Below are 57,051 nucleotides of genomic sequence, written 5' to 3' on the forward strand. Positions count from 1 at the left end.
GTCCCGGGGTCGAGCCGGGACACGGCACGGCGGGCCCGTACGCCTGCCGCCCCCATGGTCCCGCGGGGGCGGGTCGTCAGGTGCGCGCGGCGGATTCGCGAGGGTTCGCGGTCATGGCCCGGTAGTGGTCGGCCAGACGGGACCGGGGCACCTCGGAGTCGTACACCGCCACCTTGCCGATCGCGCCCTTGAAGAACGACTCGGTGTCGGCGGTGCCGATGCGCATCGGGGCGTCGGTGTTGCTCGGGGTGATGTCGTAGTCGTCGAGGGAGTCCTGGTCGCGGAGCACCCCGTCCTTGTAGACCTTCACATAGCCGGTGGGGTAAGCGGCGCTCTTCTCACGGGTGTTGACGACCAGGGCGAAGTGGATCCATTCGCCGGGCCGGACCTTGTCCTCGAAGTAGGACCCCGCTCCGAGTCCGCCGTCGCGGTTGAAGACGTATCCGCTGATGCGGTTGGCGCGGACCTCGGTGTTGTCGCGCGAGTACATGCGGGCCAGCCACTCGCTGCCGCCGCCCTTGTCCGCGACCTTGCCGAGCCAGTTGACGTAGCCGGTGCCGGCGGTCCTGGCGAAGGTCAGCGTATCGGGACGCAGCCACGCCTCCACGGTGAGTTCACCGGTCGCGGTGACGGAGAGCCGGTCGCCGTCCGGGACCTCCACGTACTGGGAGATGCCGTCGAACACGGTGGCGCGGTCACCGTCGGGCAGGGTGGTGACGCCGGGCGCGTGGTGCAGGGTGACCCCGGTGACGCCCACCGATCGCTTCTGCGGGCCCCCCGCGCCGAGCGGCAGATAGAGCGAGGGCGAGTCGGCCCTGACCTCCGCGTCGTACGACCCGGACGCACGGGCGGAGCCGTGCGGGCCGCCGCAGGCCGTCTGGGTGATCGCGCACCCGGCGACGAGCCCGGCCGCGAGGCAGGCCATGCGTCGTCTTCGCGTCATGACCGGAGCGTCCGGTGCTCGACACGGGAATGCCCCAACGATGTTTCCCGCAGGGGGAGTCGGCAGTTCGACACTGCCGGGATGCCACAAGTCATGGATATGTCCCGCTTGTTCGCAGTCACAGCCGGCCCGGGGCGTCGGGCACGGTGGTTCGCGGTGGTGAAGTCCACTCGCCGATCCGGCGCTCCGGTTGCCGTTCGTCCGCACAGCGCCTCGCTCACGGAGCAGCAACCCCGTGGCCTCTTCATTGTTCCACGCGGCGGGCTCGGCACCGAGGGCACAAAGTCCATGGCGCACCCGCCGAGCCACCGGAATTGTTTCCCCTCACCCACGCGTGACGTGCGTCACTTTCCCGCCCACTCCAAACTGACTGCCATGTCACACCGGGCCTCGCGCACGGAGACCCTCCCGGCGGATCGAAGCGAGAAGAAATCCCTGGTCAGAGGGTAGGTAATGGCTTCGTAAAGGCCTGCGTTATCACATATTTTCGCTTTTCCAGCGTTTGACCAAAATGTGGGCAATTGGGACGGTTGTAGTGCCCAAGGAGATGGTGCGAGGCGGGCTCGAAGCCCCTCGCGACGGGCCCTGTGTGCGCGCCGGTAGGTGTGCATCCCCGAGAGCAACCACTGGAGCGACCACCATGCTGACGAACACCCTGCCTGCCCCCCAAGGACTCCACCTCGGCGTCGCTTTCGACGCTCTCAGCGGCCAAGTCGCCCTGGACTCCCGGGACGTGGGCGCCGTGGCGGTCGTAGGTCTCGGTTACGTCGGTCTGCCCACCGCCCTCGGTCTGCTGGCCGCGGGCACCGAGGTGATCGGCCTCGACGCGAGCCCTGAGCGGCTGGAGGCCATCCGCGGCGGTGACGTCGACCTGCTGCCCAGCGACCTGGAGCGGCTGTCTCGGTTCAACGGCGACCCGCTGTTCACCCTCACCGACGACCCCTCGGCCCTCGCCCGCGCCCGCACCGTGCTGGTGTGCGTACCGACACCGGTGGACCGGCATCTCGCCCCCGATCTGCGGGCGCTGACCGCCGCCGCGGCCACCGTCGTCGAGCACGCCGTCCCCGGCCAGTTGCTGATGCTCACCTCCACCACCTATGTCGGCACCACCCGCGACCTGCTGACCGAGCCGCTGACCGAACGCGGCTTCACCGTCGGCGAGGACATCTTCGTGGCCTTCTCCCCGGAGCGCATCGACCCGGGCAACTCCGACCACACCCAGGACACCACCCCCCGTGTGGTCGGCGGCGCCGGCCGGCAGACCATCGACCGGGCCATCTCGGTGCTCACCCGCACCGCCTCCTCGGTGTACGTGCTGCCCTCGCCCGAGGCCGCCGAGATGACCAAGCTGTGGGAGAACACCTTCCGCGCGGTCAACATCGCGCTCGCCAACGAGTTCGCCGACAACTGCCGTGTCCTCGGCCTGGACCCGATCCCCGTGATCGAGGCCGCCTCGACCAAGCCGTTCGGCTTCATGCCCTTCTACCCCGGCCCCGGCGTCGGCGGGCACTGCATCCCCTGCGACCCGCACTACCTGCTGTGGCAGCTGCGCGCCGAACGCAGCACCTCCCCGCTGGTCGAGGCCGCCATGAACGCCATCGCCGGCCGGCCGCGCCAGGTGGTGCGCCGGGTGCGCGAGGCACTGGGTGAGCGCGGCAAGCCGCTCACCGGTGCCCGGATCCTGATCGTCGGCATGGCGTACAAGCCGGGCGTCGAGGACCTGCGGGAATCGCCCGCGCTGGAGATCTTCGACGAACTGGTCCACGAGGGCGCCCAGGTCCGGTTCACCGACTCGATGGTGCGCGCCGCGCGCGTGACCGGTGGCATCCAGGAGAGCGTGATCGCGCCCGAGGACCACGAGTGGGACCTGGTGCTGGTGCACACCGTGCACCCGAACGCCGACCTGAGCTGGCTGAGCGACCGGGACGACGTCCTGGACGCGACCTACCGGCTGGACTCCGTCACCGCCCGGGAGACCCTGTGAGCGACCTCCCTGCGCCGGGCACCGCGGACGCGGCCCGCCCGGCACCCGGGGCGGTACTCCCCCGGGCGCCGGTGGGCGTGCCGGGTCAGGCGGCTCCGGCCGACTCCGACGACAGGACAGCCGGCCACGCGGAGGCGGCCTCCACGGAGGCCATCGCCTCGTGCGGGCTGATCCTCCCCGACCCGCGCCCCAGGGCGACCGTGCCGCTGCCGCGGGTCCGCTCGTCCGCCGTCGTGGGCAGGCCGCCCGGCCGGCTGACCCGCTGGACGAACGGCATGCAGACCGACGTGCGGTTCGCGGTGCGCCGGGTGCTGGCGATGTTCTGCCTGCTGCCGCTGGGCCTGGTCCTGGCCCGCGAGCTTCCCCTCGTACCGGAGAAGCCGCTGGTCATCGGCTACGGCATCACGGTGCTCGTCGGCACCATCGCCATGCTGCAGATCGCGTACAGCCGTTACGACGACCCGTCGGTCCGTACGCTCCGCAGACGCCCCAAGGACCTCGACTCCTTCCCGTCGCTGCCCGCCGTGCCGAAGGTGTCCTTCCTGCTCGCGGTCAAGGACGAGGTGGACTACATCGAGGGCTGCGTCCGCTCCATGGCCGCCAGTGACTACCCGGAACTGGAGATCATCGTGATCGACGATCTCTCCGAGGACGGGACACGCGAGATCCTCGACGGTCTGGCGCAGGAGCTCGGCATCACCCTGCTCAAGCTGGAGAAGAACCTCGGCAAGAAGCACGCCCTGGTCCGGGGGGCGAGCATCGCGACCGGCGATGTGCTGGCGTTCACGGACTCCGACTGCGTCCTGGCACCCGACGCCCTGCGCAAGTGCGTCCAGGCCCTGGTCGACCACCCCGAACTCGGCGCGGTCAGCGGCCACTGCCGGGCGCTGAACGTGGACGAGACGCTCTTCACCCGGGCGCAGGACGTCTGGTACGAGGGACAGTTCCGGGTCGCCAAGGCCGCCGAATCCGTCTTCGGATCGGTCACCTGCGTCTCCGGTCCGCTCGCGGTCTTCCGCCGGGACGCGGTGTACAACTACTTCCCGGCCTGGGCCGGCGACCGCTTCCTCGGCGCCCCGTTCCGGTTCGCCACCGACCGCCAGCTCACCGGGTACGTCCTCGGACAGCTCTGGGTCGGCAAGAAGCTGAAGAAGCAGTACGCCGACTCCCCGTTCGTCACGGCCGAGGACTATCCCGAGCGCAAGTGGCGCATCGGCTATGTCCAGTCGGCCCAGGTGTGGACCAACGTCCCCGAGCACTTCCGGCCGTTCATGAAGCAGCAGATCCGCTGGAAGAAGAGCTTCATCCGCAACACCTGCTTCACCGGCACCTTCATGTGGCGGCGCGGTATCGGCCCGTCCTGTCTGTACTACGGGCACGTGCTGTGGGTGATGGCCGCCCCCCTGATGGCCGTGCGCCACATGATCTGGTCCCCGATCCAGGGCGGGATCTTCGTGAGCGTGCTGTATCTGTGCGGTGTGGTGCTCAAGGGCAGCATCTGGGGCCTGGCATTCAAGATCGACAACCCGGGTGACCCCCACTGGCGCTACCGGCCGCTGATGAGTCTGCTGTCGGCGCTGCTCCTGTCCTGGCTCCTTCCCTACTCCCTCGCGACCATCCGTCGCGGTGTCTGGTCGAGGACTCGATGATGAAGGCATTCCTCCGGCGCAAGGGGGTCCGGGTGATCACCGATGTGGTCGCCGTCGTGGTGATCAGCTGCATCTATCTGATCGTCCTGTCCCGAGGGAACGTGCTCGGATGGCTCTGAAACGCGAACAACGCGAACCTCACGTCGTCGTGCACGACCACGGGCGGGGTCCCGAGCCCTGTTTCCGCAGTGACTACGCCGACAAGTCGGGCCACGACCACAGCCGTGGCCGCGGTCTCGGCTGGGGCCGCGGCTGGACGCAGTGGCCCGTGCGGGTCCTGCTCGGCGCGCTCACGCTCTCCGTGGTGCTGGCGTCGGGCGCGGCGGGCCTGGAGCGCTATCTGAGCCGGAAGTACATGTCTCCGCAGGCGCCGTTGACCCGGGCGTCCATCACCTCCGCGGACAAGGTCGACTGGACGAGGCAGGGTCTCGGCCTGCCGGACCACGCGCCGCCGGTGGTGCTGACCTTCCACGACGTCAACAAGAAGAGCACGAGCCCCTACGCGCTCACCCCGCGGGCGTTCGACGCCCAGCTGACCGCGCTGGAGAAGGCCGGTTACCGCACCCTGAGCGCGCAGCAGTTCACCAACTACATGAACGGCGGCCCGACGCCCAGGCGTTCGGTGCTGCTGACCTTCGACGACGGCACCGACGGTCTGTGGAAGTACGCCGACCGCATCCTCGCCAAGCACCGGATGCGCGGCACGATCTTCCTGATCACCGGGTCGATGGACAAGCACCGCCCCTACTACCTGACCTGGCGCGAGATCGAGCGGATGCACGGGTCGGGCCGCTGGGACTTCCAGAGCCACACCCGTGCCATGCACAGCGTCCGGCAGGTCGACGCCACGGGCAACACCGGCGCGCCGCTGATCAACCGGCTGTGGCTGGCGGACAAGGGGCGGCGCGAGACCCAGGCCGAGTACCGCGCCCGCGTGCTCCACGACCTCGCCGGCTCCGTCGAGGACATCGTCAACCACGGCATGCCGACCCCGACGATGTTCGCCGTCCCCTTCTCCGACGGACCCGGCCAGCAGGACGCCGACTCGACGGACTCCCAGGCCAGGCATCTGCTCAAGGAGCTCTTCCCGCTGGTGATGACGGACCATTCCGGTGTTCCGCTCACCGCCAGCCGGCGGTCCGCGTCGACGGGCCTCGTGCAGCGCGTCGAGGTCTTCGCCAAGACCACTCCGGACGAGATGCTGGCCGCCGTCGGAGAGCGGGTCCAGGTCCCGGCCGACGCGCACACGCCGCTGTCCGAGACGGAGAACTGGGGTGGACGCCAGACCCGTACGAGCTTCGGCGTCTTCCTGGGCAAGGTACCGAAGTCCGCGCAGATCCCCCGCTACGCCAAGGCCGACTACCGGCCGGACAGCAGCGTCGACTGGACGGACTACAGCGTCACCACGACCATCGGCGCGCTCGGCAACGGCACCAACCAGGCCGCGCTGGGTGTCAGGACCAACAGCAAGGAACCGATGACCGTGGTCGTCACCCGCAACCGGGCGATCCTGCTGGCCAACGGCTACAAGGTGGCCTCGCAGCCGCTGGACCCGAAGTCCGACCACACCATCACGGTGAAGGTCGGACAGGACACCACCACGGCCTACGTCGACGGTCACGTGCGGCTGACCCATGTGTCGGACCAGCCCGCCGATCAACTGACGGGCGGCGTCACCATCCGGTCCGGCATCAACAGGACCGGCAACGAGTGGCCCGTCTTCAAGGCGCTCGACATCTCGCCGCTCGACAGGACGCCCGGGCGAGGATGAGGCGACGAGGAGCGGCCGGGTCCGCCACGAGCGACCCGGCCGCGAAGGGTCCGGCGAGGGGCGGCCGGGTCCGTCGTCGCCGGCCGTTCAGGTGCCGGCGTTGATCTGGGCATCGGTCACCGCGCCGTCGCTCACGTTCCACTTGTCCAGGACCTTTCCGTACGAGCCGTCCCGGATGGCGGCGTCCAGCGCCGCCTGGATGGCGTCCCGCAGGGCGGAGTTGGAGCTCAGCACCGCGATCCCGTACGGACCGGGGTCGATCGGGTCGCCGACGACCTCGAAGTCCTTGCCGCCGCCCGAGGTCTTCGCCGCGTACGCGACCGCGGGGTAGTCGGCGACGTCGGCCACCACGGCGCCGCTCTTGAGGCGGGCCTGCGCCTCGTCATGGGTGTCGTAGGCCTCGATGTCGATCGGGTCGTCGCACTTCTGGGACTGGAGCAGGTCGTAGGCGGTGCTGCCGCTCTGCACGGAGACCTTCTTGCCGCAGAGGTCGCCCAGCGACTTGATGCCCTCCGGATTCCCCTTCTTCACCAGGATCGACGCCCCGGAGGTGAAGTAGTCGACGAAGTCGATGTCCTCGCCGATCTTCTCCCCGGTGGAAGGGTCGAGGCCCTCCTGACGCTCCTTCGTGTCGCTCATCGCGGACATCACGACGTCGTAGTGCTTGGCCCGCAGGCCCGTGAGCAGGGTGTCGAGGGCGCCGTTCCCGAACTGGAACCTCACCCCGAGTTCCCGGCCCAGCATCTCGGCGAGGTCCGGGTCGACGCCGACCGGCTTGCCGTTGCGGACGAACTCCATCGGCGGGTAGAGCATGTCCGAGCCGACCTTGATGACGCCGGCCTTCTTCACCGACTCCGGCAGATCGTCGTGCAACGGCGGCTTGTCCGTGCCCGAGGCGGACGGCGAAGGGTCCTTGGACGTCCGGTCGCTGCATCCGGCGAGGGCCAGGAGGGCGGCGCAGGACAAGGCTCCCAGCGCCGCCCGGTGTTTCGCCACGGTGAGGCCGCGGCGGGCGGATGCGGTCACGGGCGTTTCCGCCGGAGGGCGAGCGGAGCGACGGCGCCGTCCCGCGCGCGGGCGTTCGGTGATCGCGATCCCGCGCACGATCGGCGTTCCGCCATCCGGACAGCTCCTCTCAGATGCCCCTAAGGTCACAGGGGCAAGGTACCCCTATATGTGATCTTTGTCCGATATTGAGAGTTGCGTCGACCGAGACGTCAGCGCGCCGGGTGCCTCCGGCGGGTCGGCCTCACCTCGCCCCGGACCGCGGTTCCGGGGTCAGTCTCCGCTTCCGATCATCGACATCAGCAGGCGATGGGTCTCGCCGTCCGCGGCCACCACGAGTCCGCGGCCGGACCGCCCGATCGGGGCGCCGTCGATCCCTGTGACGACGCAGCCGGCGGCCTCGCAGAGCGCGATGCCGGCGGCGAAGTGCACACTCCCGGACAGGTCGCCGCCGTCCGTGACGTACGCGGCCCGTCTGCCCGCGGCGACCCAGGCAAGGGCCAGGGTGGTCGACAGGACCCGGGGGCGGAAGTGTTCCCCGAAGTCGGGCCGGGCGAGCAGGTCAACCGCCCGGAAGCCGGGCGCGCCCGGGAACGGCGGGTCCAGATTGACGTCCACGAGCCGGGTGGCAGACGTGGGCACCAGCGGCGAGTCGGAGCCGTCCCGCCGGACCCAGGCCCTCTCGCCGTCGGTGACGAAGACCTCGCCTGCGAAAGGGTCGGCCACCGCCGCGGCGCCACCGCGCAGCGCCACGTTGACGGCGACCAGCATGCCTCCGGCCGCGTAGTTCAGCGTGCCGCACAGGGGATCGACCAGCCACTGCCGCACCGCGTCCGGCGCGCCCAGCCGCCCGCTCTCCTCTCCGACCACGGAGTCGTCGGGCCGCGCGGAGCGAAGAACGCCGAGGATCGTCCTCTCGGCCTCGACGTCGGCCGCGGTGGCGAAGTCACCACCGCCCTTGTCGATGCGCGTCAGACGCCCGCCGTACATGGCCCGCACCACGTCCGCCCCGGCCAGGGCGGCGGCCGCCGCGACCTCGGCGTCGTCGAGTCCCGCTGATGAGTTGGTCATCCACGGACCCTATCGACGGCGCGGGAAGGCACGCCCGGGCGTGCCGGCACGGCGGCGGTCACGGCTCCGCGCCCGCGGCACCGCGCCCGCGCTCCGGCTCACCGGGCACGGCCCGCTCCCCCGCCGCGAGCCCCGACTCCGGTGCGGCGCCCGGGATCTGTGGGTGCCGGGGGCCGATTGTCAGTGGCCGCCGATAGCGTTCGCTGCATGGTCGCACTCGGCCCGGGCGTACTGACCTGGGTGAACTGTGCTCTCATCATGTGTTCTTGACGCGAAAGGCTGTGGCTCGTGGGGTGGCTGGCGGCGGGTGACGGGTATGAAGTCGCCCTGGTGGAAGGACGGGTGGCCGTGCGTGCCACCTCGGGCCGGGCGGCGGGACGGCAGCTGAAATCGCTTCCGCGCGCGCTCAGGGACCACCCCGAGGTGGACCGGCTGCGGCGGTTCGCCGAGTGGCTCGACCGGCACGCCGCGGCGTGCGTGGCGCAGGCCGACGCGTGGATGGTCTCCTCGCTGCCCGTACCCACCGGCCTGCTGGCCCGGGTGTGGCCCGACGAGGCCTGGCAGTCCGCGCTGCGCGATCTGGTCGTGGTCGGCGAGGACCCGGACGACGTGGGTTTCCTGCGCGGTGCCACCGACGCGGGCGAACTGCGGCTGGTGAACCTGGACGGCGAGACCGTCCGGATCGCCCCGCGCACGGTCACCCTGCCGCATCCGGTGCTGCTCCCCGACCTCGACGACCTGCGCGACTTCGCCGCCGAACTGGGCATGGAACAGGGCGTCGAGCAGATCCACCGGGCGATATGGCGGCGGCCCGCGGACGTGCGCGCCAGGTCCACCGAGGTGAGGGAGTTCGCCGGGGGCTCGTTCCGCTCCCGGTTCGCGCTCGCGGCACGCGCCAGTTCCCTCGGCTACGGGGTGTCGGGCGGTTACGCCACCGCCCGGATGCGGGACGGCGTGCGGACCGTCGAGGCCTCGGTGTGGATCGGGGAGCCGTACTGGGACGGCCAGGTCGAGACCGGGGCGCTGACCTGGCAGGACCAGGACGGGCGCGCGCTGCCGCTGGGCGAGGTGGGACCGGTCGCCTGGTCGGAGGGGATGCGGATGGCCGCGGCTCTGTACGCGGGCCGCGACATCGAGGAGGGCAAGAACGCATGAGCGGGGGGACGCGGGTGTCGTACGAGGAACTGCTGGCGGCGGGCGCGGTGCTGCCGCCGGACGCGGAGGGGGCCGGCGAGCCGGGCGTGCCGCTGACGGCGCGGACGTACCGTCACCCGGGCCTGGACGACCGGGTGGTGGTGCGGCTCGTCGCGGGCGAGCTGGGGGCGGCCGAGGACCTGGCCGCCGGATTCCTCGGCCTGGAGCCGGACGCCGAGCCCGTCGTGGTCGGGATCGGTACCCGCCGGTCGCTGGGCTTTCCCGAGTGGGTGCTGGTGCACCATCCCGAGGACGGCCACCACGCCCTGCGGGTCGTGCCCGACCTGGAGCGGGCGGGGCGGCAGGTCAAGTCCCGCCCGAAGGCCGCGCTGGACTCCTTCGTGGCACTCGGCGACCGCTTGGCGGCCTCCGTGCCGCACTTCCTTCCGACGTTCTACGAGCAGGCCGGACGCGTGTTCCTGGCGGAGGAGAACGCCACCTACGCGTCCCAGCTGTTCACCCGTGCCCGCAGGGCCGAGGCCGAGCACGGTCTGACGGTGCAGGAGGAGCGGCTGGACGCCGTGTTCCTGGAGTTCGCCCTGGCCGGGGCGCTCCCCGTCAAGGTGCTGTCCTCCTACGCCCGGGAGCTGGCCGCGCGGGTGCCCGCCGAGGACGCGCTGCGGCGCTTCACCCGGCTGTGCCTGCGCCGCACGGCGGGCGGGCTGCCGCCGTCGGTGCAGATGGCGAACGACCTGCGCAGGCTGGCCCGGGCCGCGGGCCGCGACGCCGCACTCACCGAGCAGGAGTACGTCCGCGAACTCCTCGCCCTCCCGGCGACGCTGCGTGCGGCGGCCGGCTGGTGGAAGGGCCACCGCACGGCCCTGGTGGCGCTCGCCACGCGCGAACCCGGTGTGCGGGGCGCCCTGCTCGACCTGATGCCCGCCGCCGGCGACGGCGACCTCCCGGCGATGTGGCTCGAACTGCTGGAGACCTCGGGCGCCGCGGCGGGGCTGTGGGACGACTCCCTGCCCGAGGAGCAGCGGCCGCAGGACGGAACCGCGGGCTGGCTCGAACGGTTCCTGTCCTTCTGGCAGCGGGCCAGGTCATGGCGTGACCCCAGCCGCATGGCCGAGCTGCATCCGCTGGTCGAGCGGGCCGCGGACCGGTTGCGGGCCGAACTCACGGCGTCCGGTGGCGCGTTGAAGGCCGGACACGACCTCGACCTGATCGACCTGCTGCTGTCGCTGGACATTCCGGTGGCGGCTCCGGGCAAGGGCGACGCGCTGCTGGTGTCGCACTGGGCCCTGGGCGAGGGGCGCCGCGACCTGGTGTCGCTGGCCGCCGACAGCCGTTTCCACGGTGCCTTCCGGCGGGGCGCGGACCGGTTCGGCGAGGACGGTCAGTCGCTGCGGGCGATCGCGCTGCTTGCCGCGTCGCCCGGCGGCCGTCCGCTGCTCACGGACTGGGTGCTCGGGGTCGTACGACGGTTCACCGCCGTGGGTCTGCCGCAGCTGCCCGAGGCGCTCAGCCGGCTGAAGTGGCTGCCCGCCGAGGCGCTCGCGCTCGCCGAGGACGAGGTCCGCGCCGCCGCGGGCACCGACCTGGCACCGCTGCTGGCCCGCACCCTGCGGGCCGGGCTCTTCGACGAACTCGGCTGGCCCGCCTGGGAGGACGCGGTCGCCTCGCTGGTCCCGAAGACGGACGTCGAGGACGTGGTCGTCGCCGACGCCTGGCCCGGTCTCATCGTGGCCGGGGCGTCCCAGGCGCGGGTGATCGGAGCCGAGGGCACGCTCCTCACCCACGACCTGCGCATCCCGTCCAACAGCCACTGGGGCGATCCCGGCTTCCATCATGTGGACGGCGAACTGCTCGTCTACTGGAACGACCGCACCGAAGGCCTGCGCGGCTACTGGCACACCCGGCCCGACCGGACGCTGTCCCTGGAGGGCGCGAGGAACACCCGCGGCACCCGGATGGACTGGTACCAGGGGAACGGTCCGATCACCCTGCCCCTGACCGGCGGCGGCCGCACCACCGGCGGTGGCGTCCTGCACGCCGGGGACACCACCCTGCCCGAGGAGCGTCAGCTGCTGTGCGACGGCGTCTCGCACTGGGTGTGGAGCGCGGACGGCGGAGTGCGCGGCTGGTACGAGTTCGATCCGGCGACGGGTGAGCGGGGGCGGATGAGCATGCCCGCGTTCCTCGCGGACGCGCTGCGGGACGCCCCGGAGGGCAGCACGTTCGGCGGTGGCCGGCTTTACCCCTCGCCGGTCGCCGCTCAGGGGCCCGCCGCCGCGCCCGTGGACGGTGTGGTCGGTCTGCGCCTCGTGCAGCTGCCCGACGGCTCCGTGCGCGCCCAGGACCTGGCCGGACACACCGTCACCCTGCCCGCCGACGCCGGGCGTCCCTCGACGCTCGTGGTCTTCCCGGGCGCCGACCGGGCCTCGGCCGTCGTCCGCGAGAGCTGGCGCCTCGCCGTCGTGGACGCGGACGGTGTCACCACCTCCGTGGCCAAGACCGACCGCGCACCGGGAGCGTTCGGCGAGGGCTCCCTGCTGCTGCCTCCGGTTCAGTACTGGGAGTTCCTGACGGCCCGCGACCCCGAGGGCTCCGCCTCGCTGCGCCGCGTCGACCGCGACACGGCCGCGGCCCTGCTGTCCGCCGCCGGTCGCGAGGACAAGGAGGCACTGCCGGAGGCGATCCGTTCCCTGCTCCCGGTCACCCACACCGCGCTGATCGCGGGGATCGCCGGTGTCGCACGGCACGCGGCCGGACAGCAGGCCGTCCTGGACGCGGTGGCCGCCCGGCTGACCCGTGCCCTCGACGGAGGCCCGCAGGAGGAAGGGCCCGCCGGACCGCCGGACGAGGTGCTCGTCGAGGCGACGAACGGCCTCTGCGACGCCTCCCACTCCCGGTGGAACCGCGACAAGGAGGACGACACCGTCTTCCGTGCGCTGCGGGAGCTGAGGCGGGCTTCCCTTCTCCGCGATCCCGCCGTGGCCGAGGCACCGGCGGCACCGCTCCACCTCGACGGACGACGGATCCCCGTCGGCCGGCAGGAACTCCGGGCGCTGCTCGCCGGCCTGCCCGCCCTCGCCTTCCGGGCGGCGGCCCACACCACCTCCGACGAACACCGGAACGTCCTCAACATTCTGCTCGCCGAGTTCGACGGCCTGGGTCTGGCCTCGTCCGCCGGGACCTCGTCCTGGCGCGAGGTCGAGCTGCACCTGGGCGCGGACGTGCTGCGCACCCCGTCGGGCGAGTGGCGTGAGGGCAGGTGGAACGGAGTGCTGTCCCTGGGCGCGGGCTCCTTCATCGCCGTGCTGGCATGCGTCTCACGGGGTGACGACGGCTGCGTCTTCACCGGCCTGTTCCACGATCCGGCCGGACGCTTCGAGGCGCCCGAGCCGTACACGCTCCGGGCCTCCGCCCCGCTGAACGAGAACATCCCCGCGGACCTGCTGGGCTCCTTCCTCAGGGAGCTCTCCGCACGCGGCCCCGCACCCTGGTTCCCGCAGGCCGCCGAGGAGTTCGCGCGCCTGACCGGCGTCACCGACACCATGGCCCGGCTGATCGTGGCCGGGATGCCGCACGTCATCCACGACCGCTCCTACCTGACCGCGGAGACCTGCGCGGCCATCGGGGTCAAGCCCGGTCCCGCGGGCATCGCCAAGGAGGAGCTGCGCCACCTGGGTTCGGCGATCCGTTCCGAGGTCGTGGCCGCGCTGCTGCCCGCCGACCCCGCGCGGCTGTGGACCGAGGGACCGGACTGGGCCGCCGCGGCCGAGGTCTGGAACAGCAGGCTGGGCCGACGGGCCGCCGTGCCCGAGGAGTTGCTCAGCGACGCGGTACGCGCCTTCAAGTACGGGCAGTGGAACGCCCGCGAGGCCCTGCCCGGGATCCTCGACCCGGCCCGGGAGCCCCGGCTCAGCCGTGACCACGAGTGGGTGGTCGAGGGCGACCGGGTCAGAAGCGTCGACAAGGAGGCACCCGGCTTCGCGGGACCGGTCCTGATCGGCTTCGTCGGCATCGCCGCCTGGCTCGCCCACCGCCTGCCCGTCGGTGACCCGATCCGCGCCGCGCTGCCCGCCGCGCTCGCCGCCGTGCGCGACCGGCTGTCCCACCCCGGCCTGATGCTCGACCTCAACCAGTACATCGGCCTCCGCGAGTTCCGGAAGACCGCGGGCGCGCCGACCGAGGTCGGCACGGGCTTCGAGCGCTACGGTGCCGTCGTCCTCGCCACCCACGACGACCAGCCGTCCCCCGCCCTGCGGGTGTCCCTGCTCGACAAGGCGGGCCAGGACCCGTATCTGCCCGCACTGCGCGTCGAGGGCCAGCGCCCCTACCAGGTGGAAGTGGCGCTGCGGCTGGCCCGCTCCGCCCGCTTCGAGGCCCTGCTCGCCGATCCGGGCGACCCGCGGGCGGGCGAGCGGGGCAAGGACGGCACCTGGTGGCCGCAGGACCCGACCCGTTCGGTGCCCGACCTCGTCGCGGAAGCGGCCAAGGAGTACGGCCTCGGCGAGGACGCGGCGGCGCTCTATCTGATGCTGCTCACCATGCCCGACCCCACGGACCGGATGACGGCCCGGTGGACGGGGTGGAAGCCCGCCCGTCTCAAGGCGGCCCGCGCCGAACTGGCGGCCACCGACCTGGTGGTGGAGGCCACTCGCACCCGGGCCGGACGCTCGCTGTTCCTGCCCGGCGGCTGGGTGGTGCCGAAGGCCCCGCGCGTACCGCTGGAACAGTGGAAGCGGCCCCTGTACGACGACCTGCTGTGGCGCGACGAGGCACTGCTCGCCGTGATCGTGCCGACGGAACCCGTCCCGGATCTGTACCGACGGGTCTGGCAGCTGGTCCGCGAGGGCGGCGGGCCCCGCTTCGAGGAGTTCGCGCTGCGGCAGGGCCGGCGCCGCTGACGCACTGCTGGGGCCCCTGAGACCTCCGACACGGGCCCCGGCACCCTCCCCCCTTACGACGACACAAGCACCTACCGAACAAGGAACACGCATGCCTGCGACCGACACGGCGACGGCTCCTCCGGCACGGCAGACCCTGCCCGCCGAGGAGCGCCACGCCACCGAACTCGCCTTCCTCGCCGCCCACGACACGGGCCCGCGCCCGCCCGGCTGGCGGCTGACACCCCGGGCGGTGATCACCTTCGTCTGCGGCAGCGGCGGCGAGCCCCTCACGCTCGAAGCGCACCACGACACGCTGCCGGACCGGCTGGTGATCGCTCCCAAGTTCGTCGGCGAACGCGCCCTGGTGGAACGGTGTGTCGTCACCCTCGCCGGAGAGCGCGGTCTGCTGCTGGTCGGCGAGCCGGGCACCGCCAAGTCGATGCTCTCCGAGCTGCTGTCCGCCGCCGTCTGCGGCACCAGCGCGCTGACCGTCCAGGGCACCGCGGGCACCACCGAGGACGCCCTGCGCTACGGCTGGAACTACGCCCTGCTGCTCGCCCAGGGGCCGACACCGACCGCTCTGGTCGACTCCCCCGTGCTCGCCGCCATGCGGGGCGGCCGGGTGGCCCGCGTCGAGGAGATCACCCGCTGTCTGCCCGAGGTGCAGGACGCGCTGGTGTCGATCCTGTCCGACCGGCGGATGAGCGTGCCCGAACTCGCCGGCACGGACGACGCCCAGGTCGCTGCCGCCCCCGGCTTCACCGTCATCGCCACGGCCAACCTGCGCGACCGCGGTGTCTCCGAGATGTCCGCCGCGCTCAAGCGCCGCTTCAACTTCGAGACCGTGCACCCGATCGCCGACGTCGACGCCGAGACCGCCCTCGTCCGGCGTCAGGCCGTCGCGGCCGTCGAGCGGGCGGGAGCCGCCTTCGGTGTCGACGACGCGGTCCTCGACGTGCTGGTCACCGTCTTCCGCGACCTCAGGGCCGGCCGGTCCGCCGAGGGCTGGGACGTGGAACGGCCCGGCACGGTCATGTCCACCGCCGAGGCGGTGCAGGTCGCGGTCTCCCTCGGCGTGGCCGCCGCCTACCTCCCGGGCGCCGACTCCCTCGACCTGGTCCCCGGCCACCTGCTGGGCGTGGTCCGCAAGGACGACCCCGCCGACCACGCGCGTCTGCTCGGCTACTGGGACGGCCCGGTGCGCCGCCGCGCCGAGGACGGTTCCGCGCTGTGGCGCAGGCTCTGGGACCTGCGGGAGAACCTCCGGTGACGTACACCCAGGATCCACGGGCGGCCGTCACCGCCCTCGCCGGTTCCGTGGCGCCGTACCTGCTGGGCGTACGGCACCACAGTCCGGCGCTCGCGGCGGCGGTGCCCGCCCTGCTCGACGCCTGCGGCGCGCAGGTCGTGTGCGTGGAGCTGCCCGCCGACTTCCAGGCGTGGCTGCCCCATCTGGCCGCCCCGGGCACGCTGGCGCCGGTCGCGCTCGCCGGAGCGGGTGCGAACGGCCGGCTCGGCTTCTACCCGTTCGCTGACTTCTCCCCGGAGCTGGCCGCGGTCCGCTGGGCGCGGGAGCGCGGAGCGGACGTGGTGTGCTGCGATCTGCCGATGTCCGATCCGCGGTGGGCCGAGGCCGGGGCCGTCCCGTCGGGTGACACGCGGACCGCGGTGGCCGAGGAGGCACCCGTGGCCGCGTCCGTCTCGTTCGGGAGCGCGCTGGCCGCTTCGGGGACCGGTCGTGACGGTGACGATCTGTGGGACCGGTGCGTGGAGGTCCTCGCCCCAGGTTCCACCACCGAGGCGATCCGCCGGGCCGCGCTCGGGGTCGGCTGGGCGCTGCGCGGCGACGCGGAGGCCTCGGGCGGCGTACCGGCGCTGGATCTCGCCCGTGAGGCCCATATGCGCGAGACGATCGCCGGGGCCTCGGCGGACGGGCGCCGGGTCGCGGCCGTCGTCGGCGCGTTCCACGCCCCGGCACTGACGGCCCCGGCCCCGGCTCCCGGTCTCGCGCCGGATACGGGCGGGGGTACGGGTGCGGGTGTGATCGCCACGGTGGCGGCGGCCGGTCCCCGCGGCGTCGGCGCCGGGAACCCCCAGGTCGTCACCTCCCTCGTCCCGTACGCCTTCGATCTGCTGGACTCCCGTTCCGGGTACCCCGCGGGCATCCGGGACCCGCGCTGGCAGCAGGCCGTGTTCCTGGCCGGGGGCGACCCCGAGCGGGTACGGGACGCGGCCGCGCGGGCGGTCACCGATGTGTGCCGGGAGCTCCGTTCGGCCGGGCACGCGGCCGGGACCGGCGAGGCGGCCGAGACCCTGCGGATGGCGGGCGACCTCGCGCGGGTGCGCGGACTCGCGGCACCGGGACGGAGCGAGGTCGTCGAGGCGCTGACCAGCGTGATGGGCCAGGGCGAACCGCTGGGCCGCGGCCGGGCCCTCGCCCGGGCCCTCGAAGTGGTCATGGTCGGCACCCACCGGGGCCGGATCGCGCCGGGCACACCGCGCTCCGGGCTGGGCCCGAGCGTGGAGGCGGAGGCCACCGCGCTGCGCCTGCCGGGGCCGGACGACCCCGCGACGCGCGAGGTAAGGCTGGACCCGCTCCGCTCCGCTCTCGACGGCCGCCGCGAGGTACTGCTCCAGCGCCTGGCCGTGTGCGGCGCCGGCTACGGGGAGACCGTGGCCGTGACCGGCACGGGCGACGGGGCCGCCCTGACCACCCGGTGGCGGGTGGCGTGGACGCCTGCCGTCCCCGTACGGCTGGACCTGGCGGGGATACGAGGGGTGACCGCGGCCCTCGCCGCCGAGGGCACCCTGCGCGAGACCTTCCGCCAGGAGTCCGCCGACGGCGGTCCCACCTGCGCGCAGGTCCTCACGGCCCTGGGCGCGGCCGCCCGCTGCGATCTGCCGGAGCTGGTGGCGGAGCGGCTCGCCGACGCCGCCGCACTCCTGCCCGCCGCGGCCACCCTGCCCGAACTCCTCGCCGCGCTCGACCTGTTGGAGGCACTGTGCCGGGGCCATCTCCCCGGCACCGGCCCTGACACCCGGCGGGATGCGGCCGAACTGGCCACCGCACTGCTGGAGTCGGCGGTCCGCACCCTGCCCGGCCTCGCGGGCAGCGACCGGCCCGAGGACGCGGCGGCGCTCGTCGAGCTGGCCTCGCGGGCCGGTGATCACCGCCTCGGGCTGCGGATGGACGACGCGCTCGCCACGCTCGCCCGCACGGGATCTCCCCTCGTCCAGGGTGCCGCCCTGGCCGCCCGGGTGCTGCTCGACCTCGACGACGCCGCCGGCCTCGGCGCGCGTGCGGCGGGCTGGATCGACACGGCCACCGGACCGGAGGCACGCCAGGCGCTGAGCCGGCGGCTCGGGGGTCTGCTCGGTGGCGCGGCCGCGCTGCTCCAGTCGGCGCCGACGGCGCTCGACCCGCTCCTGAACCGGGTCGACACACTCACCGACCAGGGGTTCCTCGACCGGCTGCCCGCCCTGCGCGGCGGCTTCGACACGCTCACTCCCGCGGGCCGCGACCGGCTCCTGCACACCGTGACCGAGCGGCTCGGTGACCGTCTCGACCTGTCGCTCACCGCCTCGCCGCGGCTCCTCGCCCTGTGGACGGCCGCGGACGCGGCGGGACGCGCGGCCCTCGACGCGCTGGGCCTGCCCGTAGCGACGGACCCCGCGCCCTCGCCGGACCAGGGCCTCCACGCGAACCCCGCGCCGGGGCCGCGCACGCACCCCGCCGGGGTGGAGCGGCCCGCGTCCGCGCTCTCCGCCACGCCGCACGCCTCCACGAGGGCCGTCGCGGAGGCCGAGGAGGCGCCCGCCGCTCCCCGCATCACGCCCGCAGACCGCTGGCGGCTGCTGCTCGGCCGGGAGACCGAGAGCCTCCCGCCGGGCGCCCGCCGGTACGCGCACGCGCTGGACGAGCTGTACGGCACCGGCCGGGGCGAGGGCTCATCCGACCTCGACCGTGAGGGCGCGGCTCCGGGCCGGGGCGGCGGCCGCGAGGCCTCGTTCCCGACGGCCCGTGACTGGGCCGAGGAACTCCGGGCGCTGTTCGGGGAGGAGGTCCGCGAGGAGGTGCTTGCCCGCGCCGCCGACCGGGGCCGCAACGACGTACTGGCGGAGCTCGACCCCGCCTCGGTCCGCCCGTCGGTCGACCTGCTGACCTCGGTGCTGTCCCTCGCGGGCGGGATGCCGGAGAAGCAACTGGCCGGCCTGCGCCCCCTCGTACGCCGTCTGGTCGACGAGCTGGCCAAGGAGCTCGCGACCCGGATGCGGCCGGCCCTCACCGGGCTCACGACACCCCGCCCCACCGCACGGCCCGGCGGACGGCTCGACCTGCCCCGCACCCTTCGGGCCAACCTCGCGCACGCGCGCCGGAACGCCGACGGACGCGTGACCGTGGTGCCGGAACGGCCGGTGTTCAGCACCCGTTCGCGCAAGGAGGCGGACTGGCGTCTGATCCTCGTGGTCGACGTGTCCGGGTCGATGGAGGCCTCCGTCGTCTGGTCGGCGCTGACGGCGGCCGTCCTCGGTGGCGTGCCGACCCTGTCCACGCACTTCCTCGCGTTCTCGACGAACGTGATCGACCTGACGGACCGGGTCGACGACCCGCTGTCGCTGCTCCTGGAGGTACGGGTCGGCGGCGGCACCCACATCGCGGCCGGGCTCCGCCACGCCCGTTCCCTGGTCACCGTCCCGAGCCGGACCCTCGTGGTGGTCGTGAGCGACTTCGAGGAGGGCTACCCGGTGGGCGGACTCCTCGGCGAAGTGCGGGCCCTCGCGAGTTCCGGGGTGCACCTGATGGGATGCGCCGCCCTGGACGACACCGGCAACCCCCGCTACTCGGTGCCCGTCGCGCAGCAGCTCGTCGCGGCCGGTATGCCGGTGGCCGCGCTCAGTCCTCTCGCCCTCGCCCGCTGGGTGGGCGACCGTCTCCGCGGAGATGTCCGATGAACACCGAACTGCCCCCGGTGGCGCCCGATGTGGCCGCCTCCGCCGTCGAGGGTCTGACCACCAGGCTCCGCAAGAAACTGGACGCGGCGATCGAGTCGTACGCGGCCCTGCCCGTCGTCGCCGACGGCACGGTCCTGCGCGTGCGGTGCGGTGAGGACTCGGAGGTCGTCCTCACGCCCGGGGCCTCCGGGTCCGTGACGGACGCGGGCCAGGCGGTGTGCAGTTGTCTGCTCGCTCCCCGGTGCCTGCACCGGGCCGCCGTCCTGGGCTCCTGCCCGCCGGCCGACGCGGAGGCCGAAGGGGACGCCGAGAGTGACAGCGTGCCTTCGTCGGCCGCCGGCACGGCCCTCGGCCCGGCCCTGGGTTCCGGGCCCGACGTGGGTGCCGACGCGACCCTCGGCTCAGCCAGTACCACCGACGCCGCCCTCAACTCCTCCGCGACCGGCGCGGTTCCGGCGCCGCCGACCACGGCAGCGCCCGGCGCTTCGGACTCCGTTCCGGACGCGGTCCCGACCGCCGTGCCGCCCGCCGGCGAGAACGGCGCGGGGCCGATCTCGGAAGCGGTCGCGGAGCAGGAGAAGCCCGTTCCGCTCACCGCCGCGCAGCGGGCCGCCGCGTCCCAACTGTGGTCGGCGGCAGCGGCGTTGCTCGCCGCCGGGGTGCCCGCCGCCGGAGCCGTCCCCCAGGCCGAGCTGCTGCGGGCCGCGCACACCGCCCGGCTCGCCGGGCTGCACCGCGCAGAGGCGGCCGCGCTGCGGGTCGTACGGGGGCTGCGGGGCGCGCGGGCCCGTCAGGACGGCCACCGGCTGGCCGACCTCGTCGCGCAGATACGGGAACTGCTGCTCACCACCGCCCTGTTGGGCACGGCGGAGCCGGAGCCGGCGCTGATCGGCACCGCCCGCCGCGCCTACCGGCCGGGCGGCAGCCTGCGCGTCCACGGGGTGTGCAGCGAGCCGGTGATCGCCGCCACCGGCTACGGCGGTGTCGTCACCCATGTCGTCTCGGAGGACGGCCGCTGGTTCTCGGTCGCCGACGTCAAGCCCGGCGGACCGGCTCGCGCGCAAGGGGCGGCCACCGCCACCGTGGCGCTCGGCTCCGGGAACCTCGACCACGCCCAGCTGTCCCGGGGCGGACTGCTGGTCTCCGGCGCGACGGTGTCAGCCGACGGCCGCCTCGGCTCCGGCAAGGGGGTGCGGGCGACACCGCTGACCGGTGTGCCGTGGACGTCGGGGCCGCTCGCCGCGCTCTTCGCCCGTCCGCTCGCCGATCTCGTGGCCGAGCGGCTCTCCGTGGCGCCGGACGCCGACCCGGAGCGCGCCGAGCAGGCGGTACGCGAGCTCGTCGGCTGCGACCTGGTCCTCGTCGGGACGGCCGGGGACCAGTTGATCGCCCGGGAACTGCCCTCCGGGCGGCCGGAGGCGGAGGGCGTCCTGCTACGGCTTGCCCCGGCCGCCGAGCACCCCGGCCTCGCCCACACGGCCAACTTCCGCCGCCTCGCGTCCCGGCCGGGACTGCGGCTGCGGGTCGTCGGGCGCCTGGACCCCGACCGCGCCGCCACGCTCCGCCCGCTCGCCGTCGCCCCGCTGCCGGGAACGGAGGCGACGCTGCGACTGCCCGCGGAGTGGCGGGGCCACGCCGATCTGGGCTACGACCGGCTGGAGGGCGCGCACTTCCCCCCGGCGGACGTGGTGTCCGCCGACGCCGTGCCCCGGCCGGACAGCGGCAGCGGCGAAGCGCGGGACCTGCTGGAACAGGCCCCGCTGTGGCGGCTGCGGCGGCTGGTGGAGGTCGCCGTGTCGGGTGGCCGCAGGGCCGTCGCGGAGCCCGCGCGCGACGGCGATCCGCGCGGGGACGGGCCCGCCCTGCGGCGCGGCGGCTTCCACACCGCCGCCGGGCTGGCGGCCGCTCTGGCCGCGGAGGCCGACCGGCGCACCCGGGACGTCTTCGGCCGTACGGGGGAAGCGGACCCGGACCGCTACGCGCGGGCCTGGCTCGCCGCCTCCGTCTATCTGGCGGGCGTCGAAAGGGCCCTGGTGCGGGCCACCTGGCAGCCGGGGGCCGCCGGTTCCTGATCAGTCGTTCAGCCGGGGCAGACGCACCACCTGGACGAAGAAGTCGTCGATCTGGCGGACGGCCGCGATGAACTGGTCCAGGTCGACGGGCTTGGTGACATAGGCGTTGGCGTGGAGCTTGTAGCTGCGCAGGATGTCCTCCTCCGCCGCCGAGGTGGTGAGGACCACGACCGGGATGTGGGACAGGGCCGGGTCCGACTTGATCTTCTCCAGGACCTGCCGGCCGTCGTACTTGGGCAGGTTGAGGTCGAGGAGGATCAGGTCGGGCCGCGGCGCGTCGGCGTGGGCCGCCCGCCGGTAGAGGAAGTCGAGCGCCTCCTCGCCGTCCCGCACCACGTGCAGGGTGTTGCCGATCTTGTTGTCCTCGAACGCCTCCCGGGTCATCAGCTCGTCGCCCGGGTCGTCCTCGACCAGGAGGACGTCGATGGGGGTGCCGGCGGGAGTTGTCATATCAGGGCCTTGTCCTCGGTGCTGTCGTGAAGGGTGTCCGCCGTCTCGGCGGACGGGATGGTGAAGCAGAAGCGCGTGCCGTCGGTGTAGGCCGTGTCGATCCAGATGCGGCCGCCGTGGTACTCGACGATCTTCTTGCACAGTGCGAGGCCGATGCCGGTACCACCGTAGGCGTCGCGGCTGTGCAGCCGCTGGAAGATGACGAAGACCTTGTCCTCGAACTCGGCGGGGATCCCGATGCCGTTGTCGGTGACGCAGAACCGCCAGGATCCGGAGTCCTCCGGGTCGCGTTCGCAGGTGACGCCGATGTGCGGCGGGCGGTCGGGGTGACGGAACTTGACGGCGTTGCCGAGCAGGTTCTGCCAGAGCATGGTGACCAGCGTCGGGTCGCCGACGACCTGGGGAAGCTCCGCGGGCCGGTCGACACGGGCACCGCTGTCGGTGACCGAACTGTCCAGATTGGCCAGTGCCTTGTCGAGCGTCCGGTCCAGATCGACCGGCAGGCGGGCGTCGTTGACCCGGCCCACCCGGGAGAAGGTGAGGAGGTCGTTGATGAGGATCTGCATGCGTTTGGCGCCGTCGACGGCGAAGTCGATGTACTGGCGCGCGCGGTCGTCGAGCTGGTCGCCGTAGCGCTTCTCCAGCAGCTGGCAGAACGAGGCGACCTTGCGCAGCGGTTCCTGGAGGTCGTGGGAGGCGACGTAGGCGAACTGTTCGAGTTCGGCGTTGGAGCGGCGCAGTTCGACGGCCTGCGCGTCCAGGTCGGCGGTCTGCCGTCTCAGGATCTCGCGCTGCTCGCGGGAGGAGTCGAGTTCGGAGACGATCCGCTGCCGCATGTTCTCGACGTCGCGTGCCACGGCGGTGAGATCGACGGGTCCGCCACCGGTGATGGCATGCTCGAAGTCGCCTCCGGCCACCCGGCGGGTGGCGATCCGCAGGTCGTCCAGGGGACGGGTCACCAGGACCCGGACGAGGACCGTCAGCACCACTCCGGTCAGCAGGAACACCACGACCATGGCGCTGAGCACGAGGTCCCGGAACGTCCGCGAGGACGCCAGCTGGTCGCGGCCGTCCTCGACCGCCTTCGCCAGCGCGGCGATCTGTCCGGCCGAGGCGCCGCGGATGCGGTCGAAGGACTTCTTGCCGCGTTCGGCGGTCGCCGGGTCGATGGGGTGCGGCTTGCCCGGGGTGATGCCGGCGACGAGGGGTTCGGCGTAGGTGCGCCGCCAGTCGGCCGCCCGTTTCTCGACCGTCGTCAGGCCTTCGAGGAGTTCGGGCCGGTCGCCGATGAGGGTCCGCATCCGGGCGACGGCGTGCGCCTCGTCCTCGCGGCCCTGGGCGTAGGGGGCGAGGAACTGGCGGTCGGCCGCGATGGCGTATCCGCGGATCCCCGTCTCCTGGTTCACCAGGGCAGCCTGGAGCCGGTACGCCTCCGTCTGCGCCGGTTCGACGTCCAGGAGCAGATGGTCGGTGACCGAGGCCGTCCGCTGGAGCAGCGCGGCGCCGACCCCGGCGCCGACCACCACCAGCAGCGCCATGAGCGCCAGTACCAGTCTGATCCAGCCCTGCACCGTCAGCCGGTGTCCGGCCCACCGCCCGCCGGTCATGTTCCCTGTCCCGTCCTCGGAGTCATCGTTGTCGCGTATGTCTTTCACAGCCGTCAGCCCCAGCGCAGATAGAGCACGGCGACGTCGTCGGCGAGGCCGCCCTGGGTCTCGGCCAGCGCCTCGGCCCGGCCGATCAGCCCGTCGACGAACTCGGCCGGCGCGCGGTCGGCCAGTTCCCGGGCCACCGCCAGCAGTCCTTCCTCGCCCAGCCGCTCCGTGCCGCGGCCGACGCGGCCCTCGAAGAGTCCGTCGGTGAACAGCACCATGGCCGTGCCCTCCGGGAAGGCGAGGTCCGCCACGGGCCAGCGCGCCCCGCCGGGCACGATCCCGAGGGCCGGACCGCCCTCGACCTCCACCCACTCGACCCCGCCCGTCCCGCACAGCAGCACGCCGTGATGGCCGGCCCGAACCATCCGGACCCGCCGTCCTCCGGGGCCGATGCTGAGGACGACCAGGGTGGCGAAGACCCCCACCTTGGCCCGCTCGGCCAGCAGGATCTCCTCCAGCCTGCCCACCTGGTCGGCGCCGGTGACACCACTGAGCACGAGGGTCCGCCAGGCTATGCGTAGCGCCACCCCGAGCGCGGCCTCGTCCGGTCCGTGCCCGGAGACGTCGCCGATCAGGGCGTGCACGGTGCCGTCGGCGCTCTGCACGATGTCGTAGAAGTCCCCGCCGAGCAGGGCGTGTGCCCGACCGGGCCGGTACCGGGTCACGACCTCCACGCCGTCCCCGCGCAGCAGCGGGCGGGGAAGCAGCCCGCGTTCCAGACGGGCGTTCTCCTGGGCCTGCATCTGGCTCGCCTGCAGGGCCACCGCGTCGCGTTCGGCCTGCTTGCGCTGGATCGCGTAGCGGACCGCCCGTCCGAACAGCTCCGGCTCGACCCGGCCCTTGACCAGGTAGTCCTGGGCGCCGGCCGCCACGGCCGCCAGCCCGGTCCCCTCCTCGGCGAGGCCGGTGAGCACCACGACGGCGACGTGTTCGGCGCGTTCACGCACCCGCGACACCGCCTCCAGGCCCTGCGCGTCCGGAAGGTGCAGGTCGAGCAGCACACAGTCCGGAACCTCGGAGATGAGCACGTCGCAGGCCTCGGCCATCGAGCGTACCCAGCGCAGGCGCATGCCGAGCGCGCTGTCGGCGACCATCTCCTCCACGAGCAACGCGTCGCCCGGGTCGTCCTCCACCAGCAGCACCGACGGCTCGTCCGTCCCCCAGGCCGCGGCGCGGTCCAGTTCTGGCGAAGCCACGCCGGTAGCCCCGGGCTGCGACGTCATCATCGAATGAACCCCCACACCCGCCACCATTCCGCCGCTTCATGACGGACAACCCCGCGAGCATACTCAGGCGTGTGCCGACGCACGCGAACAGGACTTCTCCACCGGCGCACCGGCGGAAATCCGTTACCTCGGCGGGCGGGAAAGGGCCCAGACTCGGCGTATGACCGAGATGGCGGCGTTCCGGGAGGCGGTCACCGCCTGGGCGGCGGGTGGCCCTGGTGACCTCGCGCGCGAGCGGGCCGCGGGGCTCGCCGTGCGGACGGTCGTCCTGGTCGAGGGGCCGAGCGATCTCGCGGCGGTCGAGGCGCTCGCCGAACGCCGCGGGCGGGACCTGGAGGCCGAGGGAGTCTGCGTCCTGGCGATGAACGGGGCCATGAGCGTCGGGCGCTTCGCGCGTCTCCTCGGGCCGGGCGGCCTGGGGCTGCGGCTCACGGGACTGTGCGACGAGGCGGAACGGGGCTACTACGCCCGCGCCTTGGGCCCGGACGGCCCCGACAGCCCCGACAGCCCCGACAGCCCCGACAGCCCCGACAGCCCCGACGTGAACGGGGCACGGCGGCAGCGGTTCTTCGTCTGTTCGGCCGATCTGGAGGACGAGCTCATCCGCGCGCTGGGGGTGCCCCGGGTGGAGGAACTCGTCCGGGCGGAGGGGGATCTGCGCGCCCTGCGGACCTTCGTCCGCCAGCCCGCGCAGCACGGCCGCTCCCCGCACCGGCAGTTGAGACGTTTCCTCGGTACGAAGAAGGGCCGCAAGATCCGCTACGGCCGCGTCCTCGTCGAGGCCCTCACCCCCGACCGCGTACCGGCCCCGCTGGACGACCTGCTCGCCGACCTGTGAACACGGCGGAACGCGCGTAGCCACGACGAGCCCCGTTCTCCCCCGCGCACCACGCCATGCACGACTTCACGAAAGACGGGAAGTCGTACTGACGGAATGTCACCATGGCCCCGGAACCCGTCAGCGCCCGCCCGTACGACCCCGTACTCCTCTCCCCTCCCCCGTCGGCCTCGGCACAGCGCGCCACCGCTCGCTCGCAGCCCATCTCCTCGACTCAACTCAGCAGCTGCGGGAACCCGTTACCCGCGGCTGGGCCGGCCCGGTCAGCGGCACAGCCGGAACAGGAGCACACCCATGCGCCTCTACGCCCAGACCCCAGCGCGTCGCGGTCGTCAGATCGTCGCCGATGTGATCGCCCTGCTGCTGATCGCGTGCGCGGTGAAGTTCGCCCTGGTGGTCCATCACGCGATCATGCTGCTGGCCGAGCCGGGGAAGGAGGCCCGGAACGCGGGCGACAGCCTCGCCGGCGGCCTCCACGACGCCGGTGACGCGGCCTCGAAGGTCCCGTTCGTCGGCGGCCAGCTACGGAAGCCGCTCCGGTCCGCCGCCGACGCCGCCAATGGCCTGTCCGACGCCGGACAGTCGCTGGAGAACCTGGTGGGCCGTGTGGCCCTGCTGGCCACGATCGCCCTGATCGTCCTCTCCGTGGCCTTCGTCCTGCTGCTCTGGCTGCCGCCGCGACTGCGCTGGATCCGGCGCAGCGCCACGACCCGCCGCCTCCTCGACGCCCCCGGCGGCGCCGACCTGCTCGCCCTGCGCGCGCTGACCGGACGCCAGCGCGACCTCACCGAGATCCCCACCCCACCGGGCGGCCTGGCCGACGCCTGGCGACGAGGCGACCGACAGGTCATCGAGGACCTGTCCCGCCTGACCCTCAGGCAGGCGGGCCTCCGCCCCTGACGACGACATGCGCTGAGGCGAGAGCCAAGGCCAGGGCAACGGCGACGAGGGTGGGTGCGAGCGTCGGCCCTCAAAATTCGTTCGCGGACCGCCCTGTCGGCGGATAGACAAGGGCGATGACAGGCGACGGCTCCAGGAAAGAGCGTGAGGAACGGTCGGGTCTGGTGGTGCGGATCCCGGAGGCGGAACCCGCTGTCCGGGCGTGGCGGGACCGGCTGGACCCGGCCGTCCGTGCGGGCATGCCCCCGCACGTCACGGTGCTCTTCCCCTTCCTCCACGAGAGCCTCATCGACGGCGCCGTCCTGGCCGTCCTCGAGGAGGTGATCGGGCGTCATCAGCGCTTCGAGGCCAGGTTCGAGCACTGCGCGCGGTTTCCCGGGATCCTGTATCTCGCGCCGGAGCCCGCCGCCCCGTTTCGCGCGCTCACCGAGTCCGTCGTCGGCCGGTGGCCCGGGAATCCTCCGTTCGGCGGGGAGTTCGACGACGTCGTGCCCCATCTGACCGTCGCCCACGGGCACGAGGACGCCGTTCTGGACGAGGCGGAGGCCGACATCCGGGGACGGCTTCCCGTCGTCGCACGCGTGGCGGCGGTCGAGCTCATGGTCCACGACGGAGCGCGGTGGCGGCGTAGGGCGGTGTTCGGGCTTCGGTGAACCTCGGTTGTCGGGTCGTGTCACAGATGGGCGGGCTGTCTCGTCTCGGGGGTGCAGGCCATACCGAACGAGGAGTCCACGATGGAAGCACGACTGAACTACTTCGCCGACCCGACCGCGGGCAGGGTCCTCAAGCACCTGATGTCCGCCGGAAAGCTGCTGACGGACTCGGCGCTGCCGGCCGCGACGCGGGAGCTGGTGGCGCTGCGGGTGAGCCAGATCAACGGGTGCGCCGTCTGCGTCGACATGCACACCAAGGAGGCCGCGGCCGCCGGGGAGACCGCGGTACGGCTGAACCTGGTCGCCGTCTGGCGGGAGGCCACGGTCTTCACGGAGGCCGAACGCGCGGCGCTGGAGCTGGCGGAGGAGGGCACCCGGGTCGCGGACGCCGCCCACGGGGTCGGTGACGAGGTGTGGGCGAACGCCGTCAAGCACTTCGACGAGGAACAGCTCACGGCTCTGGCGACACTGGTCGCCTTCATGAACGCGGTGAACCGGCTGAACATCATCGCCCGGCAGCCGGCCGGCGACTACGAGCCGGGACGGTTCCACTGAACGGGACGGCGACCGGGCGGGACGGGGCAGGGGCGATGGGAAGGGAATCCGCCGTGAACAAGGCCGAGGAGTTCGAGGAGCTGCGGGCGCTGCTGTTCTCGATCGCCTACCGGATCCTGGGCAGCGTCAGCGAGGCCGAGGACGCGGTCCAGGAGACCTGGCTCCGCTTCGACCGCTCCCCGACGGTGCCCGACTCGGCCAAGGCCTTTCTGTCGGCCACGGTGACCCGGGTGTCGATCGACGTCCTGCGCTCGGCGCGCGTACGGCGGGAACAGTACGCGGGTCCGTGGCTGCCCGAGCCGCTGCTGAGTGATCCGTACGAGGATCCGGAGCGCTCGGCCGAACTGGCCGACTCCGTGTCGATGGCGGCCCTGCTCCTGCTGGAACGGCTCAGTCCGCTGGAGCGGTCGGTGTTCGTGCTGCGGGAGGTGTTCGCCTTCGGGTTCGACGAGATCGCCACGGCGGTGGGTCGTTCGGAGGCGGCGTGCCGGCAGTTGCTGGTGCGGGCGCGCCGCCACATGAAGGCGGGCCGGCCGCGGTTCGAGGCGGACCGCGCGGCACGGCAGGAACTGGCGGAGCGGTTCTTCGACGCGTTGAAGGACGGCGACGTGGACGCGCTGCGGAGTCTGCTCGCGGCCGACGTGCAGATGGTCGGGGACGGCGGAGGCAACGCTCCGCAACTGGCCCGGGCCGTCGTCGGCGCGGAGAACGTGGCGCGGCTCCTGGCGTCCGTCTTCCCGGTGATGGCCCGGATCGACGTGACGTTCGAGCCGCACGAGGTCAACGGCCAGCCCGGCGCCGTCTTCCGCGCCCCGGACGGCAGGATCCTGCACACGCTGGCCCTCGACGTGCTCGACGGCCGCATCCAGGCGATCCGTTCGGTGCTCAACCCGGACAAGCTCGGCCATCTGGGCCCGGTCGCCGATGTCTGGGCCGTGCACCACGAGGTGCGCCGGGCCCGCCGCCGGACGGACTGACGCGGACCGACCTGGTCGGCGGCCGGGGCTCAAAACGATTCGCCCCGGGCGAAGGGTGCCCATTACCCTGCGTGACGTGAATCACCGCCGCGCGTCCTTCCGTCCCTCATGAGCTTCGCCCGAACCCTGATCGACGTCCGGCCCCTGCGTACGTCCCCGGCCTTCCGGCGTCTGCTGATCGGCCGGACCGTGTCCGTGCTGGGCAGCGTCATGACCATGGTGACCGTCATGTACCAGGTCTGGGACATGACCCGCAGCACGGTCTGGACCGGCGCCGTGGGGCTGGCGCAGGCACTGCCGCTGGTGGTGTTCGGGCTGTTCGCGGGTTCCTGGGCGGACCGCAGCGACCGTCGGCGGATCTTCCTGTCGGCCCAGGTCGGGCAGGCCGCCGTCTCGTTGCTGCTCGCGGTGCAGGGCTTCACCGGCCGTGTCCCGGTGGCGGGCGTGCTCGGCCTGGTCGCCGCGCAGTCCTGCTGCGGCGCGGTCGCCGGACCCGCGGCCGGCGTGTTCGTGCCGAGGCTCCTGCCGAAGGACCAGGTGGCGGCCGGGCTGGCGCTCCAGCAGGTCTCCTTCCAGGCCACGATGCTCGCCGGTCCGGCGCTCGGCGGGATCCTGCTCGGCTGGGCCGGTGTCGGACCCTGCTACCTCCTCGACGCGCTCTCGTTCGGGCTCGCCTTCTACGGCGCCTTCGGACTGCCCGCTCTGGCGCCCGAGGGTGAGCCGTCCCGGACCGGGCTGCACGGGGTCCTGGACGGCCTGCGGTTCCTCGCCGGGCACCGTGCCGTGCGCGGCGCCCTGATCACCGACCTGGCCGCCACCGTGCTCTCCATGCCGCTGAGCCTGTTCCCGCTGGTCAACGCGGAACGGTTCGGCGGCAGTCCGCGCACGCTCGGTCTGTTCCTGTCCGCGCTCGCCGTCGGCGGCGTCTTCGCGTCCGCTCTGTCCGGGACGATCACACGCCTGGCTCGCCCCGGACCGGCGATGCTCTGCGGGGCCGGGGTGTGGGGCGCGGCGCTCGCGGCCTTCGGTCTGGTGCGCGATCCGTGGGCGGGGCTCGGGCTCCTGGCCCTCGCCGGGGCCGGTGACTCCGTGTCGGTGATCTCCCGGAGCACGATCGTCCAGACCCATACTCCGGACGCCCTGCTGGGGCGGGTCACGGCGGCCGAGCAGATCGTCGGCCAGGCCGGACCCAACCTCGGCAATCTGCGCGGCGGTGTCGTGGCCGGCTGGACCTCGGGAGCGACCGCCCTGGTCAGCGGCGGGCTCGCCTGTCTGTGCGCGGTCCTCTGGGTCGGCGCGAAGACCCCGGAACTGCGCCGGAGAGCCATCCCGGAGCCCGGCGCCGACACCTCGACGCCCGAGCCCGGCACGGGCACCCTGACGCCCGAGCCCGGCACAATCACCCCGCCGCCCGGGCCCGGCACCGGCACCGGCACCCAGACGCTCAACCCGGACGCCCTCACCTCGCCGCCCGGGCCCGTGGACATCCCCGTACCGGACGGATCATGACGGACGGGGCCGAGCCACCCCGCAGGCCCCGCCCCCAAAGGCCCCGGCGCCGCAGCGCCCGGCCCCGTAGCGCCCGGCCCCGCGGCGCCCTGCCCGCCTCCGCCCCACGACCGTCACCCGCTGCGCGTCACCCGTGCTGCTTCTCGGCCGGCGGGAACGCGAGACCGGTCGGGGTGTCGAGGCCCGGAGCCGGAAGCGTGACCTGGCCGCCGCCCGTCTCCGCGACCCGTACCACCCGGTCGTTGAAGCCGTCGGCCACGTAGAGTCCGCCGCGGCCGTCCAGGGCGAGGCCCAGCGGGTCGTTCAGACCGGTGGTGGGCACCGTGCTCTGGCCGCCGTCGCGCGCGGACACCTTCACGACGCGGTTGTTGCCGCTGTCCGAGATGTACAGGTCCCCGCCCGCGTTCACGGCGAGCCCGGTCGGCTGGGACAGACCGGACGTGGGAACCGTGGTCTGGCCGCCACCGTCCGCGGCGATCCTCACCACCCGGTCGTTGACGAAGTCCGAGACGTACAGATCGCCGCGGGCGTCCAGGGCCAGACCCCACGGATGGAGCAGTCCCGTGGTGGGGACGGTCGTCTGCCCGGTGCCGTCGGAGGGCACCTTCACGACCCTGTCGTTGAAACTGTCGGCGATGTACAGGGTCCCGCGGGTGTCGACGGCGAGGCCCAGCGGACGCGAGAGACCCACGGTGGGAACGGTGGTCTGCGCCCCGCCCCTCGCCTCCAGCTTCACGACCCGGTTGTTGCCGGTGTCGGAGACGAAGAGGTCGCGGGCCGCGTCCCAGGCGAGGCCGGTCGGGCGGACCACGCCGTCGAGGGGAACCGTCGCCGGGCCCTCGCCGGCCCCGGGCAGTCTGACCACACGGTTGTTGCCGTAGTCCGACACGAACAGCGGGGGTCTGTCCGGTGAGGGCGGGTTCTCCTGCGCCGCGCCCGCCGGCCCGGTCGGCAGTGCGCAGAGCACGACGACCCCCGTGACGGCCGCCAGCCGCCGGGCCCATCCCGCACGGCCACCGGCCGGTACGGACTTGCGCGTTCGTGCTTCCGTCATCCTGTGCTTCACGAGGGGCCCATCTGTTCTCGACGGCCGGCGTGGCACCTGACCGTCTGCGGAAACGGCTGCCGCCGCCCGGGCTTCGAGCCGTACGGGCAGTCCTGCCGCCGGGTGCGGCGAGCGGCCGCCGGGAGGAGCGGACGCCGTCGTGGTCCGGGCGGCCACCGGGTCGGCGGCATGATCGATGCCTTCCCCCGTCGCACCGGGCATCCCACCGCCGTCGCCCGCTCGGCCGACCGCCGGGGGCGGGCACCCCCCGTGCGCCTGCGCGACGGGTGCCGGAAGAGGCGCTTGAATACCGGAGCGTGACTACCGAATCCGAGCGTTTCACCGTCCTGCTGGTCCCCGAATTCGTCGAGCACAAGGACATGGTCTCCGCGCGGGACGCCGCGGTGCGGTCCGCCGTCGTCGAGGCGACCGGGGAGACCGGCGAGACCGGTTACCCGCGCTACGCGGGCGACGGGATCGTGGCCGACATCGACCCGAGTTCGCGCACCGTCGAGGCGCTGCTCGTCGACGGCATGGAGCTGGACTACGGGCTGAGCGCCCTGATCGCCTCCTGACCGGGCCCCGACGGGACATCAGCCCGGCGCCGCGATGAGTTCGGCGCCCGCGGCCGGTCCACATCAGGAACGGATGTCGTCGACAGCGAGAGCGAGGGAGATCCGCCATGGCGGCTCAGGACACCGCGAAAGAACCCACGGCCGAGCTCGACGCCCGGTACAGCTCCGCAGTCAATCCACGTCCGGGATCGACGGACGTCACGGCCACCGAATGGGCCGAGGCGCGCGGGCAGCTGGAGGCCGCCGAGATCTTCTGGCTGTCCACCGTCCGGCCCGACGGACGGCTGCACGTCACTCCCCTGATCGCCGTCTGGCGCGACGGGGCGCTGTACTTCTCCACCGGTCCCGGCGAGCAGAAGGCCAGGAACCTCGCCCGGGACGGCCACTGCGCGCTGACCACGGGAGGGAACGCGCTCACGGAAGGGCTCGACCTGGTCGTCGAGGGCAAGGCGGAGCCCGTCTCCGATCCGGAGCGGGTGGAGGTGGCGATCGCGGCGTTCGAGGCGAAGTACGGACCGCACATCACCTCGCCCGAGGGCACCTTCCACGGGCTCGGGGACGCGATCCGCGCGGGTCGGGCGACGGTGTTCGCCGTGTCCCCCGCGACGGCGTACGGCTTCGGCCGCGACAACGGCGTCTACACCCACACCCGGTGGTCGTTCTGAGCGACGGGCGTCCCCCGGCTCGCGGGTCCGGCCCGGTGTCCGTCAGCCGGCCGTGCCCGCGAGCTGGTCGTCCAGGGCGCTGCGGAGCCAGTCGTGGGTGACGCCCGGGGTCGGGTCCGGGGAGGCGGTGACCTCGGCGGTGAGATCCCAGTAGCGGTCGATCCTGGGGTCGGCGGCCAGCTGTCCGCCGAGCCCGCGCCGGAAGCCGGGGGTGTCCCGCGTGTCGCGTGAGCGGGCGTAGGCGGAGACGAAGCAGTCCAGGGCCTCGCCCGCCCGTGGCGGCCGCCCGGCGCGCAGGTGCGGTGCCGCCAGCGCGTACGCCTCGACGAGTCCGTCGTAGAGCACGGCCGGGCTGCCCCCGCCGGCCCGGTGTGCCGCGGGCTGGCCGTTGCCCGTGCCGGGGCAGGGCGCGGTCACGAAGGCGTGCAGCCGGGTGAAGGCCAGGACCTGGGCGGGCGTTGGGCTCTCGGGAAGCTGCGGCACGGAGTGTTCGACGATCGCGGAGGCGAGCCTGGCCGGGAGCCGCGGCGGCAGCCAGCGTCGCCAGAAGCCCGCCAGCGGCGCGGTGCTGGGCGGGACGGACACGGCGCCGATCAGCCGCAGGCGGGCGGCGCGTTCCTCGGGACCGCAGTCCTGGAGCAGTCGCAGGGCCGCCTCCTGCCAGCGCAGGGCGGTGAGCCGCGAGCCGATCTGCCGCAGCCGCCCCGCGACGACGTCCTCCAGCGTGTCGTCCCGGTCGAGGACCCGCTCCACGTCGGGTACCGGCAGGTCGAGGGTGCGCAGCGAACGGATCAGATGGAGCCGGTCGAGCGCGTCGGGACCGTAGCGGCGGTGGCCGCCGGTGCTGCGGGCCGCCTCGGGCAGCAGCCCTCGGTCGGAGTAGAAGCGGACGGTCTTGACGGTGACGCCCGCGCGTTCGGCGAGTTCTCCGATGCTCCACATGCTGTCGGGGGACACGGACTTGAACCTCCCTCAGGGGGAGTTCCTACGGTACCGGCGAGCGCGGGACGCCGGTACGGGCGGCCCCGTGGACCACGGCGTACGAGGAGGCAGTGATGACGGCGTTCATCCTGGTGGCGGGTGCTCACACCGGCGGCTGGATCTGGGAGGAAGTGGCCGCCCGGCTGCGGGAGTCGGGGGCGTCGGCGTATCCGGTGACGCTCACCGGCATGGGCGGTCCGGGCCGTCCGGCGGACCCCGGCACGGACCTGGAGGCGCACGTCCGCGACGTATTGCGGGTGATCGACGGCACGGACGCGACGGAGGTCGTCCTGGTCGGGCACTGCTACGGCATCCATCCGGTGCTCGGTGCGGCCGACCGGCGCCCCGAACGGATCGCCCGGATCGTCCACTTGGACGCGGGCATGCCCGGACACGGCGACCGGGCGCTGACGTTGGTGCCGGACCAGGCGGTACGCGACCGGCTGTCGCACCGCGTCGACGCGGAGGCGGATGCGGAGGCGGACGCGGAGGCCACGGCGGACGAGGCGGCGGGTGGGGACGACTGGCTGGTCCCTGCGCCGACGGCCGAGGAGTGGCAGCGCTGGGGCAGCGTGGCCGGGTTGGACGCGGCGGCCCTGAGGCGGCTGGCGGAGAACGCCGTCCCGCAGCCCGCGGGCACGCTCACCCAGCCGTTGCGCCTGACGGGAGCCGTCTCCGCGCTGCCGTCGACCGGCGTCCTGTGCACCGGCAACGGCTCCAGCATCGCGATGGTCGAGGGCCTGGTGGGGCTGGGGGATCCCCGGCTCCAGGCGCTCACCGAGCCGCGGGTGAGGTTCTTCGAACTCGACGCCGGGCACTGGCCGATGCTCTCCCACGCGGGTGAGGTGGCCGGGATCCTGCTCCGGGCCGCGGCCGGGGAGGGCCACCGTGTGACCGGCGCCGGCGGCGAACCGCCCGGCCATCTGCGCCCGTTCCTGCTGGAGGTGCCGGAGCGGCGCCGTGAACGGACCGGGCGGATCGATCTCCACTTCCCCGGCGACGGCCCTACCGTTCCCCCGGAGTCCGAAGGTCCTTGGCCGGCGGTGGTGTTCGTCCACGGCGGTCCGGTTCACCCCGACGCGCGGCCCACTCCACGGGACTGGCCGGGGTTCGTCGGCTACGCGCGTTCCGTGGCGGGCCTCGGGGCGGTCGGTGTCACCCTGGACCACCGCCTGCACGATCTCGCGGACTACGGGCGGGCCGCGGAGGACGTCGCCGAGGCGGTCGAGCTCGTACGGGCCGATCCGCGGGTCGACGCGGACCGCGTGGCGCTGTGGTTCTTCTCCGCCGGCGGGCTCCTGTCGGCGGACTGGCTCGCGGCGCCCCCGCCGTGGCTGCGCTGTGTCGCGGCGACCTACCCGGTGCTCGCGCCGATGCCGAACTGGAGCCAGGTCGGCTCCCGGTTCCGGCCGGCGGCCGCCGTACCGGGCGCGAAGCGCCTGCCCCTCGTGCTGACCCGCGTGGAGCTGGAGCGCGCCGAGATCGCGGCGACGGTCGAGGCGTTCCTGGCCGCGGCGAAGGAGTGCGACGCCGATGTCGAGGTGATCGACGTACCGGGCGGCCGTCACGGTTTCGAGACGACGGACCGCTCCGAGGGGGCGCGCGACGCCGTGGACCGCGCGCTGCGGTCCGTGCTCGGCCACCTCCGGACCTGATGGCGGGGCCGTCCCGTCACCGCCGTGGCCGGCGCTCCAGTGCCTGGCTGAACGGGGTGACGGGACGCTCCTGGAGTTCGCCGTCCACGGTGATGTCGACGGCCTCGTTGTAGAAGGCCAGGAGGTCCTTGATCGGGCCCACCGCGGGCAGCGGGTCCGGGTAGCTCCACACGACGTTCGGCGGGACGGGGGCGTCGCCCCGCAACGACCAGTAGCGGGCCGTGCCCTTGTACGGGCAGCCGGTGTGGTTGGTGGTGGGGACGAACAGGTCCAGGCGGACGTCCTCGCGCGGGATGTAGTACCGGGTCGGCAGGCCCGTTTCGAAGAGGAGGACGGGGCGGACTGTGTCGGCGACGGGCGTGCCGTCGATGTCGACCCGGACATGGCGGCTGCTCGCCAGGGCGTCGACGCGTTTGTGCGGGTCGCGGGGGTGGATGAAGATCTCTTCCTCCTCCTCGTACCAGTGGTCCAGGCCCCGGCCGACGCGTCCGAACCACTCGAAGGCGATGTGTCCGGCCAGGTCGGGGGCGGCGAACGTCCAGGCCGCGTTCTCCAGCGGCTCGCCGTCCAGCTGGAGGTCGTAGAAGATCCGCGATCCGGTGTGCGTGCCCGTGGCGGGGTTCCTCGCGGGGCGGAGCAGGTCCTCACGGACGTCCTCGCGCGGGAAGGCGTACAGCGGCACCGGTACGTCCGGTTCCCACACGAGCACGGGGTGCCTGCTGTCCACGACGGTCACCTCGCCGCGGCGGCCGCGCACCCAGCGCGCGCTGGGTTCCCACAGGAGGCCCTCCGGGGTGGTACGGACGGCTCGGGCGGTGCGGAACGTGGTCATGACCGGCCTTCCCTGCGATCGCTGACGCCGGGCATCGGCTCCGGCGCTGGCTCGGTGCCGAGCTCCTGCTCCGGTACCGGTACGGGCTCCGGTACCGGCAGGGGCTTCGCCTTCCACCCTGACACGGTTCGGTCCAGGCGTCCCAGCGCGAACGGGGCCGGGGGGGGCGACGGGCGCCCCTCGCGGCCCGCGCGGTCTCCGGCTGCCGGAGATGAGGGAAAACTTAACAAGCCGGGCGGAGCCGGATAGTCTCGCGTGGACGTCAACTCATCATCTCTGCAGGCGCCTTGGTGACGTACCGCCCGCGACACCGTGAGAACGACCGCCCGGCATCCTCCTCGGGCGCGTCGGCCACAGCCTCGTACGACCCGGAACCGGAGAGGAGCGCGGGGGGAACGGTGCGTAGGAACAGGGAGATGCGCAGGCTCGCCGACGCGCTCGTCGACCCCATCCGGGCGCGGCCTCCCGCGGACCCCGAGGAGCTGTTCGCCGCGCTCGTCGCGTCGGTCAACCAGTGGCGCGGGCGCGAGGTCCTCGTGCACCGGGCGGCGTTCCCGCCGCACACCGCGACGGGGCTCTGGCTGGACCGCGACACCCACGACGACATCATCGTCGAGGAGCGCACCGCCGTCTGGCACCAGATCGTGATCCTCGGTCACGAGGTGTGGCACATGAGCCAGGGAGACGCGGCTCCGCCGCACGGTCTGAACGCCTCCGCCGGTGCCCAACAGGCCGCCGCCCGCACCGACTTCAGCCTGCGGGCGGAGCAGGAGGCCGATCGTTTCGGCATGCTGCTCGGACGGCGCCTGCGGGCTCTGGCGGAGGTGCCGGACCCCTCCGTCCCCGGCTCCGGGGCGGACGGCTCCGACGATCTGGCCAGCCGTATAGGGGCCGCCCTGAACTATCGCGGGACGCGAAGATGAGCGGTCTGATCAACTACGCCAGCTGCGGGCTGCTGTGGCTCGGTGTGACCGTGCGGGCCCCCGATCTCGTACGTCACTGGCGCGACCCCATCCTGCGCGCGGTCTGCGCGGTCATGGCGCTCGCCGGGCTGTGCTTCGTGCTCGGCGCGCCCCCCACGGTGGGAGCCGTCAACCGGGTCAGCGGGATCCCGAACCTCGCCGCCCCGCTCACCTACGCCGCCATCACCGCCTACAGCGCGATGTCCCTCGTCCTGATCGTCTTCTGGAAGGGCGGACCGGACGTCCGCAGGGTCGCGCGCGTCCTGATGGGCGGCTACTGCGCGGTGCTCGTGCTCGTCGCCGCGCTGTTCGCCCTCGGGGACGCGCCCGTCGAGCGCCGCACCGACTTCGACACCTACTACGCGCTGACGCCGTTCATCGCCGAGATGATCGTGCTGTATCTGCTCGCCCATCTGACGGCCGTCGTGACCACGGCGCTGTGGTCGCTGCGCTGGGCCCGCGCGGTCCACGGCCGGCTCCGCACCGGGCTGCTGACCATGGGGGCGGGCACCGTGGTCGGCGCCGGGTACAGCGTCACCAAGCTCACGGCGGTCGTCGCGCGCTGGTGCGGGTCCGACTGGTCGGCCCTCGGCACCCAGGTGTCGCCGGGACTGGCGGGTCTCAGCGCCGTACTCACCGTCACGGGCATCCTCATCCCCTGGGCCGGGCCCGGGCTGACGTCCTGGCTCGGCTCCTGGCGCGCGTACGTACGCCTGGCGCCCCTCGAACGCGAGCTGGACGGCGTCCTGGCCCGCCGCAGTCTCCGGCTGCCCCGCCCCCGGCCGTCCTCGCCTGCCGCCCTGCTGATGTGGCGCCAGACCAGCATCCACAACGCCCTCGGCTACCTCGACGCCCTGTTCGACCCGGAGCTGTACGACCACGTCCATGAGGCCACCCTGCGCACGACCGGCGACCGGGAGCGGGCCGAGGCCGCCGGCTGGGCGGCGGTCATCGCCGCGGCCGTGCGCACGGAGCGCGGCGGACATCCGGTCCCCGGTGCGCCGGGCGCGCCGGGGAGTCCGCAGGGGGCGGGCAGGCCGGGCGGCGCGGGGTCGCGGTTCCCGGCACCGGACGCCTCCGCCCTCGTACGGATCGCCGAGGCGCTGTCCGTGTCCGGCCCCCGCGCGGACTCCTCCGTGCGCCCCGGTTCCACCGCCAGGGGTGCCGTATGAGTCACCCGCCGACGGCGCCGGCGCCATCGTCGATCGCGTGGGCCGCTGAACGGAGTTCCCGCCCATGAGTCTTGTCGTGTACCTCGCCGCGTTGCTGCTGGCGTTATCGGCCGCGCTGCTGTTCCGCCGGCCGCGCGCGGCCCTGCGCAATCCGCTGACGGCGTCGACCTGCGCCGCGGTCTCGATCGGCGCGCTGTGCTTCACGTGCTCCGCGCCCGTCACCCTGGCCGCCGTCAACCGGCTGACCGGCATTCCCAACTTCGGCGCGCCGCTCACCTACGGCATGATCTCCGCGTACAGCTGCTCCCTGATCATTCTGCTGATCCAGTGGAGGGGCGGCCCGCCCGAGCTGGTCCGGCGCAGCACCCGTCGCGCCGTCGTCGTCTTCGGCCTGCTGATCGTCGCCATCGTCGTCCTGTTCTCGCTGGCGGACGCGCCCGCAGAGCGGCTCAGCGATCTCGACACCTACTACGCGAACACGCCGTACATGCGCGAGATGATCGTGCTGTACCTGGTCGGTCACGGCGCCTGCATCGTGGTGATGAGCGCCGTGTGCCTCACCTGGCTACGCGAGGTGACCGGCCCGCTCCGCAAGGGACTCCGGCTCATCCTCGTCGGCCTGCTGCTGGACGTCGCCGGCTTCGAGTTCGCCAAGATCACCGCTGTGGTGGCCCGCTGGTGCGGCTACGACCTGGACTTCCTCTCCACGAACGTCGCACCGCCCGTGGTCTCGCTCGGCGCGCTGTTCTGCTCCGCCGGCTTCGCCCTCCCCCGGCTCCTGCCGCCGGCCATCACCCACTGGCGCAGCCTGAACGACTACCGCCTGCTGACACCCCTGTGGACGGAGGTGCAGTGGGCGGCGACCGCGCCGAAGCCCTCGCCCTCCTGGTGGGAACTCCCCTACGCGCGGCTCCAGTGGCTTGAGGTCTCCATCCACGACGCGCTCCTCGCCCTGGCCCCGCTGTTCGACGACCGGGTGCGCCGGATCTCCCTGGCGACGGCGCTGGACGAGGGCAACTCCCCCAGCCAGGCCCGCGTGATAGCGGAGGCGGCCATGCTCGCCGACGCCGCACGGCAGGCGGCCGCGCCCGCGGACCGCCCCGTCAAGGAACCCAGCACGTACCGCCTGCACGCCACCGGCGCCGTCGGCACCACGGGACTGGTCGAACTCGCCCAGGCGCTGGGGCGATCGCCCGTCGTCGCCGCAGCCCGTCGGGGATCGGTGACCGCGTCCCATGACTGAGATCAAGGAGCACCATGAGTAGAGCTGTCGTCATCGGAGCCGGACTGGGCGGTGTCATGGCGGCGGCGGCACTGTCCCCGGCCGTCGACGAGGTGGTCGTCCTCGACCGCGACGAACTGCCCGACGGGCCGGAGCACCGCAGGGGACTCCCCCAGGGGCGGCACGCGCACCTGCTGATGCCGGGCGGACTGGACGCCATGGAGGAGCTGATACCGAAGGCCGGTGTCAGGGAGCGTCTGCTCGCCGCCGGCGCCCACGAGATCTCGCTCAGCTCGGGCATGCTGGCCCTGACCCCGGAGGGCTGGTTCCACCGCTGGCGCCACGACAGCCACCACATGATCACCTCCAGCCGGGCGCTGCTGGACTGGGCCGTGCGCACGGCGGTCGTGGAGTGCACCGGCAACGTCGAGATCCGCACCGTCCAGGCGCTCGGACTGACCGGTGACGCCGGGCGGGTCCACGGCGTCCGTACTGGCAGCCCCGAACAGCAGGAGGTGCTCGACGCCGACCTCGTCGTCGACGCGAGCGGACGCGGTTCGCGGATCGTCACGTGGCTGACCGACCTGGGCATCACCGGGATCGAGGAGACGCGGGTCGACACCGGACTCGTGAACGCCACCCGCGTCTACCGCACACCGCCGGGTGCCGAGGACTTCCCGCTGACGATGGTGCAGGCCGACCCCTATCTGGGCCGGCCCGGCCGCAGCGCGCTGATCGTCCCGATCGAGGACGGCCGCTGGATGGTGAGCCTGGCCGGCACCAGGGGCGGCGAACCCCCGGCCGATCCCGACGGCTTCCTCCTCTACACCCTCGACCTGCCCCACCCGATCGTGGGCCGGCTCATCTCCGGGGCCGAACCGCTCACGGACATCTTCGTCAGCCACAGCACCAGCAACTCCCGGCGCCATCTGGAGCGGGTCCGTGACTGGCCGGACGGGCTCGTCGTCCTCGGCGACGCGCTCGCCACGCTCAACCCCGCCTACGGACAGGGCATGGCGGTGGCCGCGCTGGGCGCCCAGGTCCTCGGCAGGCACCTGGCCCAGGCGCACCCGGGCACACCGGGCCTGAGCCGGAAGGTCCAGCGTGCCGCGGCCGCGGTCGTCGAGACGGCGTGGAGCATCGCGGTCAGCCAGGACTCGATGTATCCGGAGGTCCGCGGCGGCAGGCGCAGGGCCGTCGACCGCGTCGCCGGCCGCTACACGCGCCGCCTCACCAAGGCGGCGACAGGCTCCTACGTGGCCGCCTCCGCCCTGTGGGACGTGACCGGGCTCCGGGCCGGCCCCGCCCGGCTGCTGCGCCCCTCGACGGTCCTCGCGGCGATCGGCGGGCCCTCGCTGCCCCCGCTCTCCGAACCCCCGCTCACCCCTCGGGAACGCGAGCTCCTCGACGCCCTGGACACCACCTCCGCCGGCGAGGCACTCGGGCGATAGGGTGATCGTCGTGGCCGACTGGGATCTTCGTCCGGCGTCGCTCCGGGACCTCGAAGCGGTCGTCGAGCTGCGTGCCGTGGTGATGCGGCCGGATCTGGAGCGGCTCGGGCGCTACGACCCGGACCGGGTGCGCCGGAGGCTGCGGGACGCGTTCGACCCGTCCCACACCTGGGTGATCGAGGTCGGCGGCACGTTCGCCGGGTCCGTGGCGCTGCGGCCCGCGGAGGACGCCCGGTGGTTCGAGCACTTCTATCTGGCCCCCGGGCTCCAGGGGCGCGGAATCGGCTCGGACGTGCTGCGCACCCTGCTGGAGCGGTGCGACCGCGACGGGGTGCGGGTCCGGCTGGACGTGCTCCAGGGCAGTCCGGCACGGCGGCTGTACGAGCGGTACGGGTTCTCGGTCGAGTCGGAGGACGCGGTGGACGTGTTCATGGTCCGCGAGCCGCGGCCGACGAGCGAACCCGGCCGACGGGAACGGGGCCGGGTGCCGTGCGGCACGGGGTGGGCCCTTCGGCTCTGCACCAGTAGGGCCGACCGGCCCTATTCGGCCCCGGCGCGCGGGAGGGACGATGGCCGGATGTCCCAGGAAGACACATTTCACCAGCTCGACCGGCAGGAGTGCCTCCGCCTTCTGGCGAAGGCCCCGGTCGGCCGCGTGGTGTACACGCGGCAGGCGCTGCCCGCCGTCCTTCCGGTCAACTTCTGCCTGGACACGGACGACTCCGTGCTGCTGCGCACCTCGTCGGACTCGGAGCTGGCCCGCGCGATCGACGGCGTCGTGGTCGCGTTCGAGGCGGACGAGTTCGACGTCGAGAGCCGGTCGGGCTGGAGCGTGGTCGTCACCGGACGGGCCGACGTGGTGAGGGACCCGGCCGAACACGAACGGCTGTCGCAGGTCGGCCCGGCGTCCTGGATGCCGTTGAGCAGGCCGGTGTTCGTGAGGATCGAATCGGAGATGGTCACCGGACGCGACCTCCGGGGCCACGCGTGACGCGCTGATCCGCAGAGGCCCCACCGGTGCGGACCGGCGTGCGGGCCGAGGGCCGTTCGGCCCCGGACGAGGGTGCGTGGAAGGGGCCGGACGGCCGCCCGCCGGGGACCGCCGGACCAGGTGCGCCGGGGTCGGCCCCGCCTAGCGTCACGATCATGGAGAACGATCAGCACGTACGACGGCCGGCGGCGCCCGGCGAGAACCGGCCGGGGGACTTCGGCCGCGGGACGGGCGCCGGCCGGCGGACCGGTCTGGTGATGCTCCTCGCGGGGGCGGCCGGCTGGATCGCCTCGTTCCAGCTGGCGGTGGACGGCTGGCGGCTGCTCCGGGATCCCGCCTATCAGCCGCCGTGCGACATCAGTCCGGTCGTCAGCTGCGGCAGCGTGATGTCCAGCGCGCAGGGCAGTGTGTTCGGCTTCCCCAACATGCTCCTGGGGCTGGCCGCCTTCGCGGTCGTGGCCGCCCTGGGCGTCGCCGTCCTCACCGGGTCCCGGCTGAGCCGCGGTCTCTGGCTCGCCCTGGAGACCGGAGCCCTGGCCGGGGTGGTGTTCGTCCACTGGCTGATCGTGCAGTCGCTCTACGAGCTCGACAAGATCTGCCCCTACTGCGCCTGCGTCTGGCTCTCCACGATCGCGCTGTTCTGGTACGTCACGGTCCACTGCCTGGAACGGGGCGTCCTGCCCGCGCCGCACCGCGTCCTGGTGGTCGTCCGGGAGACGCACTGGATGCTGCTCGGCGCCTGGTACGGAGTGATCGCCCTGCTCGTCCTGACCCGGTTCTGGCCCTACTGGAGCGGTCTGCTGTGAGCGCCGGTGGGGGCGCCCCCACCGGGGAAACCGCCGTCAGCCGCCCAGGTAGGGGCTGTAGAGCGCGGACAGGAAACGGGTGACGATGATCTCGCGGGTCGCCGCGGGGAGGGCGTCCAGCAGACGGTTCACCGGGGCCATCCGGGCCGCGTCCTCGCCGCTCAGGTCGACGCCCGCGGCCGGGAGCAGGGCCGCGAAGGACGCGTTGTCCAGCTCGGTCAGGTCCACCTGCGTGAGCAGGTCGACGATGTCCGCGGGCGGCGTCGGGGGCCCGAGCGGGCGGACGACCTCGACGCACTCGCGCAGCACGGCGAGGAGCTCCTCGACGCCCCGCTCGCTGACCCCGGTGAGGGTCAGGTGCAGGTTGGCCGGGAGGCCGTCGAGGCTGAGCTGGGGCTGGAGGAAGAAGCCGCGGGCGCGGGTCTCGTCGGCGAGGGCGAACAGGTCGAGCGGGGTCTCGTCCGCCGGGTCGGTGCCGATGGCCACGAGGGTGGCCTCGGGGGTGCCGAGGACGGTGAGGCCGTCGATCCGCTCCACACCGCTGATCAGGGTGCGGGTCGCGGACAGGGCGGCGCGGCCCAGTTCGCGGTAGCCGTCGGCGCCGAGGGCCTGGAGCGTGGCCCACGCCCCGGCGAGCGGTCCTGCTCCCTTGCTGCTCTGGATCGTGGAGTTGACGACGCTGTAGCCGGGCCAGGTGGCGCAGGCGTAGTAGGCGTCGAGGCGCAGGGCCTCGTCACGGAACAGCAGGACGGAGGCGCCCTTGGGGGCGTAGCCGAACTTGTGCAGGTCGCAGGAGAGGGAGGTGACGCCGGGGACGGAGAGGTCGAAGGCCGGGACGGGCGCTCCGGCCTCGGCGAGCCAGGGCAGCAGCCAGCCTCCGACGCAGGCGTCGACGTGGCAGGGGATCCCGCGGGCGGCCGCGTCGGCGGCTATCTCCGCGACGGGGTCGATGACGCCGTGCGCGTAGGACGGCGCGGAGGCGACGACGAGGACCGTGTTCTCGTTGCAGAGTTCGGCCATCGCGGCCGGGTCGGCCCGGTAGGTCGCGGGGTCGACGGGTGCGGTGCGCACGGTGACCCGCAGATAGCTGCCAGCCTTGTGGAAGGCGGCGTGGGCGGTGACGGGGACGACGATCTCCGGGGCGAGGACGTCCGGGCGGGCGTCCCGTGCGGCCTTCACCGCCAGGATGATCGACTCGGTTCCGCCGCTGGTGAAGATGCCCGGGGTGGTGTCGTCACCGCCGAGGCGGGTGGCGGTGGCGCCGACGACCTGGCGTTCGAGCGTGACGATGCTGGGGAACGCGGTCGGGTCGAGGCCGTTGACCTCCATCATCGTCAGATAGGCGCGTTCGGCGGCCTCGCGCACTTCGGGACGGCCGCTGTCGTAGACGTAGGCGGTGGTGTTCCCGCCCCGGGTGGGCAGGTCCGCGGCGGTGAGGACGGCGAGTTCGGCGAGGAGGTCGGCGCCGGAGCGGCCGGTCTCGGGCAGGCCGGGGTGGGCGGCCGCAAGGGTGGTCGGCTCGGGGGTCGTCATCGGGTGGTTTCCGTTTCTCGCACGGCGCGGCGGCGGCCGTAGGCGCGCAGCGCGGGCAGGGACAGGAGCATGAGCAGGGCGGGTACGAGGCTGAAGCCGAGGAGGATGCCGGTGCGCGCGGTCGCGGTCTGGGCGACCGGGTGGTCCAGGGTGGAGGAGACGAAGCCGGTGGCGGCCAGGGCGATCGAGTAGGCGCCGGGTCCGGCCGCGAGGCCGATGGTCTCGCCGGCCGTCCACAGTCCGGTGAAGGCGCCGGACTGGACCTGGCCGGTCCGTGCCGTGTCGGCGTGGACCGTGTCGGGCAGCAGGGCGAGCGGCAGGACCTGGAGGGCCGCGTAGCAGACGCCGAGGAGCCCGCAGAGCACGAGCGTCAGGGCGACCGCCGTGGTGCCACTGCCCGAGCCGGCCGCTCCGAACAGGGCCACCGCGCCGAGCGCGTAGCCCCAGGTCGCGACGGTGAGGCAGCGCAGGCGTCCCCAGCGTCCGGCGGCCCTGGCCCACAGCGGGACGGCGACGGCGCTGGGCGCGACCAGGCAGACGAAGAGCATCGAGGTCAGGCCGTAGCCGCCGAGGCGGTAGGTGGCCACGTACGGGGCGGCGGCGAGCATGATCGCGACGGCGGCGGCCTGGAGCACGAAGGAGAGCAGCAGCGCGAAGAAGGAGCGGTTGCCGCGTGCGGTGCGGAAGGCCGCGACCAGTCCGAGGGGTTCGGGCCCGGGCCGTGAGCGCACCCAGCGGGTGCCGAACGCGGGGATCAGCAGGACCACCGCGATGACGAGGCCGACACTGAGCCCCATCGTTCCGTACCCCTGGCGGCCTCCGCCCGCGAGGCCGACGACGAGGGGGGCCGCGCCGCCCGCGACGAGGATGCCCAGGGTCAGGAAGACGATCCGCCAGACCATGATCCGGGTGCGGACCGAGGGTACGGCCGACATCTCGGCGGGCAGGGCGACGTAGGGCACCTGGAACAGGGAGAAGGCGCTCGCGGCCAGGACGAAGGTGACCGTCACCCACACCGCGGCGCCCGTGCCGGTCATCGGGGACAGGAACATCGCCGCGAACGCGGCGGGCAGGGCGAGCCCGCCGGCGACGAGCAGCCGGGTGCGGTGGCCGGTGCGCACGGCCTCCCGGTCGCTCGCGGCTCCGACCAGCGGGTTGAACACGGCGTCCCATGCCTTGGGCAGGGCCACCACGAGTCCGGCGATTCCGGCGGGAACGCCGAGCGCGTCGGTCATGAAGTAGAGCAGCAGGAGGCCGGGGACGGTGGAGAAGACGCCGGTGCCGACGGAGCCGAGGCCGTAGACGAACAGTCGGCGGCGGGTGAGTTCGCCGACGGAGGCCGGGGGGACGACGGCGGTGGTCATCCGTGCTCCCGTTCACGCGGTTCCGGGGCGGCGAGCCCGAGGTCGCGCAGGACGAGGGCACGCAGATGGGCGCGGAAGCGGGGGACCTCGGCGCGGATGCCGGAGCGGCAGAAGCCGTGGGTGCTCCAGAGCACCGTCCAGACGGTCATCTCGACGTCGGCGGGCGCGGCGGTGCCCGCCCGCGGGGAGGCCGGGACGACCGCGCGCACGGTGTCGCGGACCGCGTCGATGAGCGGCCGCGCGTAGGCGGCCTCCAGGTCGGCGAACTCGGCGGCGTCCGAGAGCCAGCGGCGCATCCACAGGGCCGGGATGTGCGGCTGGTCGAGGCAGAAGTCGAGGTACCGGTCGACGAGGCCGGTGACGGCCGCGACCGGATCGGTGGGCGCGAGGTCCCGGAACGTGGCCAGCGCGTCGGTCAGGACCCGCTGTTCGGCGAGGTGGGCGCGGAGCATGACCTCGCGGTAGAGGTCGGGCTTGCCGCCGACGTGGTAGGCGACGGTGGCCATGTTCAGCCCGGCCTCGGCGGCGATCCGCCGGGTGCTCGTGCCGTCGTAGCCGTGGTCGGCGAAGAGCGTGGTGGCGGCCGCGATGATGCGTTCGCGGCTGGCGTCGGCCGGTGGCGGGGCGGGTGCCGGCGGGACGGGTGGCGAGTCGGACATGGCGAGGAGGGTATGCGCCCGAAGGCCGTCGATCAATCGATTGATGGAGGCATTTTCGCGGGTCGCGCCGGACGCTTCTCGGCACGGCCGGGCCCTCTCACCTCACCTGTGCGTCGACTGTGACGCAGAACACAGAGGAGAAGGCAGATTTTACCCAGCAAAATGATCAATGGGGCCGCGCCGTCCGTACCCCCTGTGAAATCTGATCAATACGTCGGGAGGCACCATGCCCATCTCACGCAACTTGGCAGGAACGGTCTTCGTGGGCGGCGCGGTGACCCTGACCCTGGCCGCGCTGGTGTACCCGACCATGCTGGGCTACCAGACCACGGCCAGCGCCCAGACCCGTGTCATCTCCGAGACCCAGTGGGGTCCGCTCACCGAGGCGGACCGCGACTTCGTCGTCAAGGTCCGCGCGGCCGGGCTGTGGGAGTACCCGCTGGGCGAGATCGCCCTGAAGAAGGGCTCGACGCCGGCGATGCGGGAGGCGGGCAAGCACCTGATCGTGGGTCACGCCCGCCTGGACGAGCTGGACCGCAAGGTCGCCGCCCAGCTGAACATCACCCTGCCCAACCAGGCGTCCCCGCAGCAGCAGCAGTTCATCGCCACCTCCGTCGCGCAGAACGGCAAGGCGTTCGACACGACCGCCGCCAACATCCTGCGCATCACGCACGGCTCCATCTTCTCCGTGATCGCCAAGGTCCGCGCCACCACGAACAATTCGCTCGTACGGGAGCTCGCGGACCTCGCCAACGACACGGTCCTCGACCACATCACGATGATGGAGAAGACCGGCGACATCGACTTCAACCAGGTCAACGCCGCGCAGAGCGCGCCGCCCACCCTTCCCAAGGACCAGCTCACGCCGCCTCCGCCGCAGCCGGGCGCCCCGACGGTGGTCCTCACCCCTCGCCCCGACCTGAACATCCACACCGACACCCCGACGCCCAGCCCCACGGTCGGCTGACCGGGTGGGCCTCCGGCGGCCTCAGGCCTGCCGGGTGCCCTGCCAGGTGTTGTGGTGCAGGACCTTCTCCAGGGGCAGCCGCGGGCCCGGACGGAACGTGGTGCGCAGCGGGTGCGCGGTCGGCAGCAGGGCGCCCTGGCGGACCGTCGGCGGCAGGCCGAGGAGCTCGGCCACCTCCCGCTCGCGGTCCAGGTGGACGGCCGTCCAGGCCGTGACGAGTCCCTGGCTGCGGGCGGCCAGCGCATAGCTCCAGGCGGCCGGCAGCAACGACCCCCACAGACCGGCCTGGTTGCCCGTGGGCAGCCGTCCGCCGGGCACTTCGAGACAGGGGATGACGAGGACGGGAACCCGGTGCATCCGGTCGGCCAGGGCACGGGCGGCCGCGAGGACCGGGCGGGAGGCGTCGGACGGTTCCGCCGGCCGGTCGAGCGCGGCGGTGTTGCGCTCGTAGAACGCGGCGCGGTAGACCTCGGCGACGTCCGCGCGGACCCGGGGGTCGGTGAGCACGATCCAGCGCCAGTTCTGCCGGTTGTTGCCGTTGGGCGCCTGAAGGGCGATCCGCAGACACCGCTCGACGACGGTGGGGTCCACGGCCCGGTCCAGATCGAGCCCGTACCGCACGGACCGGGTACTGGTCAGCAACTCCACGCAGGAGAGGGAGAGTTCGTCGCTCACGGCAGCAGCATCGCCCGGACGGTCAGCGCGAGGTGGGTGACGGCGACGAAGGCGACCGCCGTGGACATCGGCCACGCCCCGCGTCCCTCGGCCAGGAACCGCCGGGCTCCGTGGACGGGGAACAGGACCGCGAGGCAGGGAAGCAGGGCGAGCGGGCCCCTCGGCGCGAACAGCAGCGTTTCGCAGGCGACCGCTCCGGCCGCCAGGCCCACGGTCACACCGGCCGCCCCTCGCGGGCCGAGAACGGACGAGTACAGCCCGGCACCCGGTGATGTCCCCCAGGCGGTCTTGCGCGCGAACTCCAGGTGCAGGAAGACACAGGCGCACAGGACGAGCAGCACCGCACCGCGCCGGTCCGCGCTCACGGTCCCGGCGGCGACGAGCGACCCGTAGACGTAGCCGCCGAGCAGGAGTTGGACGGGGCCGGCGACCGCCAGGCCGAGCAGGGGCCGGTCGCGTACCGCGGGGGCCAGCCGTTCCAGCGGGGCGAGCAGCAGCCCGTAGCCGAGGACCGCGAGGATCAGCAGGGCCGCGGTCGCCGAGAGGGCCGCGTTCAGTCCGGCGACCACCGCGGTGATCGCCGCCATCGCGCCGCGCAGTTCGGCCCCGGTGATCTCCCCGGTGACGAGCGGCCGGTCGGGGTGGTGGACACGGTCGTGGTCGAGGTCCTTCTGCTCGTCCAGCATCCGCAGGAACAGCAGTGTCAGTACGACACTGACGACCCGGACCGCGGTGGTGCCCGAGGGTCGCCAGGCCGCACCGGTGAGGGTCACCGCGGAGCCCTCCAGGGCGAGGACCCACAGCAGCCCGTAGGAGACGTAGAGTTGCGGCGGGCACCTGCGCAGCACGAAACGGCCCAGTCTTGCGGGCAGGTGCGGGGCTGCGACGGCGGTGGTGGTCATGGCGTCCCTCCGGTCATGGCGTCCCCGTGCGGTCATGGCGTCTCTGCGGTCTCGGCGTCCCTGCGGTCTCGGCGTCCCTGCGGTCTCGGCGTCCCTGCGGTTTCGGCGTCCCTGCGGTCTCGGCGTCTCTACGGTCCAGGCATCTCCACGGTCGCGGCACCCCTGCGCTCATGGCAGCCGGGAGGTCACGGCAGCCCGAAGGTCACGGCTGCCCGGCCGGTGGTGCGGCCCGGGCGGCTCGCGTCGGGCGGCAGGTGTCGGCGAGTCTGATCCGGGCCTCGGCGGCCAGGGCGCCGGGCTGGCGGAGGGTGCACTCGATGTCGGCACCCGCCACGGCCGGCGTGGTCCGGCACTCCAGCGGCAGGTCCATCTCGGCGAACCGGCGGAACCGCGCGGCCAGGGCGACCGGCAGCGGGCTGGAGGTGCGCACGGCTCCGGCGGACACCGAGGCCCGCAGGGCGAGTTGGCGGAAGCCTTCGAGCTCCAGCATGCCGGGCACATGGTCCACCCAGTGGTCGTAGAGGGTGGGGTGCGTGGTCTCGGCGAACAGGCGTGCCGTGTGGGCGCCGTCGTCCGTCGCGCGCGGCGGGGAGATGACCGTGTTGGCCGCCGCCCGTCTGCCGACGAGCGCGGGATCGACGCGTTGTCCGCGCAGGGCGACGGGCACGGCGGGCAGGCCGAGCGCGTCGCGCTGCCGGGCCCGCAGCCGCGTCCAGTCGTCGGGCGGCATCCAGGAGTAGTCGATGCGGGCCAGCAGCGCCTCGCGGGCGCCGATGACGAGGGCGAAGCGGAGCCCGAGGCCCCGCACTCCGGCCCGGGTGCGGAACCGCTGCTCGATCCGGGTGGTGATGACCGCCTCGGTGGGCCCGTCGCCCCGGGCCAGGGCGGCCGGGTCGGGCACCTCGAACTCCACGGCCCTGAGCAGGAACTTGTGCCCGAGCCGGACGCCGAGGTGGCGGTGGGCGACCACGAAGATGCCCTGCCTGCACGCCTCCAGGAGCAGGAACGGGTCGTGGTGGGTCCGAGGTCCCAAGGTGTCGTCGTAGAAGGCGTGTTGGCGGGGAAAGCGGGCGGCCAGCAGGATCTCGTCCTCGCCCCGGCGCTCGGCGTCGGTCAGGAAGACCTCCGCGGGGGCGGACCTGTGCACCAGTTCCTTGGGGAGTGTCCGGGTGAACTGCATGGCGCGCCCCCTCAGTTCGCGGTGGCGCGGACGGTGTCCAGATGGCGGCGCCAGGTGTCGGCGTCGGCTCCGTCCAGCACGGGTGCCCGGCCCGGCTCGCGCATGGGCAGCACCTTCGAGCCGACGATGACGGTGTCCCAGGGGTCGAGGTCGATCCCGTGGCGCCAGGCGGTCTCCAGCAGCGTGCGCGGCCCGGCCTCGGGGCGGGCGCCCGGGTGCCGGGCCACGGTGTCGCGCAGGCGCGCGAGGGCGGGGGCGAAGTCGAGGTCCCTGGGTTCGGTGGCGGCGTACAGCCGGCCGGTCAGTTCCCGGGCGTGCGTACGGCGGTCCTCGTCGGCGAGGGCGGAGCCGAAGAGCCGGTCGCGCTCACCGTCGTCGAAGTGGACGGCCAACTCCCGCAGGACGTCGGCCGGTTCGTCAGGGGTGTGGACCAGGTTCAGCAAGTAGCTGTAGCGGCCCAGGAGATGGCGCAGCTGACCCGGGCGGCGGGCGTCCGGGTCGGTGGGTCCCTTCAGCCGGGTCAGTTCGACGGAGGCGGGCACGTCCAGGTCGTGCACGGGGCGGACGAGCAGGACCAGGGCGTCGGCGTCCTCCAGGAAGAGGGCGGCGAGCCGTCTGCGGTAGGGGGTGGCGAGGTTCCACTGGAAGTACCACAGGGAGCGGATCATGGTGCGGGTCAGCCGGGTGACGGCCGCGCCGACGATCCGGAAGCCCTGTCGGGCCAGCCAGTCGGCGGCCGCGTCGAGTCTGCGGGCCACGACGGCGTCGGGCTTGAGCAGCAGCAGCGCGTGCCGGTGGGCGAAGCCGGTGATGTCGCCGGTGAGTTCGGCGAGCTGGCCGTGGCTCTCCTGGTAGTAGGTGTCGGCGCCGTAGAGCCGCTGCTTGTCGGGGTGGCAGGTGAGCAGGGGGGAGACGGGTATGCCGTAGGAGGGGTCGGCCGGGTGGGCGGGGGTCATCGCTGGGTGCTCCCGTCGGGTCGGGCGGCGGACGTTTCCTCGCGCGGGGGCGGGCCGAGGTAGCCGGTCGCGAGGCAGTGGTCGAGGAGGCGGCGCAGATAGGAACGGGCGCCCGTCGTGGGCGGACGGTGGCCGAAGGCCTCGGCGTGCGGGGCGGCGAAGCGGACACGGCGCCGGAAGTAGGGGGCGTACAGGGACACGACACGGTCGTAGTACGGGCGTTCGCGGCCGGGCAGGCCCTGGGCGGAGAAGGCGGACGGCGGGACGAACCGGGGCACGTGGAGCGACGGGTACTCGGCGAGGACGTCGGACATGTCCCGCAGGGTCAGCTGGTGGCCGACGGCGTGCAGGGTGCGGCCCTCGGCGTCGTGGAACCGGGTGGCGGCCTCGGCCACCAGGTCGGCGACCCGGTCGACGGGGACCAGGTCGAGGACGGCGTCCGGGTGGCCGGGCACCGTGCGGACCAGGCCCCGGGTCAGCACCCGGAGCACGGGGTAGATGGTCTTGAGGTCGCGGACCCGGCCGGTGCGTGCGGCGCCGGTGACGATGCTCGGGCGGACCACGGCCACCGGCAGCCCGTCCGCCGCCGCCTTGCGGACCAGCGTCTCGGCGGCCAGCTTGCTCTTCTCGTAGTCGTTGCCGGGGCGCTGGCCGAGGTCGAGTTCGTCCTCGTACGCGATGCCGTCGCGTTCTCCGCACACGTAGGCGGTGCTGACGTGCACCAGGGGCGTACGGTCCGCCAGGGCGACGCCCAGGACGTGCCGGGTGCCCAGGACGTTGACGCGCTCGTAGCGGCCCGGTGCCAGGCCGAAGTCGGTGACGGCGGCGCAGTGCACGATCCGGTCGGCTCCGGCGGCGAGGCGCCGGCCGTCGGCGTCGAGGCCGAGGCCGGGGCGGGTGATGTCGCCGGTGATCCGGGTGAGCGTGCCCGGAGCGGCGGTGAGTTTTCTGCCGTTGTTGCGGACCAGGTCGCCGTTGCGGTGCAGCACGGCCAGTACGCGGTGTCCTGCGGCGGTGAGCCGGGCGGCGACCTCGGCGCCCACGAAGCCGCTCGCCCCGGTCAGCAGCACGGTCATCGGGTCGGAGGGCGTCATGTCCCCGTGCTTCGGGGCGGAGGCCTGTCGGCCGGGGTGAGGTGTCGGCGGCCGGGAGTCTTCGGACATCGGTGGATCCTCCGTGGGGAACGTCGGACGGGATGCTCGGGGGCCCGGCGCCGTCACGGGGCCTGATGGGGCTGGGCCCCGTTGGCGGTCAGCAGATCGCGGGCCTCCTCGATGGGCAGCTCCGCGCCGAGGTGGGCGCCCAGACGCAGCCAGTCGTGGCCGAGTCGCAGCGTCGCCCGCCAGGTGGACGCGGACTCGAAGGAGAGCGGGAAGGAGTCGGCGCCCACGGCCGCGCGCACCAGGGCGATGAAGCGGCGCAGTTCCGCGCGCAGGGCGTCGCCGTCCCGCGCCGACTCCACGCTCCGCCCCAGGAGTTCGCGGGCGCCCACGCCGATCGGCCCGGAGGCGGCGGGCAGCAGGTCCATCCGGCGTACGAGATCGGTGTCGGCCGGCAGCGGGTTGACACCGTGGGCGCTGAACAGACCGCGCAGCGCCGCGTGCACGGCGCGGCGCGCCGTGAGTTCGGCGACGCGCCGCTGGCCCCGTTGCAGCGCTCCGGTCAGGTCCTCGACGGCGTTCTCGACGACCACGTTGGACCACACCAGGGCCATGGCGGAGGCGGCGAACCGGTCGGCGGGCAGGGGCAGCAGATCGACGGCGCGGGACCCGGTGACGGCCGCGCCGCGCACCGACAGCAGGGGCTGCTCGGCGGAGGGCGGCGGGGTGACCGGGCCGGGCGGGGCGGCGAGGGGCAGTGCGGGCGTGACGGTTCCGCCGCCCTTCCAGGCGAGCCGGACCAGTCCGTAGCGCAGGAAGGCGGCGAGCAGCGGGCCGGGATCCGTGACGCCGGTGGCGGCGCCGTCGGCCAGGACACGGGGCAGGGACCGGCCCAGGACGAGGGAGCGCCACACGCTCGCGGCGTCTTCCCCGAGCGCGAACACGTCGCGCCCGTCGCGGACCACGTGGACACGTTCGCCGGTCTGCCAGGTGGTCACCCGCGGCACGCGGGCCACCGTGAGGCGTTCGGGCCGCCGGGGGACGTCGGTCAGTCCGAGCTCCTCGGCGAAGTCGAGGCAGTCGGTCAGACGGGCGCGGGCGGCCGCCGCGTCGCCGGGCGGGACGGCGGCCGATTCCAGCGCCCAGAAGCGGTCGCGCACGTCCGTCCGCCCCGCCCGGTCGAGCTGCATGGACAGCCACTTGGGTTCGAGATAGGTCTCGCCGAGGCCCGCCGCCCAGGACTTGACGCTCTGCACGAGCGCGGCGCCGGTCCAGTCGGCCGCCTCGTCGCTCTCGCCGAGGCACAGGAGGGCGGTCGCGTGGCGCAGGGACTGCCGGGCCCGGTGCGCCCACCAGTCCGCGGTGATCCGGCGGAACCGCTCCACGGGCAGCAGCGCCTTGACCTCCTCGACGAGGGCGTGGCCGCGCAGCGGGTGGCTGTGCAGGACCCGCTGGCAGCGGTTCAGGAGGTCCTCGGAGAGCCGGCCCGGCCGTCCGGCCTCCCGTTCCACCGCCCTCAGCTGCTCGGCGAGTTGATGCACCGACCGGGTGCGGAGCTCGACCCGTCGGCCGTCCACGAACAGCAGCGTCGGCATGGTCGGCAGGTCGTCGCCGTCGCGGCCGACGAGGAGGAAGTCGATGTCGGAGGAGGGGTTGCCGAACCCCTCCGCTATGGAGCCCTCCAGGGTCACGGCCCACTCGGTGCCGGACGGGAGTCCGGCGAGGGACTTGTCGAGCAGGTCCTGGAGCCGCTCCTCGGTGAGGATCACTGGTGTGTCTCCGTTCGGGGGCTGTCCGGAGCCGCGGCGGGGGCGTCGCCGGGCGCGTCGGCGAGCACGGTGACCGTCCCGGCGGCGCCGTCCACCCGCAGCCTGGCGCCGGTGCGGATCTCGGTCGTGGCGCCCTTGACCTGAACCACCGTCGGGATACCCAACTCCCGTGCCACGACGGCCACATGGGTCAGCGGGCTGCCACGTTCGATGACCAGGGCGGCGGCCGAGGACAGGGCGGTGACCCAGCCGGGGTCGGTGCGGTAGGTGAGCAGGACGCCGCCGCCGATGTCGCGCGGGGTGTCGGTGACGACGGCGGGACCTTCGGCGACTCCGGGGCAGCAGGGGACGCCGGTGAGTTCGCGGGCGCCACCGGGGGCGGCCGGTCCGCCGCTCCAGCCGGCCCGTTCGAGGTTGCCGGACCAGTAGGGCGCGCCGTGGGTGGTGAAGCGGGAGGGGGCGTGCAGTGCGCTGTCGGCGGTCTGTCGCCCGCGCCGCAGGACGACCAGGTCCCGCAGTTCGGTGTGGGCGATCATGCCCTCGTAGGCGCCGCGGATCTCCTCCAGGCGCAGGAAGAAGACGTCGTCCCAGGCGTCGAGGGCACCGGCGCGGGCCAGATCGCGGCCCAGGGCGCGCAGCATGCGTTTGGCCGCTCCGAAGGCGCGGGTGCGGCAGAACCGGAGCCGTTCCCGGTCGGTGAGCGCGGTGCGGGCCTTGCCGCGGACCCGCTCGTAGACCAGGCGGCGCGGCCGGCTCAGATGCGCGTCGAGGTAGGCGTCGGCGTCGCCGCCGCGGTCCGCCGCGCCACTGCCGCCGGTGCCTCCCTCGCCACCGTCGCTGCCGGTGTCCCTGGCCTCGGTGTCCCGCAGTGCCTCGCGCAGCAGTGCGAAGACGCCCTCCGGGCTCTCGTGCAGGTCGGGGACCTCCAGCTTGAGTTCGTCGGGGCTGCGGTAGCCGTAGTCGGCGATGTACGCGTCGACGGCGCGCAGGAAACGGACGTGACCGGCGTCCTGAAGCGCCTGGCGGGCCCCGGAGTCGGGGGTGCGTTCCAGCAGGGCCGCCACCTCGGTGTCGGCGCGCGCCAGGGCGGCCAGCTCGCGCAGCGCCCACACCGGTTCCACGGACTCGACGGCGCGGCCGGGGGCCGCCGCCGCCCAGGTGAACCACTCGGGGGCCTCCGGCAGCCACTTGCGGGTGAGCAGGGCCAGCAGTCCCACGGAGAGCAGGATCGTCGCGTCGAGGGTCTGCATCGGACCCCATTTCTCGATGAGTTCCCGTTGCAGCCGGCGGAATCGGCGGTAGGTCTCGTCACCCGGCAGCGCGTCGTAGTCGACATTGTTGAATACCGCGTACGCACGATAGAAATCTCGATGAAACGTGTTCACCGATTTTCGGATGGTGAGGAATCTCGTGGCGAAGATGACCGTACGCGCCAGTCGGGACACCTGGCCGCGCGGTCCGGTCCGCGGAGTGAACGGATGGAGCGTGTCGGCGAGTTCATCGGAAATGCTCTCGGCGACGCCGAGGGATTTCTCCAGAACGCGCCGGTTGAGCGGGTACAGCGGGGCGAGCCGCACCATGCGGTACCAGTGGAGCAGGTTGTAGTAGACCCGCCCGTGGACGTAGCCGAGCAGGTGCGGGGTCCACTCCTGCACCTCGCGCAGCGCCTTCCCGCGGACCCCGAGGGCGCGGGCGTAGCTGTCGTACACCTTGGCGTAGGTGTCGGCGGCGAAGCTGTACGTGAGCGGGGACACGACCCCGCTGAAGCTCTCGATGATGTTGGAGTTGTCCCAGATCCGCAGGTCCAGCCCCGGCTCGGGGGCGGGGCCCGGGGGCTGGGCGAGGGCCGTGACCGGACGGCTCTGGAGGATCCACAGCCCGTCCTCGGCGATGGCCCACTCGATGTCCTGGGGGATGCCGTAGCAGGCGGCGACCCGGGTGCCCGCCGCGTGCAGCCGGGCCAGCCGGCCGGCGGTCAGGGACAGTTCGGCGCGGTCCCCTTCGGTGACGGGCGACACCCGGCAGCCGGGTCCCGGTCCGGCGTCGTAGCGCTCCCGCTTCTCACCGATCACCGTGGTCAGCGGCTCGCCGGTGACGGCGTCCAGGACGACGGTGTCGGCGTCGACGGCGCCCGAGACCAGCCCCTCCCCCAGTCCGTGGACGGCGCTGACGACCTGCCGGTCGGTGCGTCCGCTCGCCGGGTCGGCGGTGAACAGCACACCGCTGAGCTCGGCGGCCACCATGCGCTGCACGATGACGGCGACACCGCCGGTGTCGATCGCGAGCCGGCGCCGGGCGCGGTAGCGCAGGGAGCGTTCGCAGAACGCGGAGGCCCAGCAGCGGCGGACGTGGGCCACGACCTCGTCGAGGCCGCGCACGTTGAGGAAGCTGTCGAACTGCCCGGCGAAGGAGTGGTGCGGCCCGTCCTCCTGGGCGCCGGACGACCGGACGGCGACGGCTCCCCCGCCGGCCAGCCCGTAGGCCAGTCCGATGGCGTCGGTGAGACGGTCGTCGAGCGGCGCGGCCTCGATCAGTTCGGCGATCTCGGCGGCGATCCGGCCCGCCTTCGGCTCCCAGTCGTCGGCGAGCAGCCGTCTCAGGTGCGCGTCGAGTCCGGCACCGCGGCTGAATTCGGCGAATACGTCCAGGCCGATGACCGACCAGCGCGGTACTTGAAATCCGGACGCGGTCAGCGTGTACAGGTTCTTCCCTTTTCCACCGGCCCATTCGGTGACAAGGGATTCGTCGCTCGACGGTGTGAGGACGTGCAGGGACCGGCGTTCGGATCCCGTGGTGGGCGACAATGCGTTTCCCCTCCGAGGCTGTTGCTCGACCTCGCTCGAATGTTGCACAGCAGGGCCGGTCGAAAAAACTCCCCCGGGCCCCGGTAGGCGCTTTTCGGTCGTCGTCGGATTTTCAAACTCCGGGCTTGTGCCGCTGCGCAGGAGGAACACCGGCCCCACGGCGGGGAACGGGACGATCCGGCCGATTCGGGTCGACCCGCCCCCTGCGGAGCACCGGGGCGCCGCGGCCGGGGCCGAGGGGGCGTCCACGGGGACCACCGGCGGCCACAAAGCCACACGTTCGGACAGCGGGAAGGGTTCGAGCAGAAAGGAAAGCAACAAATATTGACGCAATCGACCAGCGCTTGTAACTTCCGACTCAGTCGCCAGGAAGCCTGAACTCGGCTCTTCCGAGGGCGAGTTGTAGCTCCAACCTCCACCTTGGGAGCACACATGCGCAGAAGAAGATCCGCTCTCCCCTGTCTCGCGCCCTCCTCCGCGGCCGGGCCCGCGGCCCGGCTCCGCCGCGCCCTGCTGTCCGTCGCCGCGGCCCTCGGACTCCT

Annotated in this window: 44 protein-coding genes and 1 pseudogene (1 of these 45 only partly in view); 26 read left to right on the top strand and 19 right to left on the bottom strand. The window is 73.2% G+C overall.

All coding sequences use genetic code 11. The features are described 5' to 3' along the window. Positions 1 to 76 precede the first annotated feature (76 nt). Positions 77 to 943: a LamG domain-containing protein gene (locus ACFWI4_RS31870; protein WP_387203345.1), complete on the bottom strand. Its 867-nt coding sequence runs from the start codon at positions 941 to 943 to the stop codon at positions 77 to 79. 640 nt (positions 944 to 1,583) lie between these two features. Here ACFWI4_RS31870 and ACFWI4_RS31875 point away from each other — a divergent pair. From ACFWI4_RS31875 to ACFWI4_RS31885, 3 genes are all read left to right on the top strand, one after another. Further along, the gene (locus ACFWI4_RS31875) at positions 1,584 to 2,927 is read left to right on the top strand and encodes a nucleotide sugar dehydrogenase (protein WP_387203348.1); all 1,344 of its coding nucleotides are present in this window, start codon (positions 1,584 to 1,586) and stop codon (positions 2,925 to 2,927) included. Continuing rightward, a complete protein-coding gene (locus tag ACFWI4_RS31880; RefSeq protein WP_387203351.1) occupies positions 2,924 to 4,576 on the top strand; it encodes a glycosyltransferase in 1,653 nt (550 codons plus the stop codon). Before ACFWI4_RS31875 ends, ACFWI4_RS31880 begins: the two co-directional genes overlap by 4 nt. Before the next feature lie 109 nt (positions 4,577 to 4,685). Further along, positions 4,686 to 6,347, top strand: a complete 1,662-nt coding sequence (locus tag ACFWI4_RS31885; protein WP_387203354.1) for a polysaccharide deacetylase family protein — start codon at positions 4,686 to 4,688, stop codon at positions 6,345 to 6,347. An 87-nt stretch (positions 6,348 to 6,434) separates the two neighbouring features. Here ACFWI4_RS31885 and ACFWI4_RS31890 read toward each other — a convergent pair whose 3' ends face one another. Both ACFWI4_RS31890 and ACFWI4_RS31895 read right to left on the bottom strand, forming a co-directional pair. Next, a complete protein-coding gene (locus ACFWI4_RS31890; protein WP_387203357.1) occupies positions 6,435 to 7,373 on the bottom strand; it encodes an ABC transporter substrate-binding protein in 939 nt (312 codons plus the stop codon). Between the two features lie 252 nt (positions 7,374 to 7,625). Continuing rightward, positions 7,626 to 8,423, bottom strand: a complete 798-nt coding sequence (locus ACFWI4_RS31895) for an inositol monophosphatase family protein (protein ID WP_387203360.1) — start codon at positions 8,421 to 8,423, stop codon at positions 7,626 to 7,628. Between the two features lie 288 nt (positions 8,424 to 8,711). On the opposite strand from ACFWI4_RS31895, the gene ACFWI4_RS31900 reads away from it, so the two are divergent. The 5 genes from ACFWI4_RS31900 (at position 8,712) to ACFWI4_RS31920 (ending at position 21,480) form a co-directional block, all read left to right on the top strand. Then, positions 8,712 to 9,578 carry a DUF4132 domain-containing protein gene (locus ACFWI4_RS31900; RefSeq protein ID WP_387203363.1) on the top strand — a complete coding sequence of 289 codons (867 nt, stop codon included), beginning with the start codon at positions 8,712 to 8,714 and terminating at the stop codon, positions 9,576 to 9,578. Further along, positions 9,575 to 14,473 carry a DNA-binding protein gene (locus ACFWI4_RS31905; RefSeq protein ID WP_387203366.1) on the top strand — a complete coding sequence of 1,633 codons (4,899 nt, stop codon included), beginning with the start codon at positions 9,575 to 9,577 and terminating at the stop codon, positions 14,471 to 14,473. Before ACFWI4_RS31900 ends, ACFWI4_RS31905 begins: the two co-directional genes overlap by 4 nt. 91 nt (positions 14,474 to 14,564) lie before the next feature. Next, positions 14,565 to 15,725 carry an AAA family ATPase gene (locus ACFWI4_RS31910; RefSeq protein ID WP_387203369.1) on the top strand — a complete coding sequence of 387 codons (1,161 nt, stop codon included), beginning with the start codon at positions 14,565 to 14,567 and terminating at the stop codon, positions 15,723 to 15,725. Continuing rightward, the gene (locus ACFWI4_RS31915) at positions 15,722 to 19,408 is read left to right on the top strand and encodes a DUF5682 family protein (RefSeq protein WP_387203372.1); all 3,687 of its coding nucleotides are present in this window, start codon (positions 15,722 to 15,724) and stop codon (positions 19,406 to 19,408) included. The genes ACFWI4_RS31910 and ACFWI4_RS31915 overlap by 4 nt, the downstream gene beginning before the upstream one ends. Next, positions 19,405 to 21,480, top strand: a complete 2,076-nt coding sequence (locus ACFWI4_RS31920; protein ID WP_387203375.1) for a hypothetical protein — start codon at positions 19,405 to 19,407, stop codon at positions 21,478 to 21,480. Before ACFWI4_RS31915 ends, ACFWI4_RS31920 begins: the two co-directional genes overlap by 4 nt. Here ACFWI4_RS31920 and ACFWI4_RS31925 read toward each other — a convergent pair whose 3' ends face one another. From ACFWI4_RS31925 to ACFWI4_RS31935, 3 genes are read right to left on the bottom strand one after another with little or no spacing between them, the layout of a single operon-like run. Continuing rightward, entirely contained in the window at positions 21,481 to 21,930 is a 450-nt protein-coding gene (locus ACFWI4_RS31925; RefSeq protein ID WP_385393235.1) for a response regulator, read from the bottom strand. Then, positions 21,927 to 23,537, bottom strand: coding sequence for an ATP-binding protein (locus tag ACFWI4_RS31930; protein ID WP_387203378.1), 1,611 nt, complete (start codon positions 23,535 to 23,537; stop codon positions 21,927 to 21,929). Before ACFWI4_RS31930 ends, ACFWI4_RS31925 begins: the two co-directional genes overlap by 4 nt. Positions 23,538 to 23,590: 53 nt before the next feature. Then, positions 23,591 to 24,808 (bottom strand): PP2C family protein-serine/threonine phosphatase, encoded by a 1,218-nt coding sequence (locus tag ACFWI4_RS31935; RefSeq protein ID WP_387203464.1) that lies wholly within the window; start codon positions 24,806 to 24,808, stop codon positions 23,591 to 23,593. Between the two features lie 163 nt (positions 24,809 to 24,971). On the opposite strand from ACFWI4_RS31935, the gene ACFWI4_RS31940 reads away from it, so the two are divergent. The 6 genes from ACFWI4_RS31940 to ACFWI4_RS31965 all read left to right on the top strand — a co-directional run bounded on the left by ACFWI4_RS31940 (position 24,972) and on the right by ACFWI4_RS31965 (position 30,243). Next, on the top strand, positions 24,972 to 25,649 hold the full coding sequence (locus ACFWI4_RS31940; protein WP_387203381.1) for a TOPRIM nucleotidyl transferase/hydrolase domain-containing protein: 678 nt from the start codon (positions 24,972 to 24,974) through the stop codon (positions 25,647 to 25,649). A 294-nt stretch (positions 25,650 to 25,943) separates the two neighbouring features. Then, positions 25,944 to 26,549, top strand: a complete 606-nt coding sequence (locus ACFWI4_RS31945; protein ID WP_387203384.1) for a hypothetical protein — start codon at positions 25,944 to 25,946, stop codon at positions 26,547 to 26,549. 116 nt (positions 26,550 to 26,665) lie between these two features. Next, positions 26,666 to 27,202: a 2'-5' RNA ligase family protein gene (locus ACFWI4_RS31950; protein ID WP_387203387.1), complete on the top strand. Its 537-nt coding sequence runs from the start codon at positions 26,666 to 26,668 to the stop codon at positions 27,200 to 27,202. Positions 27,203 to 27,283: 81 nt separating this feature from the next. Further along, positions 27,284 to 27,757, top strand: a complete 474-nt coding sequence (locus tag ACFWI4_RS31955) for a carboxymuconolactone decarboxylase family protein (protein ID WP_387203390.1) — start codon at positions 27,284 to 27,286, stop codon at positions 27,755 to 27,757. Between the two features lie 53 nt (positions 27,758 to 27,810). Continuing rightward, positions 27,811 to 28,734 carry an RNA polymerase sigma-70 factor gene (locus ACFWI4_RS31960; RefSeq protein WP_387203393.1) on the top strand — a complete coding sequence of 308 codons (924 nt, stop codon included), beginning with the start codon at positions 27,811 to 27,813 and terminating at the stop codon, positions 28,732 to 28,734. A 108-nt stretch (positions 28,735 to 28,842) separates the two neighbouring features. Further along, a complete protein-coding gene (locus ACFWI4_RS31965; protein ID WP_387203396.1) occupies positions 28,843 to 30,243 on the top strand; it encodes an MFS transporter in 1,401 nt (466 codons plus the stop codon). Positions 30,244 to 30,370: 127 nt separating this feature from the next. Here the strand turns inward: ACFWI4_RS31965 and ACFWI4_RS31970 are convergent, their stop codons facing one another. After that, entirely contained in the window at positions 30,371 to 31,297 is a 927-nt protein-coding gene (locus tag ACFWI4_RS31970; protein WP_387203399.1) for an SMP-30/gluconolactonase/LRE family protein, read from the bottom strand. A 308-nt stretch (positions 31,298 to 31,605) separates the two neighbouring features. On the opposite strand from ACFWI4_RS31970, the gene ACFWI4_RS31975 reads away from it, so the two are divergent. Both ACFWI4_RS31975 and ACFWI4_RS31980 read left to right on the top strand, forming a co-directional pair. Then, entirely contained in the window at positions 31,606 to 31,863 is a 258-nt protein-coding gene (locus ACFWI4_RS31975; RefSeq protein ID WP_387203402.1) for a hypothetical protein, read from the top strand. A 107-nt stretch (positions 31,864 to 31,970) separates the two neighbouring features. Next, positions 31,971 to 32,528 (top strand): pyridoxamine 5'-phosphate oxidase family protein, encoded by a 558-nt coding sequence (locus tag ACFWI4_RS31980; RefSeq protein WP_387203406.1) that lies wholly within the window; start codon positions 31,971 to 31,973, stop codon positions 32,526 to 32,528. A gap of 42 nt (positions 32,529 to 32,570) precedes the next feature. On the opposite strand, the gene ACFWI4_RS31985 is transcribed toward ACFWI4_RS31980, so the two are convergent. After that, a complete protein-coding gene (locus tag ACFWI4_RS31985) occupies positions 32,571 to 33,485 on the bottom strand; it encodes a MerR family transcriptional regulator (RefSeq protein WP_387203409.1) in 915 nt (304 codons plus the stop codon). 98 nt (positions 33,486 to 33,583) lie between these two features. Here ACFWI4_RS31985 and ACFWI4_RS31990 point away from each other — a divergent pair, with 98 nt between their 5' ends. Next, the gene (locus ACFWI4_RS31990; RefSeq protein WP_387203412.1) at positions 33,584 to 35,164 is read left to right on the top strand and encodes an alpha/beta fold hydrolase; all 1,581 of its coding nucleotides are present in this window, start codon (positions 33,584 to 33,586) and stop codon (positions 35,162 to 35,164) included. 16 nt (positions 35,165 to 35,180) lie between these two features. Here ACFWI4_RS31990 and ACFWI4_RS31995 read toward each other — a convergent pair whose 3' ends face one another. Then, positions 35,181 to 35,996, bottom strand: coding sequence for a DUF427 domain-containing protein (locus ACFWI4_RS31995; protein ID WP_387203414.1), 816 nt, complete (start codon positions 35,994 to 35,996; stop codon positions 35,181 to 35,183). A gap of 398 nt (positions 35,997 to 36,394) precedes the next feature. Here ACFWI4_RS31995 and ACFWI4_RS32000 point away from each other — a divergent pair, with 398 nt between their 5' ends. The 7 genes and pseudogenes from ACFWI4_RS32000 to ACFWI4_RS32030 all read left to right on the top strand — a co-directional run bounded on the left by ACFWI4_RS32000 (position 36,395) and on the right by ACFWI4_RS32030 (position 42,600). Next, positions 36,395 to 36,919 (top strand): toxin, encoded by a 525-nt coding sequence (locus tag ACFWI4_RS32000; protein WP_387203417.1) that lies wholly within the window; start codon positions 36,395 to 36,397, stop codon positions 36,917 to 36,919. After that, positions 36,916 to 38,130, top strand: a complete 1,215-nt coding sequence (locus ACFWI4_RS32005) for an MAB_1171c family putative transporter (protein WP_387203419.1) — start codon at positions 36,916 to 36,918, stop codon at positions 38,128 to 38,130. Before ACFWI4_RS32000 ends, ACFWI4_RS32005 begins: the two co-directional genes overlap by 4 nt. A gap of 64 nt (positions 38,131 to 38,194) precedes the next feature. Further along, on the top strand, positions 38,195 to 39,373 hold the full coding sequence (locus ACFWI4_RS32010) for an MAB_1171c family putative transporter (RefSeq protein ID WP_387203422.1): 1,179 nt from the start codon (positions 38,195 to 38,197) through the stop codon (positions 39,371 to 39,373). Between the two features lie 14 nt (positions 39,374 to 39,387). Next, positions 39,388 to 40,803, top strand: a complete 1,416-nt coding sequence (locus ACFWI4_RS32015; protein ID WP_387203425.1) for an FAD-dependent oxidoreductase — start codon at positions 39,388 to 39,390, stop codon at positions 40,801 to 40,803. Positions 40,804 to 40,813: 10 nt separating this feature from the next. Then, positions 40,814 to 41,248, top strand: a pseudogene (locus ACFWI4_RS32020) (GNAT family N-acetyltransferase); the annotation flags it as partial. A 132-nt stretch (positions 41,249 to 41,380) separates the two neighbouring features. Further along, the gene (locus ACFWI4_RS32025; protein ID WP_385393188.1) at positions 41,381 to 41,794 is read left to right on the top strand and encodes a pyridoxamine 5'-phosphate oxidase family protein; all 414 of its coding nucleotides are present in this window, start codon (positions 41,381 to 41,383) and stop codon (positions 41,792 to 41,794) included. A 155-nt stretch (positions 41,795 to 41,949) separates the two neighbouring features. Then, positions 41,950 to 42,600 carry a vitamin K epoxide reductase family protein gene (locus ACFWI4_RS32030; protein WP_387203428.1) on the top strand — a complete coding sequence of 217 codons (651 nt, stop codon included), beginning with the start codon at positions 41,950 to 41,952 and terminating at the stop codon, positions 42,598 to 42,600. A 36-nt stretch (positions 42,601 to 42,636) separates the two neighbouring features. On the opposite strand, the gene ACFWI4_RS32035 is transcribed toward ACFWI4_RS32030, so the two are convergent. From ACFWI4_RS32035 to ACFWI4_RS32045, 3 genes are read right to left on the bottom strand one after another with little or no spacing between them, the layout of a single operon-like run. Beyond that, positions 42,637 to 44,133: a pyridoxal phosphate-dependent decarboxylase family protein gene (locus tag ACFWI4_RS32035; RefSeq protein WP_387203431.1), complete on the bottom strand. Its 1,497-nt coding sequence runs from the start codon at positions 44,131 to 44,133 to the stop codon at positions 42,637 to 42,639. After that, positions 44,130 to 45,497 carry an MFS transporter gene (locus tag ACFWI4_RS32040; protein WP_387203433.1) on the bottom strand — a complete coding sequence of 456 codons (1,368 nt, stop codon included), beginning with the start codon at positions 45,495 to 45,497 and terminating at the stop codon, positions 44,130 to 44,132. Before ACFWI4_RS32040 ends, ACFWI4_RS32035 begins: the two co-directional genes overlap by 4 nt. Continuing rightward, a complete protein-coding gene (locus tag ACFWI4_RS32045) occupies positions 45,494 to 46,156 on the bottom strand; it encodes a TetR/AcrR family transcriptional regulator (protein ID WP_387203436.1) in 663 nt (220 codons plus the stop codon). The genes ACFWI4_RS32040 and ACFWI4_RS32045 overlap by 4 nt, the downstream gene beginning before the upstream one ends. Before the next feature lie 226 nt (positions 46,157 to 46,382). On the opposite strand from ACFWI4_RS32045, the gene ACFWI4_RS32050 reads away from it, so the two are divergent. Continuing rightward, positions 46,383 to 47,123: a DUF4142 domain-containing protein gene (locus ACFWI4_RS32050; protein WP_387203439.1), complete on the top strand. Its 741-nt coding sequence runs from the start codon at positions 46,383 to 46,385 to the stop codon at positions 47,121 to 47,123. A gap of 21 nt (positions 47,124 to 47,144) precedes the next feature. Here the strand turns inward: ACFWI4_RS32050 and ACFWI4_RS32055 are convergent, their stop codons facing one another. From ACFWI4_RS32055 to ACFWI4_RS32085, 7 genes are all read right to left on the bottom strand, one after another. Further along, entirely contained in the window at positions 47,145 to 47,798 is a 654-nt protein-coding gene (locus tag ACFWI4_RS32055; RefSeq protein ID WP_387203442.1) for a nitroreductase family protein, read from the bottom strand. After that, complete coding sequence (locus tag ACFWI4_RS32060) at positions 47,795 to 48,700, bottom strand: hypothetical protein (protein WP_387203445.1); 906 nt, start codon at positions 48,698 to 48,700, stop codon at positions 47,795 to 47,797. Before ACFWI4_RS32060 ends, ACFWI4_RS32055 begins: the two co-directional genes overlap by 4 nt. Before the next feature lie 202 nt (positions 48,701 to 48,902). Beyond that, the gene (locus tag ACFWI4_RS32065; RefSeq protein WP_387203448.1) at positions 48,903 to 49,880 is read right to left on the bottom strand and encodes a ScbA/BarX family gamma-butyrolactone biosynthesis protein; all 978 of its coding nucleotides are present in this window, start codon (positions 49,878 to 49,880) and stop codon (positions 48,903 to 48,905) included. Between the two features lie 11 nt (positions 49,881 to 49,891). Next, entirely contained in the window at positions 49,892 to 50,836 is a 945-nt protein-coding gene (locus tag ACFWI4_RS32070; protein WP_387203451.1) for a nucleoside-diphosphate kinase, read from the bottom strand. Beyond that, on the bottom strand, positions 50,833 to 51,999 hold the full coding sequence (locus tag ACFWI4_RS32075) for an SDR family oxidoreductase (RefSeq protein ID WP_387203454.1): 1,167 nt from the start codon (positions 51,997 to 51,999) through the stop codon (positions 50,833 to 50,835). The genes ACFWI4_RS32070 and ACFWI4_RS32075 overlap by 4 nt, the downstream gene beginning before the upstream one ends. A 53-nt stretch (positions 52,000 to 52,052) precedes the next feature. Continuing rightward, positions 52,053 to 53,705: a hypothetical protein gene (locus ACFWI4_RS32080; RefSeq protein ID WP_387203456.1), complete on the bottom strand. Its 1,653-nt coding sequence runs from the start codon at positions 53,703 to 53,705 to the stop codon at positions 52,053 to 52,055. After that, the gene (locus tag ACFWI4_RS32085; protein WP_387203458.1) at positions 53,702 to 56,509 is read right to left on the bottom strand and encodes a phosphoenolpyruvate synthase; all 2,808 of its coding nucleotides are present in this window, start codon (positions 56,507 to 56,509) and stop codon (positions 53,702 to 53,704) included. The genes ACFWI4_RS32080 and ACFWI4_RS32085 overlap by 4 nt, the downstream gene beginning before the upstream one ends. Before the next feature lie 432 nt (positions 56,510 to 56,941). Between ACFWI4_RS32085 and ACFWI4_RS32090 the strand changes: the two genes are divergently transcribed. Further along, positions 56,942 to 57,051 carry the beginning of an arabinofuranosidase catalytic domain-containing protein gene (locus ACFWI4_RS32090; RefSeq protein WP_387203461.1) on the top strand. It continues 1,783 nt past the right edge of the window, so 110 of the gene's 1,893 nt are visible here — the first part of the coding sequence; it begins with the start codon at positions 56,942 to 56,944; its stop codon lies beyond the right edge, outside the window.

Origin of the sequence: Streptomyces sp. NPDC127038 (assembly GCF_042725875.1) — a bacterium.
Taxonomy (GTDB): Bacteria; Actinomycetota; Actinomycetes; order Streptomycetales; family Streptomycetaceae; genus Streptomyces.

What these genes read in the sequence shown, in the direction of transcription:
- ACFWI4_RS31870 (WP_387203345.1), bottom strand. Translation starts at nt 943, where the DNA reads ATGACGCGAAGACGACGCATGGCCTGCCTCGCGGCCGGGCTCGTCGCC.
- ACFWI4_RS31875 (WP_387203348.1), top strand. Translation starts at nt 1,584, where the DNA reads ATGCTGACGAACACCCTGCCTGCCCCCCAAGGACTCCACCTCGGCGTC.
- ACFWI4_RS31885 (WP_387203354.1), top strand. Translation starts at nt 4,686, where the DNA reads ATGGCTCTGAAACGCGAACAACGCGAACCTCACGTCGTCGTGCACGAC.
- ACFWI4_RS31895 (WP_387203360.1), bottom strand. Translation starts at nt 8,423, where the DNA reads ATGACCAACTCATCAGCGGGACTCGACGACGCCGAGGTCGCGGCGGCC.
- ACFWI4_RS31905 (WP_387203366.1), top strand. Translation starts at nt 9,575, where the DNA reads ATGAGCGGGGGGACGCGGGTGTCGTACGAGGAACTGCTGGCGGCGGGC.
- ACFWI4_RS31910 (WP_387203369.1), top strand. Translation starts at nt 14,565, where the DNA reads ATGCCTGCGACCGACACGGCGACGGCTCCTCCGGCACGGCAGACCCTG.
- ACFWI4_RS31920 (WP_387203375.1), top strand. Translation starts at nt 19,405, where the DNA reads ATGAACACCGAACTGCCCCCGGTGGCGCCCGATGTGGCCGCCTCCGCC.
- ACFWI4_RS31925 (WP_385393235.1), bottom strand. Translation starts at nt 21,930, where the DNA reads ATGACAACTCCCGCCGGCACCCCCATCGACGTCCTCCTGGTCGAGGAC.
- ACFWI4_RS31930 (WP_387203378.1), bottom strand. Translation starts at nt 23,537, where the DNA reads ATGACCGGCGGGCGGTGGGCCGGACACCGGCTGACGGTGCAGGGCTGG.
- ACFWI4_RS31935 (WP_387203464.1), bottom strand. Translation starts at nt 24,808, where the DNA reads ATGACGTCGCAGCCCGGGGCTACCGGCGTGGCTTCGCCAGAACTGGAC.
- ACFWI4_RS31940 (WP_387203381.1), top strand. Translation starts at nt 24,972, where the DNA reads ATGACCGAGATGGCGGCGTTCCGGGAGGCGGTCACCGCCTGGGCGGCG.
- ACFWI4_RS31945 (WP_387203384.1), top strand. Translation starts at nt 25,944, where the DNA reads ATGCGCCTCTACGCCCAGACCCCAGCGCGTCGCGGTCGTCAGATCGTC.
- ACFWI4_RS31950 (WP_387203387.1), top strand. Translation starts at nt 26,666, where the DNA reads ATGACAGGCGACGGCTCCAGGAAAGAGCGTGAGGAACGGTCGGGTCTG.
- ACFWI4_RS31955 (WP_387203390.1), top strand. Translation starts at nt 27,284, where the DNA reads ATGGAAGCACGACTGAACTACTTCGCCGACCCGACCGCGGGCAGGGTC.
- ACFWI4_RS31965 (WP_387203396.1), top strand. Translation starts at nt 28,843, where the DNA reads ATGAGCTTCGCCCGAACCCTGATCGACGTCCGGCCCCTGCGTACGTCC.
- ACFWI4_RS31970 (WP_387203399.1), bottom strand. Translation starts at nt 31,297, where the DNA reads ATGACGGAAGCACGAACGCGCAAGTCCGTACCGGCCGGTGGCCGTGCG.
- ACFWI4_RS31980 (WP_387203406.1), top strand. Translation starts at nt 31,971, where the DNA reads ATGGCGGCTCAGGACACCGCGAAAGAACCCACGGCCGAGCTCGACGCC.
- ACFWI4_RS31990 (WP_387203412.1), top strand. Translation starts at nt 33,584, where the DNA reads ATGACGGCGTTCATCCTGGTGGCGGGTGCTCACACCGGCGGCTGGATC.
- ACFWI4_RS31995 (WP_387203414.1), bottom strand. Translation starts at nt 35,996, where the DNA reads ATGACCACGTTCCGCACCGCCCGAGCCGTCCGTACCACCCCGGAGGGC.
- ACFWI4_RS32005 (WP_387203419.1), top strand. Translation starts at nt 36,916, where the DNA reads ATGAGCGGTCTGATCAACTACGCCAGCTGCGGGCTGCTGTGGCTCGGT.
- ACFWI4_RS32010 (WP_387203422.1), top strand. Translation starts at nt 38,195, where the DNA reads ATGAGTCTTGTCGTGTACCTCGCCGCGTTGCTGCTGGCGTTATCGGCC.
- ACFWI4_RS32015 (WP_387203425.1), top strand. Translation starts at nt 39,388, where the DNA reads ATGAGTAGAGCTGTCGTCATCGGAGCCGGACTGGGCGGTGTCATGGCG.
- ACFWI4_RS32025 (WP_385393188.1), top strand. Translation starts at nt 41,381, where the DNA reads ATGTCCCAGGAAGACACATTTCACCAGCTCGACCGGCAGGAGTGCCTC.
- ACFWI4_RS32030 (WP_387203428.1), top strand. Translation starts at nt 41,950, where the DNA reads ATGGAGAACGATCAGCACGTACGACGGCCGGCGGCGCCCGGCGAGAAC.
- ACFWI4_RS32035 (WP_387203431.1), bottom strand. Translation starts at nt 44,133, where the DNA reads ATGACGACCCCCGAGCCGACCACCCTTGCGGCCGCCCACCCCGGCCTG.
- ACFWI4_RS32040 (WP_387203433.1), bottom strand. Translation starts at nt 45,497, where the DNA reads ATGACCACCGCCGTCGTCCCCCCGGCCTCCGTCGGCGAACTCACCCGC.
- ACFWI4_RS32045 (WP_387203436.1), bottom strand. Translation starts at nt 46,156, where the DNA reads ATGTCCGACTCGCCACCCGTCCCGCCGGCACCCGCCCCGCCACCGGCC.
- ACFWI4_RS32050 (WP_387203439.1), top strand. Translation starts at nt 46,383, where the DNA reads ATGCCCATCTCACGCAACTTGGCAGGAACGGTCTTCGTGGGCGGCGCG.
- ACFWI4_RS32060 (WP_387203445.1), bottom strand. Translation starts at nt 48,700, where the DNA reads ATGACCACCACCGCCGTCGCAGCCCCGCACCTGCCCGCAAGACTGGGC.
- ACFWI4_RS32065 (WP_387203448.1), bottom strand. Translation starts at nt 49,880, where the DNA reads ATGCAGTTCACCCGGACACTCCCCAAGGAACTGGTGCACAGGTCCGCC.
- ACFWI4_RS32070 (WP_387203451.1), bottom strand. Translation starts at nt 50,836, where the DNA reads ATGACCCCCGCCCACCCGGCCGACCCCTCCTACGGCATACCCGTCTCC.
- ACFWI4_RS32075 (WP_387203454.1), bottom strand. Translation starts at nt 51,999, where the DNA reads ATGTCCGAAGACTCCCGGCCGCCGACACCTCACCCCGGCCGACAGGCC.